The sequence below is a fragment of the Staphylococcus sp. HMSC036D05 genome, assembly GCF_001836225.1.
Classification (GTDB): Bacteria; Bacillota; Bacilli; order Staphylococcales; family Staphylococcaceae; genus Staphylococcus; species Staphylococcus caprae.
This window is the reverse complement of sequence record NZ_KV827789.1, coordinates 42873-100543: the sequence shown is the minus strand read 5'-3', so window position 1 is coordinate 100543 and position 57671 is coordinate 42873. Positions and strand designations below refer to the sequence as shown.

The window sequence follows — 57671 nt, the reverse complement described above, 5'->3', positions numbered from 1 at the left end:
CGTCTTATCCCTACTAGCAACACTCGGATTTACAACACTCGTCATGCAAGATGGCTTCTTAGGAGGCTTGTTCGGCGTTGAAAATACTGGTCCGTTATTAGCATTCCTACCAGTTATCACTATTGGCCTTCTCTTCGGTCTAGCAATTGACTACGAGCTATTCTTGATGACACGCGTCCACGAAGAATATAGTAAAACAGGTGATAATGACCATTCCATTCGCGTAGGTATCAAAGAAAGTGGCCCAGTTATCGTTGCTGCAGCATTAATTATGTTCAGCGTATTTATTGCTTTTGTCTTCCAAGAAGATTCAGCAATTAAATCAATGGGTATTTCACTCGCATTCGGTGTTCTCTTCGATGCATTTATCGTACGTATGACATTGATTCCTGCACTTACTAAATTATTCGGTAAAGGCTCTTGGTACATTCCTAAATGGTTAGGTGGCGTCTTACCTAAGATTGATATTGAAGGTAAAGCTTTAGATCAAGATCATTCAAATACGAAGGCTGCTGAAGACACGCAATATGGTGATCATCATGGTGAAAGTTATAGACATGACGCTCAACGTTTTGATGATGATAACCGTTATGATTATCGTGACAGTGACAACCATACAGACCCTCATAATGAGAGTGAAGACTATCCTCGATATGTCCGCCTGGATGATGGTCGTCGTAGCTATCGTGAAGATCATTTTCCGGAAAATGATTCACAATATCGTAGACCAGAGTATGGAGATTCAAACATCAATAATCAATCACGCAACCATCGAAATCAAGTAGATTATGAATCTATGTACACTCAAGACAATCACCATTATCGTCGAGAAGATACGCATGATAGATATGACCATCAACCTCGACATGATGAAACATATCGTCGTAACCAAGAGAAACCGCAACATTCAGATAGGGAATCTCGCACGACTGATTTATTTAAACAATTATCTAATGAATCAAACGATCAAGATATGTTATTTAATGCATTAATGTTATACGCTCGAGAAAATAACAAAGCTATTTATGACGACTATCAACGTCGCTCTAATGAAAGATATGATGAACATGTCGATAAAGGTAGAGACAATGACAGAGACTAAAACTAAGAAGGAGGAAACGCCGAATGTTCAAGAAAAGTAGTTTCAAAGTATTAGGACTACTTGCCACTCTCGCCTTAGCTATTGTGCTAAGCGCGTGTGGTAATGGTGGTAGCGAATCATCGGATGATGGGAATACATCTCTAGGTAAAAAAGAAGTCACTATTCCTTATATCGCAAGCGACAATTCTACGCCACGTTCTCTAGTGATTGCGGAAGTACTTAAGAAAGCTGGATACGATGTGACAACGACACCTGTTCAAGCGAGTGGACCACTATACGCATCTGTGTCTCAAGATTCGGATTCATTCCACGCTTCAGGTATCTTTCCATCAACAGACAAAAGCTTTTACAACAAATTCAAAAGTCAATTAACAGTTTATGATAAAAAGAACTTAGTAGATAACGTAAAAGTTGGTTTAGCTGTCCCTAAATATGAAAGAAATATTGATTCAATTTCAGATTTAAATAGCAGTAAAAGTTTTGGTAAATCTGTAGATTGGACAATTCAAGGTACTGACGATAGAAATGGCGTGATGAAACAAACTAAAAATGAACTAGACGATGGTCAATTAGATCAATATCGTTTGCATAAGTCATCTGACCAAGATCAATTTAAAGCGATTCAAAAAGCTTATAAACAACAAAAGCCTATCGTCTTCACTGCTATGGAACCAAGCTGGTTCTCTAAAGAGCTCGATATCAAAATGTTAAAAGATCCTGAAAAAATTTATGGTAAAGATGACGAACATATTAACTTAGTGTTCAATAAAGGATTCCAAAAAAATCATCCTGCGGCGTATACAATTGCTACACGCATCTCTGACAATTGGAGTAAAGATGATGAAGAACAATTAGCGAAGAAAATCTTTAAAGATAATAAAAATCCTGAAGATGTTGCCAAAGATTATGTCGATGACCATGAAACAAAAGTTGATAAATGGTTAAAAGGTATTGATCATTAAGTATGTAGTATAAAGTCAATGTATTGAGACTAGAATATTAATCCAAAAGTATAGCTCTAAGATGATTTCTAATGAGGATGTGCACCACTATAGGTTGGACTACAATCTAACTTTGAGAGGTACAGCACACTAAAGAAATTGTCTTAGAGCTTATTTTATAATGAATGTGTTAAATGAAGATATTCAATGACATTTATATTTGGTAAAAGCTATTCAACTATGATAAATTAACGTATATTCTGTGTCGTGAAGTATCCTTTAATAGAGAATAATAAAAGGAGAAATGTATATGCCTACATCAACTCAAAAACGTATGATTCGACATATTAATCAGACAGTTTTCGAACTTTTATATGACTACCATTTTGATGAAATGACTGTTCAAAAAATTTGTGAAGTTGCCGAGATTAATCGTAGTACCTTTTATCGTTATTTCCAAGATAAATATGATTTACTCTATTCCCTACCTCAATATATGACTGGCGAAATTATGACAGATTCAAATGAAGAGCCACAAATTAAAACTTCTGAGTCTTTTAAGGCTTTTATCTATTATATAGAACAACATAAGAAGGTATTTAAGCATTTGCTTGTATCTTCCAGACAAGTTGATGTTTTCAGAAGTTTAACACGTGCAAGTCGCGAAATGATGTTATATGGCGTAAAGAACAATCATGATGATCCTCTTGCATTGAAGATACGTGAAAGTAAGCACCCAGATATTTTAGCTGATTTTTATAGCAGTGGTGTCATTGAAGTTTTAAGACGTTGGGTTGAAAATGATTACAATTACTCGGTAGATGAAATTTTCGAAACACTAAACAATACATTAGAAGCTTCACTTCAAAACTGTAAAACCAATTAAAACGAGGCATACAAAAGCACGCGTCCTTATCTTCTTAAATAGTTGATAAAGATGCGTGCTTTTACTTTTTATTATAATAGTTGTTTCCTTACCGCTTCGCCAACTTGAGACGGGGATTGAGGATTTTGACCTGTAATCACTCGACCGTCTACAACTAATGTTGAAGTAAACGGAACTCGACCATAGCGATAAATGGCACCACGTTTTTTAATTTCGTTTTGTAAATGGAAAGGTACGATGGTATCACGTTGAGCTAGGACCTCTTCAATATTTGAGAATCCAGTTATCTTTTTATTTTGAATTAAATACGTGCCGCCAGCATCTTTGACATTGAGTAGCGCTGCAATGCCATGACAAACCGCTGCTACGATTCCCCCATTTTCATAAATCTTATTCACTGCACTTTGAATATATTTATTTTCTGGAAAATCATACATCACACCATGACCACCAGTAAAATAAATGGCATCGTATTTCTCAGGTTGCGCTTCTCTAATAGGTTGAGAATATCTTAGTAAATCCATGAAACTTTCATTTTTATAATAAGCTTTCGTTGTATTATCAAACATAAGTGGATTAAGGCTCACGGGATCGATCGGTGTGTTTCCACCAGTAATATTAAACATATCAATGTCTACATTTGTATGTTTAAATGCATCATAAAAATGTACCAGTTCACTTAGCCATAGTCCTGTAGGTTCTTCTGTATTTCCAAAGTAATCTGTACTTGTATTGACTATCATAATTTTTGCCATTTATCTCACCTCTTTAATTAATCTTCCATTTTTACTACAATTTTGCCTTTTGCTCTTCCACTTTCAGAGTATTCAATGGCTTTTTGAGTTTCTTTAAAGTCAAATACCTTATCAATGATTGGTCTAATTTTTCCAGCTTCAATGAGTTCTGTGATTTCTCTTAATTGCTTACCACTTGGATGCATAAATAAAAATTCATAGTTAACGTTGAATTTTTTGGCTAAACGTTGGTATTTCAATGATGCTGCTTTTAATAAACCTTGCTTAAAAATACTTTTTTCTAACTTTTTAGCATTGCGTTCTGTCGGTAATCCAGAAATCGAAGCAATGACACCATGGGGTTTAATGATTTGGAATGATTTTTCTAAATTATCTCCACCAAGTGTATCGAATACACCATCAAAATCTTTTAACACTTTCGAGAAATCTTGTTCTTTATAATTAATAAATTCATCTGGATTTAATGATTTGATAAGATTTTCGCCTCTGTCACTTCCAGTTGTTGCAACATAAATCCCCATTGCTTTTGCGTATTGAATGGCAAAACTTCCTACGCCACCTGATCCAGCTTGGATGAGTACTTTATCTCCTGGCTTAGCTTTAATTACTTCGTTTAGCGCTTGATAAGATGTTAAGCCTACTAAAGGTATACTTGCCGCCTCTTCGTAAGAAAGTCCTTGAGGCATTGGAGCAATTTCTTCTGCGTTGATTGAAATATAGTCGGCAAATGTTCCAATTTTCGATTTACGTGGACGTCCATACACTTTGTCGCCTACCTTGAAGTCTGTAACATTTTCCCCTACTTCGGAAATCTCTCCTGCAAAGTCATTTCCTAATATTAATGGAAATTGATAAGACAGTAACATTTTTAAACTACCATCTCGAATTTTGAAATCGATTGGATTAATACTTGCTGCTTTAATTTTCACTCGTACTTCATTCGGGTTCATACTTGGTAATGGCATTCTTTCTAATGACACAGGACCTTTCCCATAATGATGAATGACCATCGCTTGCATATCCGTTTTCATCTTTTTCGCCTCTCTTTACTTGATTATTACATTTAATATTGAAAATGATTGTATACTTGATATTTTGAATTTTCATCAAGTGTAAGGCTATTAAGTATTCTGTACAAGAAAAGTGGTTTACTTATAGGTTTTGTTTATAAAAAAGTGCTTTTACTATAATTGATAGCTATGAATAATCGAGTCATTGTCATAGTGTTAAAACACAAAGATGACTCCACATGAAAATTGAAATTTTATCGTCAACGGTTTAAACAAAACCAATGTTGTTAAAGTAATTGATAGCGTTACTGTGCTATTCATTCGTAACTGTATGGTTCAAATCTTTTATATTGACAAAATTGTGAGGCAAGATTAATATATATCTAGTATAAAAAATATACTAGGAGGTGTGAGTGATGAAAGTAGAATTGGGTTTAACATCATTTGCTGAAAATAGTGCCATTTACATGCCAGATGGTAAACACGAATCAATAAGTCATGCTCAACGTATTAGAGATATAGTAGAAGAGATTGAACTTGCAGATCAACTTGGATTAGATGTTTATGGCTTAGGTGAACATCACCGCGAAGACTACGCAGTTTCTGATCCTGTTACTGTGTTAGGTGCAGCTGCTTCAAGAACACAACATATTAAATTATCTTCTGCAGTTACCGTCTTATCTTCAGACGATCCGGTCAGAGTATATGAAAGATTCTCAACTTTGGATGCTGTATCTAATGGTAGAGCTGAAATTATGATTGGTCGAGGTTCATTTATCGAATCTTTCCCGTTATTCGGTTATAATTTAAATGACTATGAAGAGCTATTTAATGAAAAACTTCAAATGTTGCTTAAAATTAACAAACATGAAATCATAAGTTGGGAAGGTAAATTAAGACCTAGTTTAGAAGAGACTGGCATTTACCCACGAGTGGAAAATGGCGAACTACCAATTTGGATTGCCACAGGTGGTACACCTGAATCATCACTCAGAGCCGGCGCGTTTGGCTTGCCAATTACGTATGCCATTATTGGCGGAAATCCTAGACGATTTGCACGTAATATTGAAATATATAAATCTGTTGCGTTATCTTACGGACATAATCCTGACCAATTACCTATTGGAGTACATTCTTGGGGTTATGTTGCAGAAACAGATGAACAAGCGAAACGTGAGTTTTTCCCTTCACTTAAGGCACATCAAGATGTACTAGGTAAAGAACGAGGTTGGCCATCTTTCGATGAAAACTATTTCGAGAGAGAAATAGGCAGTCATGGTGCTATCTACTTGGGAAGCCCTGAAACAGTGGCACAAAAAATTATTGATACCATCGAGACTCTAGGTATTAACCGCTTTATGATTCATACTCCGGTAGGTTCTATGCCTCATGAGTGTGTGATGCATTCAATTCGTCTTTTTGGGGAAAAAGTTAAACCTATAGTAGATAAATATTTTGAAGATAAATAGGAGGAAATATTTTATGATTTTACGTTATGCTACAAATTTAAAACTTGCTAAAGAATTATACAATGCAAGCAAACCTAAATTACAAGGTGACCAAGGTATGGTGGACACTTTCACAAACACATTCGGTTTACCAGCTAGTACAGTTAAATTAGCAGGTGGTGTTGAAGCAACTGCAGCTGCTTTATTCGCTGCAAGTTTCTTAAATAAAAACATCTCTCGCTTAGGTTCACTTGCTACAATTTCAGTATTAAGTGTTGCAGCTTACAAACACTTTGAAGCTGGTCACGGCAAAAAAGGTGCACAACACGCACTTGACTTATTAGGCTTAGCTACTTTAAGCTTACTAGATACTTTCTCATCTAAAAGATAAGAATTGAAACATAAGACTCCCCGCTCATGCGAGGAGTCTTATTTTATATTTTAAACTTGTGATTTAAAGAAATTTTCATGTCTATTTGTGTATTTTAAATAATCTTGAAACTGCAACGAGGGTTAAATTTACTTTTTATATTTATTTAAAAGTGATTCAGAAACATGACAAAGATACTGATCTTCAGGGTGTTTATAAAGATGATCTTGATGTTCTTCAGCGCTTCTAACGTAATTCGTTAATGACTTTACTTCTACCATAATACGGTGCGCATCATTTCTATCGTTGATAAATGCTTGTGCTTCGTCGAGATGCGTTTGATCTTTACTATATATTCCAGTTCGATACTTTTCTCCTCTATCTGGTCCTTGACGATTCAAACTATATGGATCAATGATTTCGAATAAGTACCCCATCAAATCTTTTATAGTAACTTGTTGTGGATTGAATTCTACTTTTACACATTCAGCATATCCATCATACGGTTCTTCCAAATGATTTGTAGTACCATTCGCTCTACCTGCTTCCGTCATCACAACGCCAGGTATCGTTTTGAAAAATGCTTGCGTCCCCCACAAACAACCGCCTGCAAGATAAACAATTTCCAACGTTATCACCTCTTTTGAATATTGTAACACCTAGAGCTAGAATCAAATAACAAACGTTTTTTATCATATGATTCACTGTTTATTAAAACTATCATGCCAGATTATATTCCTTATTGTATGTATGTAACAAGTGACAACATTGTCATGGATTTGATATCTCATACACAGGAGTTTATTTATAGCATATGGTATCTTCAACTTATGCATAGAGAAGATTGATTGTTTGTAAGTTTTGCTTTAAAAGTAATACTTCTTGGGAGACTTTTAAAATATTTCTCTGATGTTCAGATTTTCATGTTAAGGAGAGATGGGTTTGACTCATAAATTTATCAAATTCTTTATTAGTACGATGGCGATAATGATGGCATCTATATTTTTTATGTATAATCATTCAGTATTGGCTTCAACTAGCAATCATGACCTAGTGGTGGGCCATTTTAATCAAACACCAATGAATGATGAAGTAACACATCGTGCTGTAAATGCTTCTACGTTTAATCATAATGGTGAACATAACTTAAATTCTTCTAAGTCTAGAACAACGCATGTTACTCAACCGGCATCAATGATGACACTTCCTGATACAGGTAAAAGCGTGTCTCACTCTCCCTTTATGGCTGGAATTATCGCTCTTATCCTTGGTTTAATTATATTCATTTATAAAAAGACTTCTACGAATAAACAATAGAAATGATTAAGAGGTTGGGAACTTTGTATTTTATGCTCTGGAAAACCGATTAACGGCGTCCCAAAAGCTTGTTTCTTTAGCCACATTTCTTGTTAAGTTCTATAAAAAAGAGAGTTAGAACAAAAGCTCCAACTCTCTTAAATCATTATATAATCAATAACTTAATTCCTTTGACAATATTTGTTAAGAACAGAACAATAGCCCAAATAAAGAAAATCGCTGCAGCTATGAGACCTATCGTGATACCTAGACCAGCATGTGCATTGTCAAATAATGTAGGGACAACCATTATACTGAAAAAGCCTATCGCAGTAAAAACCCATGTAAATATATGGTTGAACAATGCATTTCTTGAATAAGTTGAAGCTGGGCGTTTAGCTACAATCCAGACGATAAGTGGAAATAACACCGGTGCAAAAAAGACGCTTAAATAACTTAAAGCTCCTAAAATATTATTTGCTTTTTCGTTATATCTTTCATCAAAGTTTTCCATTTTTTTCACCTCAGTTATATCTAAACACATCATTGTGCTCAATTTAAGTTATATCACTCATAATTACAACATTGTAAGTTACGCAGCATAAAATCACTTAATTTAACGCTTCTTCTAATACTGATTTGAAGTTTACTTTAGAAATTTCATTCGCATGCACTTGCTGTAAATTTAATCTTTCGCTAAATCTGTCTTTATTTTCATCTATTTCTTTAAGCATTTGACTTAATTGTTCAACGTCTTGTACCGAACATTGATTGTCAGGAGACGTTACATTAAAATGATGCGCCGTCTCAGTATACCCAAGAATTAACATATGATGATCAAATGCTTTTCTAACAGCATTCAAAATTTCTCCACCTTCATTGATGTCTAAATAAATATCACAGTATTCATATAACTGATTTACCATATTTTGTTTAATTGCAGGATAAAGTTTGACATTTGGGTAGTCACCTAAATCCATTAGTCGTGAAGACATTTCAGTAATTGCAGCAATATGGAACTGATAATCCGTATGTTTGGTTACTAAATATTCTAAATGCGGGATTTGATCAGAATTCGTCAGCGTAAGTATATTGTTAGAATATTGATTATCTTTTTCCTTATGATACAAGTATCCCGAAGCATGAACATATCTACGTTCTTCCTCACTTAAATGACCTATGATATTTTCATATTCATCCTTTTCAGGAATAATAACACTGAACTGTCTTTCGGTATTATTGTTAAATATTAACCTCATATTTCCCGGGACATGATTCCTAGAATGTTCTTGCCAGAATAAAATACCTTTACCCTTCGTTGGTAAATCATAGAGTGCTAAAAATGGTGTAGATAAGCTATTAAATATGACTTGGTCTAAATCAATATGAATCTCTTGAAGATAAAACTTGATGAACTCCCTTTTAGATGCGAAGAAATATGATTTTCCTTGATAATCCACGACAAAATCTTTGGTAACGAAGTTTTCATAAATCACTTCTTTACCTTCTCGATTCATATATTTTTTTAAAATCGGTGTTCCAGCTAAATCATAGACAGTTTCTGCAAATTTAAAACCTTCTTTATTATAATGATCGACTGAACGCAAACGTTGTTTTTTATCTAACCATTCAACGAAGCTGACCACACGCGTTTTGAAGTTCTTTCTATAGAAAATCTTTCCTCTTAACTCACCCATATCGATAATTTTGGCCATTGTGCCGTCACCTTTAATTTCCCAGAAATCAGGCGTGACCACATCGTTGAAAAAGGCCGGCTTGTCATCTTCATATACTTGATAAGCCGCAAAATATTGATACGGTGAAGTGACTTCATCAGGTAAAAAGCCATCGTCATTCATCACAATTGTAAAATGATTATATCCTGCAAGTTTAAGAGAGCCATGTAATTCACGTGTCTTGTTATCATAGTTTTCAAATAAATTAATCATGTAGCACCTCTTCTATCAATTGTCTCCAATGTTCTACAATATGTGATGTCTTGAAAGGTTCTGCAATGTTATATGAAATCTCGTGCGGCTGTTTTGGGCCATTTTCAAAAAATTGAACAATCTTATCAGCCATTCGATTGATGACTTCATCGATTGTTTCATAGTCTAAATCGATCGGTATAAGATAGCCGTTTTCATTATGTCGAATAAACGTAGGACATCCATAATTCACATCAAAGCCAATCATCCCAAGTCCTGAGCCAACCGCTTCCATTAATGTAAGCCCAAACCCTTCACTTTGTGATGCTGAAACGAATAATTCATACTGATGGTAGATCTCTTGCAGATTTGTATGACCTTTCAAACGTATATAATCCTGCGCTTCATATTCTTCGATTATCTTTTCAATTTTGTTTCTTTCCGAACCTTCACCATAAATATCAAAACGAAGATGTGGTACACGTGATTTCGCCCTAATCACTGCCTTTGCAATCCAATCCACATGCTTTTCACTCGCCAACCGTGAAGCCGTCATGATTGAATAAGGCAATCTAGGATGTTGTGGATACATTAAGGTATGCAGACTGCCCACTGGTATAGTTCTAATGCGAGGAACATCATGTGTGTACGTTCTAAACTGTTGAGTTAAAATTTTATTCTGTAAGTCTGTAGCTGTGATGAAGAAATCAATATGTCTCGCGTTTTCAAATTGATACTCATAATAGTTATTCCATAAAATATGGGAGTTGTCGGTGGAATTTTTACTGTAGTGTTCTGCATGAACCACAATCCCTACCTTACTGTTGCCCTTATTTTGCAAAATAGCCTGACCAACATCTGTTGAACGATCAATAATCACAATATCGTTATGAGATAAATGAAGTTTTCGAATAAAATATGCGATGAATTCTTCTTTACTATATAAACGTGCATCGTCAAACACATATACATGCGCATCATCGTCGATATATTCGTTATATACAATCGAGCCATCTTCATTATAAAACTGGCGCATATAAAGTTTCGCTCTCTTCTCAAAAGGGGCATAGTATTCTGAAAATGTACGAACGTAACTATAAAAATCTTTACGAATCAACATGCCATTAACGACAAATTCAGCACGATCAACATAGTTTTCTTCTGGATTTTTTAAATAACACGTCACGAAAGTTTGGTCATTGTTTAAATAAAGCCTTAAAACTTTCCCTTTCCTCTCGTGACGCGAAACATCATTACCTAATTCTGAAATTAAATCATTAACAGTATAAGTAGTTGGTGCAATTTTTATGTCTGTAAAATATTGATATAACCAAATTACTTCGTCATCTTTAAAACCCATATTGCTTGTTAGTGTTTGGATATTTTCAGATTGAATAAAGTCTAGAAAGACAAATTTTATTGGATAATGAAGTTGGCGAAGCAATTTAGCTCGATAAGCTTGTGCATATTCCACGCCACTACTTGCCCAACCAATGCCAAAGTTAATGTTATAAATTGTCATGCCTTTACACCTCTTTATTTATGGAAAATGGATGACCATATCATCAAATTTATCAAATGTTAGAATACTTAAGCATCAATTTCTAATCATTTTTCTTTTAACGTCCTTTGTCATCAATTCATATGTTTCTAAAGCCACTTTATGATATTCAAATATGACGTTTCTCTGACCATTTTGTCGATTATTGACGCTTGCTTTAAGTTGTTGTTTAAACTATTTCATTAAAAATTGGATAAGTGCTTCCCGGCTGTTGTTTATGTATTTTCATTCTTAATATTTTCTTATTTATATCGTCTTGAAGTTATATTTTTCATCTTGAATTCCATCTTTCAAATAAATCCCCCACAGAATGTAGCATAAGGCTCCGGCATTTAAAGACTTGAACATGATTATTTCTACACAATTAACAAGTAACGTTGCTATAAACAATACAATCGTCACTCTAAAAGGTTTTCTAGCTAAAAGAATCACTTTCAATATGTAAATCACATAGCAAGTCAGTCCAATCATACCTGTAAAAATAATAACTTCAAAAATGATATTTCCCGCTTCAATGTTTAAATTTTTTAGATAACCATTCGCATGATGCATAGGTATTCCGAACCCACTACCTAAAAATGGATGAGTTTCAAAAGCATATTGAATATTTTTGATTTGGTTATCTTTAGGCATAAGTACATTTTCTATTGAATTCCCTTTAAAAATGAAGTTTACCATTAAGGAGTGAACTAAAGGATGAAAAATGCTTGTTATAGCTAGCATTAGAATTCCCAAAATCATCGGGTATTTATAGCGCTTTTTTAAATTTAAAAGTAATAAAATAATTAAGAGACTTATCATCAGCGTTACCCATGCTAGTTTAGAATCTGTTAAATAAAGTTCAATTATTGCAATTAATACAACAAAGAAATTTAATAAATTTATTTCATATTCCCGCAGGATATAGAGGATAAGAATCAATAACCCCATTAAAAGAACTACCGCAAAGGTTTTGTAATCACTCAAAAAGCCATGAAATGACTCACCCTTAATGAAATAATTTGTTGGCTTCAATACGATGGGTAACAAGGAAAAGATAATTAGCAACTTTACTTGTTGTGCCGTCCATATTACAAGTTCTTCAATATCTTTAATTAAACATATTAATAGTACGATAATCGTTAAAGGAATAAAGTAATTAATAATTTTAATTACAGACATCATTGGATAGTCCGAGACAACAAGACTTATCAAAATATAAATCAACATTAAATTCATTGACGAAAAAGCAAAGTTAAACATAATATAACTTCGCGTCCATTTCTTAATATATCTAATAAGGAAAAATATTCCTATCACATATATTAAAATGTATTGCATATATGTGATAAAAACAGTACTTTCTCCAAGATCAAAAGTCGAATTCATTAAAGTTCTTATCATGTATAGATATATAAGTTGAATTACGCCGATTACGCCTCTTTTGAGTAGTATGAGTGATAATAATATTGCTAAAAAGAGCGTCCATTTATTGCATATACTCATTATGAAAATGAGACTAATTAGTGTATTTTCTCTGATGGTCTGTTTGTTCATTTTCAAAAATTGTTTCATTTATACTTCTCCAAATCATCTTGCTGTTAATTCTACTGCGTCTTTAGAAAGACTCGCTTGAGGTGTGAAATGATAAGCCTACTATGCCTACTCACCTATTTATTTCTATTGTTATTTTATTAGTTTATTATGTTTTGTAATTATAGCATGAAATGTTTGTGGCACATATATTTTTAGCAATTCCAGCCATCTTCTATAAAAAAGCAGGGAGAGGGACAGAAATATAATTTATCAAAATTATTTTCGTTGTCCCTCTCCCAACTTTCATTGTTTGCAGAATTTCTTAAAAAGAAATTCTCTATGTTGGGGCCCCGCCGGCAAGGATGGCTAGGATTGAAAGAAGCTTGATATAAGCGCACTTTTAATTCAGACATCTACTGCCAATATGTTAAAGAAGGCTGAAACATTTAATTATGTCTCAGCCTCTGAACTGTATATCATTTATTTAATATTTTTCAAAGCATCTTTTATCTCAGTTTGACCTGATTGAATAAAAATGTCTTTTCCTTCTACTGAAGGTTCTTGAAGTGATTCAATTAATACCGTTGCAACATCTTCACGTGGAATTGTATAACTATTTGGGTCTCCGTTAATTTTTAATTCAGCTTCAATTTTGCCAGTTCCTTCATCATCTTGAAGTGGGCCTGGATGAACGATTGTGTAATTTAATCCTGAATTTTCAATGTAAAGATCTGAAAAATGTTTTGCAACTGCGTAAGGTCTCATCACATCTGATTCTTTTTCAGGTTCAATACTGTCTGTTGCACTTAATTGAACAAACTTTTTCACATTATGATTTAATGCGAAATCTACGGCTTTTTTAGCACCCAATAAATCAACTAGCAACGTTTTATCTGCGCCAGTGCTACCACCTGAGCCTGCTGTAAAGATGACGCTATCTACGCCTTCAAATGCATTTGAGAAATCGTCCTCTAAATCTTGAACAACTACTTTATCTGCGCCTAAGTCTTTAAGTTCATTAACTTGTTCTTCTTTACGTACTAGAGCTACTGAAGAATGATCAGTATCTTTTAATTGAGAAATCACTTTTCTACCAACTGCTCCATTTGAGCCGATAACTAAAACGTTCATTGATATAACCCCTTCCTTATTTTGTATGCACATGCATATTAACGCTTAAATCAATGCAACTCAACTCATATGCTTATATACCTTATAGGTGTGTTGTTTTCCCGAAAAGTAAAAAAAGAGTATACCAGACGTCTTAAAAGTGAGTCTTTCTATTTAAAAACTCTAATTTTAAACATTTAAGACGGTAAGTATACTCATTAAAATAGATAATCACACGATACGTTTACGTATTGCCCCGGAAATAAGGTCAACAATTGCCACCATAAGCACTAATCCTATTAGAATAATGCCTACACGATCCCATGAACGTGTTTGTAACGCGAAGATTAGTGGCGTTCCTATACCTCCAGCACCAATTAAACCTAAGATAGAGGCAGAACGTAAATTTAACTCAAAACGATAAAGAATCAATGATATAAACGACGGAAGAATTTGTGGAATCACAGCAAATATCAATGTTTTAGTTTTATTAGCACCACTTGCTTTTAATGATTCTACGGCACTAAAATCTAAACTTTCAATATCTTCTACAAATAATTTTCCTAACATTCCTACTGAATGAATCCCTAGTGCTAATACACCTGAAAAAGAACCTGGTCCAACAGCTTTAATAAAAATAAGTGCCATCACAATTTCTGGGAAAACTCTGATAATACTTAAGATAAATTTGCTTGTCCCGGTAACTGGTCTTAATTTAACCATATTTCTTGCTCCTAAAAATGCAAATGGAATACATATAATAGAAGCAATAAAAGTACCGATGACAGCTATAGCAAATGTTTCTAATAAACCTCTTAATAAGTCCTCACCTGCAGGTATGTATATATAACCTAAATCTGGGTGAAATAGACCATAAAAAATTGACTTTAGTATTTCAATGGATTTACTTTTTAGTTCGAGTGCAGGCATACCCGCAAAGGCCCAAATAATGATAATCGCAACTACAACAGCAATCATCCAATTCTTTATCATTTTTTGACGATGTCGTTTTGAATTCAATTCAAACTTTTGTTCATTCATGCTAATTTCTCCCTCACTTTCGAACTCACAAAGTCGATAATGACAACGATGACAAGTGTGAATAAAATAATCATTGCTGTTTTCTTATATTGGAATAATCCTAAAGTTTGATCATAGAATAATCCGATACCTCCAGCACCAACTAAACCTAAAACAGCTGATGCACGAATGTTAATTTCAAAGGCAAATAAAACATATGACATAAATGAAGAAATTGCTTGAGGAACAACGCCAAATACAATCCATTTTATTTTGTTGGCACCAACAGCTGTCATCGCCTCCATTGGACCTGGGTCGATTGTTTCTAGAGATTCATATAATAGCTTTCCAATAATACAGATAGTGAGAATAAATAATGCTAATACCCCTGGAATTTGTCCAATACCAAATACAGCAACGAATACTGCTGCTAAGAGAAGGTCTGGTATTGTACGGACGATATTCAGAATAAAACGAGCTGGAATAGCAATCCACTTTGTTTGAACAATATTACTCGCACATAACAACGCTACTGGTATAGATACAATACTCCCAAGAAACGTACCTACAATTGCCATTCGAATCGTATCTAACATCGGTTTAGTAATCTGGTCAAGATAACTCCAGTCTGGTGGCACCATTTGGCCAAAGAATGAACCAATTTGCGGAATACCTACCATTAAGTCACCTATACTAAACCCCGTATAAATAAAACTCCAAATAATCAAAGCAATAATTAATATGATTGAAAAGCTTGTTTTAAGGGACATCTTTTTATTTAAATATTGATCATATTTATTTGTAGATGATGTAGGTGTAGCCATATTACTCCACTCCTAACTTTTCATCGTCATTAATTGCACGACCGTAAATATGATTGAACACTTCTTCATCCGCTTCATGTGCTGGTCCATCGTAAACGAGTTCACCGGCTCTTAAACCGATAATTCTAGATCCATATTCTCGTGCTAAATCTACAAAGTGTAAATTAATTAAGATTGTAATGCCTAATTCTTCGTTAATTTTCTTTAAATCATCCATAACTTGTTTCGTTGTCAATGGATCTAATGACGCCACTGGTTCATCGGCCAAGATAATTTCCGATTCTTGGCATAATGCACGTGCTATAGAAATACGTTGTTGTTGCCCACCAGAAAGTTGATCTGAACGTTGGTCGTATTTATCTAGAATATTTACACGTTCTAATGCATTCATGGCTTTAATTTTATCTTCTTTAGGAAATAGACCGAGAACCATTTTCCATGTCGGATGATAACCTACTCTTCCACTTAATACATTTCTTAAGACGGTAGAACGTTTAACAAGATTGAAATGCTGAAAAATCATCCCAATATTACGTCGCATTTCTAATAACTTTTTACCACGCGCTTTCGTAATCGATTGCCCTTCAATCGTAATGTCACCAGAAGTAATATCATGCAAACGATTGACTGATCTCAATAATGTTGATTTACCTGCACCTGACAACCCAACAATTACTGCGAAGTCACCCTTTTCAATATTTAAATTGATATCTTTTAATCCCACATGTCCATTTGGATATACCTTGCTCACATTCTTGAATTCAATTTGACTCATAACATACACCCTTCTTTTAAAAAGAAAAGCTAAGAAGTCTGAACAATCGATTAATCAATCTTTACATTCAGTCTCCTAGCTTTTCTGTTTTTGATTCAATTCATCTTATCGTTTAATTGTTTTATTTCATGTCTTGAACTTCTTTTTCATATTTTCTTACGATATCGAAGTTAGAATCCTTTGTATCTGTATATCCTTCATGTGAATACACTTCACTGATGATTTTGTGACCTTTTTTAGATTTAGCGATTTCTTTGAAAGCTTTTTTAAGTTTTTCTTGGAATTTCTTATCCATATCAGGACGTACTGAAATTGTATCGTTTGGAATTGGTTCAGTAAGTTTTAAAATTTTAGTATCTTTGAACACGTTTGGTTGGTCTTTTTTAACTATCGTACGTGCATCTTGGAATACTGCTGCTGCATCAACGTCTCCGTTTAATAGAGATATAACTGCTTGATCGTGTCCTTTCACGTTTACAATTTTCATATCTTTAGTTGCATTGATACCTGTCTCTTTTTTAAGTGTAGCTATTGGGAATGTGTATCCTGCTGTAGAAGTTACATCTTGAAGTGCGATTTTTTTACCTTTTAAATCTTTTAAGCTCTTAATTTTTGAATCTTTCTTAACTAAGATTTCAGATTTATAATCATCGACTAATTTTTTATTTGGTGAACCGTCATTATTTACACCAAAACGTTGTGCTTGAAGTAATAAGTCTGCTGCTTTTTGGTCATGCGCTAATGTATAAGCAGTTGGTGGTAAGAAACCTACGTCAACTTTTTTAGATTTCATTGCTTCTACAATTGTATTGTAGTTTGTTGAAACTGATACTTTTACTGGGATACCTAATTTGTCAGATAATAACTTTTCTAATGGTTTCGCCTTTGCTTCTAATTTATCCGCATTTTGAGATGGTACGAATTGAACTGTTAATTCCTTTGGTTTATAACCGTCTGAACTAGATTTACTATCTGAACTTTTCTTATTATTGTCTAACGAGCTAGAGTTCCCACAGGCTGCCGCGAAAATAACTACCGATAAAACAAGTACTACTAAAAATTTCAAATTCTTCATTATAATAACTGTCCCCTTCACATTTATAATGGTGTAATATGTATATTTTTGAACCTATAATTATAGATTAGCATATCTAATAAGTAATGAGTATTTAATTTCAATTAAATTTATAAATTTTTTATAATAAACAATAAGAGTTTGTAAAGAAATCGTTAAGGTCATACAGTACTTTAAGTTTATATACTATAATTTTAAAAAGTATAAATTATAGTGAGGAGTCAATGATAGAGATGAAAATATTTAAAATACTAGGTTCTACTGTATTAGCAACTGTCATTTCAGTAACATCGATTCACTCAGCACAAGCAACGACACAATCCTCTTCTTCAACTTCAAATCAAAGTAATCAAAATGTACTATTTGATAATTCTCATGAACAAACAGCTGGTGCAGCTGATTGGGTCATTGATGGAGCATTCTCAGATTATGCTGATTCAATGAAACAACAAGGCTATAATGTAAAAGAATTAGATGGTGAAGCAAATATTAGTGATAGCACGCTTAAAAATACTCATATTTTAGTTATTCCGGAAGCGAATAATCCATTTAAAGAAAAAGAACAACAAGCCATCGTCAATTTTGTTAAACGTGGAGGTAGTGTCATTTTCATCTCAGACCATTACAATGCTGATAGAAATTTAAATCGTATTGATTCTTCTGAATCGATGAATGGGTATCGTCGTGGTGCTTATCAAGATATGACAAAAGATATGGATAACGGTGAGAAAAACTCTAAAGCGATGCAAGGGGTTAAAAGTTCTGACTGGCTATCTGACAACTTCGGCGTACGCTTTAGATACAACGCATTAGGTGATTTGAATACAAAAAACATTGTATCTAATAAAGATAGCTTTGGTATTACAGAAAACGTTCATTCCGTTTCTATGCATTCAGGTTCAACTCTAGCAATTACCAATCCAGATAAAGCTAAAGGAATTGTCTATCTTCCTGATAACTTGTCTAATAATCAGAAATGGTCCCATGCTGTTGATCAAGGTATCTATAATGGCGGAGGTATTAAAGAAGGTCCGTACGTAGCTATTTCAAAAGTAGGTAAAGGGAAAGCAGCATTTATCGGTGATACATCACTTGTAGAAGATAGTTCTCCTAAGTATCAACGTGAAGATAATGGTAAATCGAAAAAGACATATGATGGTTTTGAAGAACAAGATAATGGCACACTTTTAAAAAATTTAACGACATGGATGGGTAAAACTGATAGTCATTCATCTATGAAAGAGACAGGTGTTAAACTTGATAGTAAAACACCTCTATTAAACTTTGAAAAGCCAGAAAATTCTACAGAACCTCAAAAAGAACCTTGGTCTCAGCCTGAGAAAGGTTACAAATGGTACGACCGTTCAACATTTAAGCCGGGCAGTTATGGTAGCACACAAAGTGGTTCTGATAACAATGATAACGGTAATAACAATCATGGATCTGATAATGAAAAAGTGGGCGATGCTCAGTTTCTTTTGCCAAAGGACATTGAACCTAATCATCCGTTCCAAGTTAAGATAAAACTTAAAGGTTATCCTGCAAATAGCACGATTGATGACTTATCAGTTGGAATTTATAAAGATGGTGGTAAACAAATAGGTAGCTTCTCTACTAATGATTCACAATTTAGTAGTCCAGGTTATAGTGAGAAACAATCTGTGAAGACTGATCATCATGGTGAAGCTACATTGACATTAACCGCTAAAGTCTCAGAAGATATTAAAGATGCACATATTAGAATCAAACAAGGTAAGAAAGTATTAAAGACAAGTGATATTAATTAATATATGTAATATTTTAAGGGGCATTGGTACAATATGGGTGTATCAATGTCTTTTTTATGGAGGTTTAGGCAGATGTCTCAATTAGCATTTTATGTAGTAAGTGATGTACACGGATTTATCTTTCCAACTGATTTTTCAGATCGACATAATGAGTTACCTATGGGTTTATTAAAAGCGAATCATCTCATTGAACAAGACAGCACGCACTATGATGGCACGATAAAAGTTGAAAATGGAGATTTTTTACAAGGCTCCCCTCTGTGCAATTATTTAGTTTCTGAACTAAAATCGAGTCGTCCATTAACTGATATTTATAACCGACTAGGATTTAGTTTCGGAACAATTGGTAACCATGAATTTAATTATGGCTTAAGTTATTTAAAAGATACGATTCAACGACTTGATTATCCCATTTTATGTGCTAACATTTTTGAAAATGGAAAACCTTTTACAGGCCAAGGAATTACCTATTTACATCAAAATGATGTAACCATTGGCGTCATTGGTTTAACAACACAATTTATCCCTCACTGGGAACAGCCTGAATACATTAAATCTTTAACGTTTGAAAGTGCTGTTGAAACCTTAAAAAAGCATTTACCAGAATTACGAAAGCATAGTGATATCGTTGTTGTAAGTTACCATGGTGGGTTCGAACGAGATTTAGAAACTGAAGAACCGACTGAAGCTCAAACTGGTGAAAATGAAGCCTCAGAAATTTTACGTTTATTCAGTAGCGACATTGATGTATTAATCACAGGCCACCAACACCGTGACATCGCTATGATTCAAAACCAAACAGCAGTAATACAACCTGGTACACGAGGCACTAAAGTCGGAAAAATTGTTTTAAATATTGAAAGTCAAAATGATATGCAAGTTGAATCATGTACTTTATTAAATGTTGAAGATGATTCTAACTTTGAAATTGAACCCCAAGATTTAAAACTACGTACACATTTAGAAAATTGGTTAGATGAAAAAGTGGCGACTTTGCCTACTTCGATGCGTGTTGAGAATGCTTTTGAAGCTAGAGTTAAGCCTCATCCGTTCATCAATTTACTAAACTACATTTTACTTGAAAATAGCGGGGCTGATATCGCATGTACTGCCCTATTTGATTCTGCTAAGGGATTTGATACAGATATCACTATGAGAGATATCATCAATAACTATCCTTTTCCAAATACATTCAAAGTACTTGAACTGAGTGGTAATGATATTAAACAAGCTATTGAACGTTCAGCCTCTTATTTTGATTTACATGATAATAAAATAAGTGTGAGCGCAGACTTCCTTGAGCCTAAACCTCAGCATTTCAATTATGATATATTTGCAGGAATTCATTATACAATTAATGTGAGCCGCCCTTATGGAGAACGTGTGAACGAATTGAGTATAAATGGACAACCCTTGGATGAAAATAAAACATATACAATTTGTGTGAATAATTATCGTGCGGTTGGTGGGGGTAATTATGATATGTATGTAGATAAAACAGTAGTTAAAGATATTCAAATTGATGGGGCTCAGTTATTAATCAACTATTTATCTAATAATGACTTAAGTCACATTCCTCAAGTTGTTAATTTTGAAGTCGTAAAATAAAGGAGATATCATGTCAGAATTCACAGCATTTTTAAAAGATATTGAAGTTGCAGACCATCGTGAAAAAATGGAAGGCTTATTTGAGTGGATTGATTCACGTTTTCCCGAATTGAAGCGTGTGGTTAAATGGAATCAACCTATGTATACTTACAATGACACATTTATTATCGCATTTAGTAAAGCGAAACAGCATTTTTCTATTATGCCAGAGGCTGCTTGTTTAAAACATTTTAAACAACGTGTCGCTGATGCTGGTTATACACAAACAGATAATTTATTAAGAATTAAATGGGATCAAGAAATTGATTATCCTCTAATTGAAGAAATGATTACATTGAATATGAAGGAAAAAGAAAATTATTCTAAGTTCTGGAGAGATCATAAATAATTGTTATATACATGGTTCAAAATATTTATATTTGAACGTGAATCATACTATAAGAGCTCCTCGAATGATTGTTTTAAAAACTTTCATTTAAGGAGCTCAATTTATATCAATGCAATTTTTAGTTTTAAATTTACATTTTCCGAGAAACATTCTTATTTCAGAATGATGATTTATTTAATTACTAAATGTGATGTGCTTTCTTTCATAAAGATGATTAACAAAGTTAAGAATGATACCTAATATGATAATCCCACCAGAAATAAATGTAATTTGAATATAAGGTAAGCCAATAGATAGCAGTATAGAACCGATTATGGCACCTAAGAAGTTTGCCACGTTAAACACTGACGCAGCTAAAGTACTGGCAAGTAAAGGTGCTTCGTGTGCACTTAGTATAATCTTGCTGTTGAGCAATGGCGTTGTGCCAAATGTTCCGAAACCGAACATAAAACATATGATTAATGCTAAAACCGCGTAATGAACAACTGTTACAAACAGAATAATTGTAACGAATAAAAGTAAAAATGTGAGATAAAGATTCTTTGTTAATTTTTGTTCTGGAATACTTCCTGTGACTAAATTTCCAATTACCCCACCTAATCCGAACATAAATAGACATACTGTAAGACCTACCACTTTATATGGTGAAAAATCTCGAATCATCGGTTCCATAAATGTATACGTAGTGAACACGCCTGAATATCCAAATACTATAATAGAAATAACGATAAGAATATGTGGATTTTTAAATACTTTTAATTCATTAGCAATATTAGCTTCAGCGCTTAATGAAACTTTTGGAACAAATTTAATCATTCCTAGCATTGTAATCACAGCTAAGCCAATCATGACACCAAATACAGTTCTCCAATTGGCAAATCCACCAAGGAATGATCCGAATGGTACACCTATCATGACAGCAATGGTTAGACCAGCTTGTACTAATGCAATCGCTTGTGGTTTCTTTGCGGGAGGAGCAACTGCAGCTGCTACGCTCATACATACGCCAAAGAATGGTGCGTGCATTGCTGCTGACATTAATCTTGATAATAATAATACGTTGAAATTAGGTGCTAACATTCCTACTAAATTACTTATAATGAATATGGCTACTAAAATAGGTAATAATCGATGACCATGTACTTTTAAAGTAAATATTCTCATAAATGGTCCGATGACAGCGACACTAATTGCATAAACACTAATTAATAAACCAGCGCTTGAAATTGAAACTTTCATATCACTAGCTATTTGTGTTAGCAAACCTGTGACTACATATTCTGCCATACCAACAGTAAATGTTCCTAACATAAATACGATGAACATCATTTTGTTTTCTCTCATTATTGCTCACTCCCTTTTTCTATTTTAAAAAAATCAACATGAGTGATATATTATAAAAAATCATAACGCTTGTGAAGAGGTAAATTGAAATTTATTGTAGTATTTAAAAGTAGTGAGCGTAAGCTTTCATTTTATTTTCATAATAATAATATTAAGACAATTTTTGATGACGCAATATAAAGGTCATTTTAAAATTATCAGGATTTGTACAGAAATATGTATAATCATAAAAATGTGCCACTTTGATAACTAAGATGGCATTTTATTTTTCTCTTCCCTAACATAATGAAATTTAACGTAAGTTTTTGAGAAGACTTTGATCAATTGTTATATTTATTTATAGAATTGTAATCATTGGAGGCTTATAATGAGTTCTGAGAATAAAAAAGAACAGAAAAAACGTAAAAATTGTTGGCTGTGGTATATTTGGGACACCATTTTTGATGTTATATTTTATAGTATCATCGGTGTGGTTAGATTGATTAAACATTGGATTTGATAGATGTATGAGAATGGAATTTACATAAATTTAAAGAAAATGATACTTTCTCTTTACAAAATACTTTGTGCGTTCTATAATAATTAATGTTCTGATTTTGGAGGGATACTCAAGTCTGGCTTAAGAGGCCAATCATTCGTGATTGGTAGGAGCTTTTGCTCGCGTTGGTTCAAATCCTTCTCCCTCCGCTAATTATTTTAAGGCAAGTTCTTATTACGAGAACTTGCCTTTTTTGTGTTCAATTCTATTTTTGAAAAGGTAAATTGAACGCGTTTCTTCTATTATATATAAGTAATTTTGACCTTTCATTTTTCAATTTTATAAATATCAAAAAACCATAACGTATCTTATTAAGAAGCAATGTAAAGGAATCTTCTTGAATATCATACGCTATGGTTACGCTAACTAAATTAAGTTTTATTTATTGAATGCTTTTACTTCCAATTATTTATGTGGTTTGAACGTTTTTTGTGGCGCATAAATTGTAGTATTATATTTGTCTGCAATTTTTTGTGTTTCTTTATCTACTTTTTTCTCAAATGCTTTTTTAGACATTTTAGATGTGTCCCCGACATTTTTCTCTAATTCAGCGTATTGTGCTTCTGTCATTCCTTTTGGTGGTATACCTGCATATGGACGATTTCCTTGATGAGTTTGAGTTGAATGTGGTTTATATGTTTTTTGTGGTGCGTAGATTGTATTACCATATTTATTGGCGATTTTTTGTGTTTCTTTATCTACTCTTTTGTTGAATACTGAATCAGGCATTTCGTTAGCATTGCCTACATTATATTCTAATTCAGAATATTGCTTTGAAGTCATACCTCTTGGCGCTATACCTGCATATGGTCTTGCTCCCATATCTGTACGTCCGTGTTTATCAAATTCTTTTAAATATCCCATTTTAGTTTTAAATTCTTTATTACTGATAGCCCCATATTTTTTTAATTTTGTTAATGATTCAACTTTTTCTTTATACGTAGCTGTATTGCCGTGATGATATTCACTCGCATTTGCGACTCCTGTTACGCCTGATAAAGCAATCGTACCTGCTAATACTGCACTACTTAATAAAGTAACTTTCTTCATTTTACTGTAACCCCTTTCAAAAGTTTAAATCTTACAACTTTTACGTTATCATAAACTTTTAATTATTTCATTTATATTACAGAATTTTTACTGTCATTTTACATTCTTTAAATTAAATAACACTTATTAAATATAATTTTCCCATAATATAATAAAAAGCACCTACAACGAACACATTGTAGGTGCTAAAAATATTATATATATCTATTTAATTAGTAACTATCTCTCATGTTGAAAGGCTATCAACAATTGTATAAGTGAATTTAACAATTATGATCAAGCTATCATTTTTAATTATTGTTAATTTTAGCATCTGCCAAAAATTATATACATAAGTAAATCATTTTTATGAATAATTCTTATTACATTTGAATTATTCACTTTTCTAAGAAATTGCATAAAATTCAAATTTTATAAGCTATACTTTAAGAATCTCAATTTTCATAAATGTTGTCAACTATTTTTTGATTTCAAAAAAATATGCAATGCAATTTCATGTAAAAACAAGAAATTTATTACACACTAGTTACCAAAATTATTTTTTACAAACACATTTAATAAAGAATATACTTGGTCTTTATAGCAATTCTTATTTTCTTCAATAACCCCGAATTTCTGTGAAAAGGATGCTCGCAAATACCAACTCTCTAAAAAAAGGAGTATCAAATTTTGAAAATCTTCTTTACCCATAGACATTTCGGAGGGATCATAATATCTTATAATTTCACTATCTAGCACTTCATTGACTTCTTTGAGATGATTGTGAATCTCTGGTGTTAACTCGTCTGGTGCACTGGATAATTGGACATATAACCTGATATACCTTTCATCGATATCAAATATAAATTCAAATAAAAACTGGTAAAGCCCATCAATTGAGTAGTTAGAATCACTGTTGTTTTCGAGTATAAACGTTTTAAAGTAGTTAAAACAGTTTTCTACACTTTTACGATAAATCTCTTCTTTATTGCTGTAATGATAATATAAACTTGCTTTTTTGATGTTTACACTTTTAGCAATATCATCAAGTGTAGTACCGTAATATCCCTTTTCAGAAAATAAGGTTATTGCATTATCAATAATCTTATTCTTCAATTCTAAAATCTCCCCCTTATTTAATTTTTAATCGTTATATTACAGAAAAATTAAGTTAAAATTACAAATATTACTTTTCAAGTATAACAACATTCTATTGCAAATTGAAATACTTTCGATTAATATATTCGATGCAACCTAACTAACGAAAGGTAGGTAAATAAAATGCAATTTTTTAACTTTTTGCTTTTTTACCCTATTTTCATGTCAATTTACTGGATAGTAGGTTCAATTTATTACTTTTTCACTAAAGAATCGCCCTTTAATAAGCGAGATATAGTCAACAACAATGAACAAATTGAAGGCATCACTTTCTTACTAGCATGTTACAACGAAAGTGAAACTGTAAGAGATACGCTATCGAATGTCCTGTCACTTAATTACGCAAAAAAGGAAATTATTATCATCAATGATGGCAGTTCTGATAATACTGCTGACATTATTTATGATATGAAGAAACATCACGACTTTAAGTTTGTGGATTTACAAGTTAATAGAGGTAAAGCAAATGCTTTAAACGAAGGTGTGAAGCAAGCTTCATTTGACTACGTGATGTGCTTAGATGCAGATACGATTGTGGATCAAGATGCCCCGTATTATATGATGGACAACTTCAAGAAAAACCCTAAACTAGGTGCTGTCACCGGTAACCCACGTATTCGCAACAAGAGTTCTATTTTAGGCAAGATACAAACGATAGAATATGCGAGCTTAATCGGATGTATTAAACGCAGTCAATCACTGGCTGGCGCGATTAACACAATTTCAGGTGTGTTTACATTATTTAAGAAAAGCGCGCTGAAAGAAGTCGGCTATTGGGATACTGATATGATTACCGAAGATATAGCAGTATCGTGGAAATTACACCTAGCGGGGTTTCATATCTTATATGAACCACGCGCATTATGTTGGATGCTTGTACCTGAAACAGTTGGTGGTCTATGGAAACAACGTGTGAGATGGGCTCAAGGTGGACATGAAGTACTTCTTAGAGATTTTTGGGCAACGATGAAATCTAAGAAATTGTCACTTTATATCCTCATGTTTGAACAAATCATCTCTATCACTTGGGTTTATATCATTCTGCTATACCTGGCATTTTTGTTGATGACTGCTAACTTTTTAGATTACACATATTTGAAATATAGCTTTTCAATTTTTTTCCTTTCATCATTTACGATGACATTTATCAACATCATTCAGTTTACAGTTGCTTTATTTATAGACAGTCGCTACGAAAAGAAAAATATAGTTGGTTTAATTTTTGTGAGTTGGTATCCAACAGTTTATTGGATTATCAACGCCGCCGTTGTCATTTTCGCATTTCCTAAAGCATTAAAAAGAAAGAAAGGTGGCTATGCTACATGGTCAAGCCCAGACAGAGGAAATATCCAACGGTAAAATCGTCTTTGAATTTAGTTAGGGAGAGCTTATTCATCGCGATATCTTGCGCATTTTGGATTTATTGTGTCGTTGTCATGATTGTATATATAGGGACGCTTATCAATTCACAAGTTGAAAGTGTGATTACGATACGTATTGCACTCAATGTGGAGAACGTAGAAATTTATAAGATATTTGAATTGATGCTGATTTTCTCAATCATTATTTTCATATTCTTTACTTTTAGTATGATTTTTCAAAAAATTAAGAAAGGTCGTGAAGCATGAAACCTTTCAAATTTATCTTGATTAGCTTAATTATGATGTTAGTAATGACGAATGTAACACCAATCTTTCATCATAATGCAAAAGCTGATGAAGACAACAAGAAGTTAAAGTATCACAAGAATAGCGCTTTAGCGTTAAACTATCACAGAGTTAGAAAAAATGACCCCTTGAATGATTTTATAACTTTATTTTCAAGTAGTAAGGAAATTAAGAATTATAGTGTGACGGATAAAGAATTTGAGTCACAAATCAAATGGCTGAAGGCACATGATGCAAAGTTCCTTACTTTAAAAGAGTTTCTGAAGTATAAAAAGAAAGGTAAGTTTCCAAAACGTAGTGTGTGGATTAATTTCGATGATATGGATCAAACTATTTATCAAAATGCATTCCCAATATTAAAAAAATATAAAATTCCAGCAACTGGATTTGTGATTACTGGACATATTGGTCAACAAAACTTCCATAATTTAGATATGATGACTCAGTCTCAATTATCAGAAATGTATCGTACAGGCCTTTGGGATTTCGAAACACACACGAATAATCTACATTCGTTAAAGAAAGGAAATAAGTCAAAGTTTCTAGAAGCATCTAATCCTGCTGCTACTAAGGATATTGAAGATAGTGAAGATGTGTTAAATTCTAAATTTGGCAAAAATCAACATGCCATCGCTTACCCTTATGGTCTAATCAACAATAGTAAAATTCAAGCCTCTAAAGATGCAGGTATGAAATACGGATTTACATTAAGTGAAAGAGCTGTCACTCCAAATGTAAATAATTACAAAATACCTCGTATTCTAGTAAGTAACGATGCATTCGAAACTTTAATTAAGAAATGGGACGGTTTCAATGAAGAAAAATAGACTTGAATTAGTATACTTACGTACTTTTATATGTATCATTATTATTGTCACGCATTTATTAACACAAATCACTTTAGAACATGAACATCTTTCAGGAAGTTCACTTATTCTGCAATTTTATATAAGAAATATAGTCATATTTGGGACACCTAGTTTTATCGTTTTATCACAGTTGTTAACTACATTAAATTATAAATCTGTTAGCGTGCAATATTTATTTTCTCGCTTTAAGTATATCTTTATTCCTTATATATTAGTGGGACTATTTTATAGTTATAGTGAATCATTGTTAACCGCTTCGTCTTTCAAAAAGCAATTTATTGAAAATGTGATTTTGGGACAATGGTATGGTTATTTCATCATTATTATCATGCAATTCTTCATTTTATCGTACGTAATTTATAAGATTAATTATAAACTTTTTAATAGTAAGCTTTTATTATTGCTAGCCTTTGTCATACAACAAGCATTTTTATATTATTTTAATCATAGCGATGCTTTTCATGGATTTGTAAAACATTATTATCCATTAAGTGAGAATACGATGATACTTGGATGGATTTTCTATTTCTTTTTAGGTGGCTATATCGGGTACAACTATGAACGCGTGCTATCATTCTTAGAAAAATATCTCGTCATCATGATTATGTTAGCATTGGGTTCATATGTACTATTTATTGCTATATCTGGGGACGATTATTGGAATGTAACCAGTTTTACGTATTCACTCACGCTTTATAACAGTGTGATGTTCTTTGTACTTGTAGGTATTTGCGCACACTTTAAAACCATGTTACTTAACACGGTTCAGATGATTAGTGCATTTTCATTCTTTATTTATTTGCTACATCCAATTATTTTGGATTCGCTATTTGCTTATACCAATATCTTTGAGGATAACACGGTTGTCTTCTTAGCCGTTTCCTTGCTGATGATTCTCGGCATTTGCATTGGTGTTGGTATGATATTGAGAGAATTTTATATTTTTAGGTTCGTTATTGGCAAACAGCCGTATAAGCTACAGTTTAATCATTATCAACCTAGTTGGAAATCACACTAATGTTGGAAAAGCGCCACCCGCAGAGATAAAATTGACGGATCTCTGCGGGTGGCGCTTTGGGTTTGTGGTGGATTACTTTTTATGAGAATAATACTTTCAATACTCTAAAGAATGAACCGATTAATTGGAATAATGTACCTGACATTGGATTTCACCCCTTTCACTTTATAGATTTTACTTATCAACTCTCAATGACTTATTTATTAATTTGAAGTTAATTGTTCACTTTGAACTAAATCATCTGCGAGGTTGTGCCAAAATTGTTGTAGTTCTTCTCTTGTGCGTACTGTATCTGAACTGTCTTGTCCAACAAAGTCGACATGGTCCCAATCATGTTTGACTGGTGTGACTTGCCACACACCTTTTTGATTTTTATCTGTTGCTTTTACATATTTTTGATTGAATGGATGTTGTGCTGAAATCACCGATACTAGACCGTCGTTTTCTCTCCACTCTTTTTCAGTCGCTTTACCAATTACATTGGCAGTTATCGTGAATGGGAAGAATAGATTGTAATCTGCTTTTTGTCTACCGAATAATGATGCATGCGTTGATTCACCTGTATATGTTTTATAAACGATATTAGGATTTAATGATGTTTTACGATTCAGATCTGTGGCACCATCACGTGTAAGATCATAGAAACCATTATCTTGAGATTTCCATAATTTAGAATTTTGAACTCTTTTCGCGTAATCGATGTATGATTCATTTGGTTTTTGTTTAAGACCCCATTGCGCTAAGCCAAAGTCTACACGTGAATTTTTTCTACCGAATGCTTTACCTACATCGAATACCACTTGGCGTACTAAGGCTTCGTTACCTAGTTCATCTGAAGCGTGTGTACCATTATGCGGTGAAGCTAACGTCGTGATGGAAGATACCATATTGTCGTTGTTCCCTTTATATAAAGGTGAAATCGTGCCCCCATGTTCTTTTTGGTATTCTACTTCTTCACGGTTACCATGTCTTAACAATTCTTCTAGTTGGCGAATTGTTTGTCCGCCCATACTATGTCCTACAAGATGTACTTTCTGACCTGGTTTCCAGTCTTTGTAGACACCTTCGTATGTTTTACCGTAACGTTTGTGACCATATCTTGCGGCATGTGCTGCACCATAGTCTACTCTTCCGCCTTTAATATAATAGTAAAGTTCTACAGCACGGTCATAGTTACTGCTAAATGCACTAATGCTTGCTTCATATGCTTCATAACCATTCTCTTCTAAATCTTGACGAATATTCATCTTATCGCCACCCCAGTAATGTGATAGCACCGTAGGGTTGATATCGTCAGTAAATCCATTGAAACCGTGAACCAAGATAATTGGATCATGATTTTTATATTGGCTATGTTTCGCCTTTTTATTTGTTTGATCTTTATTTTGTTGTGTTGTTTGCTGTTTGGATTTTTTATTAGTTGTAGCGACGGCATTATTCTTCAGTGTACCTAATCCGTCTTTAGAGTCTTTATCTTTATCAGAAGAATCATCTTTGTTCGAAGTTGGATTTGCCTTATCGCCAACAGTTAAAGATTTGGATTCGTCACTATCCTTTGTTGTAGCTAGTGTAGCTTCTGATATTGCGTCATCTTGAGCTGTCACCTTTTGATGGTTATCTGCATCTGGTTGATTATCTTGTTGAGATGTCGCTTTAGGCGATTTCACTGCCGCTGTGTCGTCTGTATCATTTGATGATTTTGTTTCATCAGTGTTTTCTTTTGTAAGTGTTTGCGCATCTTCAGCTTTGCTATTTTGTGCGTTTTCTTTTGTCTGGTGTTTATCTTGTGTTTCAGACTCACTCACTTGGTTATCTTGATTATCTGATTTATTCTCAGTTTTTGATGGTGTTTGAGTTTGGTTGTCAGCTGATTCGTGATGCTCTGCTTTTTTCAATGGTGCTGCATCTTCAGCTTCTGTTTTAGCATTTTGGTTCTGTGTCTTCTCTTTAGTATTTTCAGTTGACGTTTGACCAGTTGTACGTGCATCATCTGTTGTTGAAGGTTGTTTTACATCTTCTTTTGAATCACTTTGTTGATGCTCTTGATTTCCTGCTGACTGTTCTTGTGCTTGGTTTTGAGATGTTTCACTTTCTTCAGTGTCAGTGTTTTGATGTACGTCTGTTTGGTTATTTTCATTATGTAAGCTATTTTGTTGATTGGTCTTATCATTCGTATCATTTTTAACATTCGGCTGTTCAGACGTTGATTGAGTTTCCTCATTTTTCGTTGTCTGATGCTCATTCACATTTTCTTTATTTGCCCCAATAGATTGTGATATCTCATTGTCCGAAGTTCCCTGATTGTGATTTTCCTCGGCAGCCTGAGCTGAATTACCCCCGATAAATAATAATGCTGCTATCAAGATTGATGATGTCCCCACACTAAACTTGCGAATACTATACTTGTTTTTTCTTGTCTCCATTAGTAGCACCTCTATTTATTTAATTTTTTAAAAATGAACTTCGCAATTATAAATGATTAAATGAATAAATTAATAATTGCGCGTGGTAGTAACTCGAATAGCTTACTAAAAATCGCTTTAATAGCTTCCATAATGACCATCCTTTCTATCGAAAAGAAAACGCTTACATTTAATATAAAAAATTTTTGTATATACAATACTCTTGAGTTGCATATAAAATATAAAACACTTATCTTTTTCGATTAAATTTAAAACATATCATACTGTAATATTGAAAAATTGTCAATAATTACATGCAATTAAATTGACCAATTATATAAAAGAATTCTCATGGAATTACAAGCTAGAAGATATATTTTAAAATGAATATAGCTAAATATCACTATATAAAGAGGATGAAAATTATGAATTGTTTGCAATTTGAAAATTATTTAAATATTAATACATCTCAATATCAAAACCTTAATGTGGAAACACTTAATCATATGATGGAACGTTATATGCTGACTGTCCCCTTTGAAAATATTAGTGTTCAAAATCAAGTTCCTATTTCTGTTAACATTGAAGACCTTTTCAGAAAAATCGTCCTAAATCATCGAGGTGGATTCTGTTATGAAATGAATCATCTATTTGGAACATACTTAGAGGAGAAAGGGTTTGATGTTCATCGTGCTTCAGCTACCATTCATACCCCTGATGGTGGCCGTTCTCTAGAAGGTTCACATATGTCTTTATATACGAAAATAGACGGTATATATTACGTTACGGATGTAGGTTTTGGTGATTTACCGTTACATGCAATTCCAATTACTCATGTTTCCCAACCTACTGTTATCTCTGATATTAATGGAGAATTTCGTGCAATTTTAGATACAGAAGACTACTATCATGTTCAAAAACTTAAAAACAACGAATGGGTTACGTTGTACCATGCACTATTAAAACCTCAATTCATTCATGATTTTGATGATAAAATTGTTTATAACCAAAGTAATCCAAACTCTATTTTTGTAAAACAATTACTTGTCACACAGCCACAAACATTTGGTCGGGCTACAATGACACATCGCACACTTACGTTGAGCTATGGAGATACTAAAGAAAAATATGATGTTACAGCTCACAATTACAAACATTTTCTAAAAAAATATTTTAATCTAGACGAAACAATTGATAGACTTGAAGACTAATCATTACTTTAGACAACCAAGGGTATTGTTGAATAATGAGGTGAAAAGAATGTCAAACATTGAAATATTAGGAGCTAAACAAAATAATCTTAAAAATATTGATGTCAGCATCCCTAAACATCAATTAACTGTATTTACAGGGAGGTCGGGCTCAGGTAAGTCTTCATTAGTCTTTAATACGATAGCCGCTGAGTCAGAACGACTATTAAATGAAACATATTCGAGTTATGTCCAACACCAATTAACTCAATACGAAAAACCAAATGTCGATCAAATCAATCATTTGCCTGTCGCCATGATTATAAATCAAAAACGTCTTGGTGGAAATTCACGTTCCACTGTAGGTACTATTTCAGACATTTATGCTTCTGTAAGGCTGTTGTGGTCTAGAATTGGAGAACCCTTTGTAGGATATTCAGATATTTTCTCTTTTAATAATCCTAAAGGAATGTGCGATACATGTTCAGGTTTAGGTTATGTAGAAGATATTGATTTAAACGAATTACTAGATTTCGACAAATCACTAAATGAAGATGCGATTAAATTCCCTTCCTTTAGACCTGATAGTTGGCGTGGTAAACGTTACCTTTATACCGGATTATTTGATAATGATAAGAAACTAAAAGACTACACTAAAGAAGAAATGGATACATTTTTATATACTGAACCTACAAAATTAAAAAATCCTCCTTCAAATTGGCCAAGAACAGCAAAATTTGAAGGTTTAATTCATCGCTTTAGACGTTCTTTCTTGCTTAATGATAATTTTGAAAAGAAACGTTTCAAAGCTGATATTGATCGTGTTGTATCAAAACATGAATGCCCATCATGTCATGGTAAAAGACTCAATGATAAAGTTTTAAGTTGTAAAATCAATGGTGTGAATATCGCTGATTTCACCGATTTACCTATTGATGATGCCGTTCATTTTCTAGAAAATATCAATTCAAATACAGCCAAAGTGATTATTGAACCATTAAAGCAACAACTACAGGCATTGAGTTATATCGGTTTAAATTATTTAACTTTATCACGAGAGACAACTTCACTGTCAGGTGGCGAATCTCAACGTATTAAACTGATCAGACATTTAAATAGTCCACTAAGTGATTTAGTTTATATTATTGATGAGCCAAGCGTTGGACTACATCCTGAAGATATTCAAAGAATTAATGATATGATTCAGTCGCTTAAAGATAAAGGAAACACAGTGCTTGTTGTCGAACACGACCCAGATGTGATACAAACGGCCGATCATGTGATTGATATTGGACCTAATGCCGGGAAAGATGGCGGAGAGATTATGTTCGAGGGGACATATGATGGCTTACTTCAATCTCAAACGAGCACGGGTAAAGCTTTAAACAAAAGGCATGACCTTAAAGAAAATCCTAGAACTACTACAGAAATGTTTCATATCAAAGATATCTCACGAAATAATTTGAATCATATTTCAACGCAATTACCTAAACAAGCTATGACCGTCGTAACAGGTATGGCTGGTTCTGGAAAGAGTTCGCTTATTTCAGCAGCATTTGAACACGATGATCGTGCTATTTTTATCGATCAGAAACCACCTCATGCGTCTAATAGATCTAACTTACTGACGTATTTAAATATCTTTGATGATGTACGAAGTTTCTTTAGTCAACACACGGGCATGAAAAAAAGCATGTTTAGTTATAATTCTGAAGGTGCATGCCCTGAATGTCATGGTAAAGGTGTTATTAAAACTGAACTTGCATTTATGCCAGACTTTTCCCAAATTTGTGAGATGTGCAATGGCACAAGATACCGCCCTGAAGTACTAGAAGCAACAGTAGATGGTAACTCTATCGCGGATATCTTAGCACTCACTGTCAGTGAAGCCATTGCGCAGTTTGACGGACAAGAAAGTATCACTCGTCCGCTTCAAGCATTAGCGAACACTGGGCTTAACTATATGACTTTAGGTCAATCTTTAGATACTTTGTCTGGTGGAGAAATTCAACGTGTTAAATTAAGCCGATATCTCACTGAAGATGTACACGATCAAATCTTTATTTTCGATGAACCAACGACTGGACTTCATGAAGATGATTTACCTGTCCTTATCGATTGCTTTAACCATTTGATTGAACAAGGTAATACCGTTATTCTTATTGAACATAATTTAACGATGATGACTCAAGCCGATTGGTTTATTGATATTGGACCTTATGCTGGAGATAAAGGTGGCCAATTATTATATAGCGGTCAGCCTGCCGGACTACTAAAAATAAAGAATTCAGTTACCGCAAAGCATTTAAATCGTTATATTCACAAATAATCTATATAAACATTGATACTATTATAAAAGCCTCTAAACTGAAATTTTAAATCATTTCAATTTAGAGGCTTTTCTTCTATAGATGATTCATTTACCATTGTTGGATATCTTTTCTCTCACCTTTAAAGTTATTACTTTTCTGATGTCGTTGCGCCAATACTTTTTCCACTTCTGAAAACGGAATGTCTAATGCATGTAATAACACGAATAAATGATACATGACATCAGCTGTTTCATTAACCACTTCTTGTTGATTGTGCTTCATTGCACCAATGACCACCTCAAAAGCTTCTTCCCCAAACTTTTTAGAAATTTTCTCTATCCCTTCTTTAAGTAAGTATTGCGTGTAAGACTTGCTTTTATTCGACTTAGCACTTTCACGCACTGTTTGTTGAAGCGATTGAACAACAAAAGGCACTTCAGTATTAAAACAACTTTGGCTCCCCGTATGACATGTAGGCCCATTAGGATTGACCTTAATAAGTAATGTATCATTATCACAGTCTATATGAATATCTACAACGCTTTGCGTATGTCCTGAAGACTCACCTTTCGTCCATAATCGTTCTTTAGACCTTGAATAGAAAGTGACTACACCTTCATCTACAGTTTTTTGAAAAGCTTCTTCGTTCATGTAACCAAGCATTAATACTTGATTTGTCATCGCATCTTGTAAAATGGCTGGCACTAATCCTTTTGAAAAATCTACATCTTTACTCATCTTACAGGTACACCTCCTTGGCGTAATGTTTCTTTAATCTGATCAACTGATGTCTCCTTATCGTGTAAAATACTTGCCGCTAAACCTGCAGATACATCTGTTTTTCGGAATAATTCTACAAAATGCTGAGCGTTTCCTCCGCCTCCTGAAGCTATTATTGGGATATTAACTAAGGACTTAATCTCGGACAAATGTTCAATATCAAACCCTTGTTTCATCCCATCATGACGCATACTTGTAACGAGAAGTTCTCCTGCGCCTAAATGTTCTACTTGTTGAACCCAGTCATAGACACGGACATCTGTTAATTTTTTACCGCCATGCGTCGTACAGAAATAATCGTGTCTATTCTCATCGTAATAACTATCTATTGCGATACAAATACATTGTCTCCCAAACTTTTCACTCGCCTGTCGAATGAGTTCAGGATTTTTTAGGGCGCTTGAATTCAATGACACTTTATCCGCACCGTGATGAAGTAATTGTGTGATATCATCCAATGTTTGAATGCCACCTCCAATTGTAAGAGGGATAAAGAGTTGATTAGCCGTTTCCTCTATCACTTCGAGCATTAAATCATGTCCTGCCTCAGTTCTTGAAATATCTAAAAAGACAAGTTCATCTGCACCTGCATCGTTATAATACAAAGCTAAATCAACAGGATTTCCAATATCTCTCAATCCTTTAAATTGAACCCCTTTCACTACACGACCATCCTTCACATCTAAACAAGGAATAATTCTCTTCTTAATCAAGATAATCCCTCCCAAAATGATGCATGATGTGCAGCTTTACCAACGATGGCCGCATGTACATTAAGTTGCTCTAAACGTTTCAAATCATGTTGATGTCTTATGCCACCAGACGCAATGATAGGTAAATTTGTAAACTCAGCTAGTCGACCTGTGATCTCAAAGTTTGGCCCTGATAACTTTCCGTCCTTTGAAATATCTGTATAAATAATCCCACCAAGCGGTAATCCTTCTATTTGCGATACGAACTCAAACAAATTGAGTTGTGCATCTTCTTCCCAACCATTGATCTTTATATCTTCTTGATACGCATCCACTGATAGATAAATTTTTCCTGGAAAATGATTGGCAATTTCACTTAACCATTGAGGATGTTGAATACCTTTTGTACCTACGATGCAGTAATCAATACCAGCGTTAAAATAGTCTTCAATTGTCGATATTGTACGAATGCCGCCTCCTACTTCAATTGGCTTATGTGTACGGCCTCTCAATGTTTTAATATAATCCAGTTCTCTCGTTTCTTTAGCTTTCGCACCGATTAAATCGACGATATGGATACGTTTCACACTCTCGAACTCACTATAAAATTCGATACTGTCTTCAACAGATCTTTCCATCTTTTCTTCGGAGTTATATTTACCTTCTGTTAATCTAACACTTGTTGAATTTATGAGATCGATTGCTGGCCATAATTCAATCATCAATAAAACCGCCTTTCAATGCCTGCTTTAAAATGGCTAAGCCATGTTCACCGCTTTTCTCAGGGTGAAATTGAATCCCAATGTAATGACGATATTGAATGACGCCTGGAACTTGAGTACCATAATTAGCGTACGCCAAAACATGCTCAGACATTTCTGCTTGATACGAATGAACAAAATAAACATCAGTTTGTAATAAAGGATGTTGACTGTGTAACTGATTCCATCCTAAATGAGGTACTGGATACGAAGTTTGAATCGGCACAATATTTCCCGGGACAAGTCCTAAACCATCGACGTCTCCTTCAGCACTATGCTCAAATAACAACTGCATACCTAGACATATTCCAATAATCGGTGTGCCATCAATCTTTTTTAAGATTTGATCTAACCCTTTAGAGTGAATGGATACCATTGCATCTTTGAAATGACCTACACCTGGCAAAACGATAGCATCAGCAGACATCATTTCTGCTTCTTCACACGTCAAAACGACTTCATACCCTAAATGTTTAATAGCTCGAGTTACGTTACTGATGTTTCCTAAACCGTAATCTATAACTGCAATCATTCAATCACACCTTTAGATGAAGGAATAAGACCATCTTTAGAAGGCATAAGCGCTACCTTTAACGCTCTTGCAAATGATTTAAATATCGCTTCAATTTCATGATGCGTATTGCCACCTCGAATTAAATCAATATGAACGGTTAAACGTGCATTAATCACTAACGCTCGAAAGAATTCTTCAACTAGCTCAGTATCAAATGTACCTACCTTTTCCTTACTGAGATTGGCATTAAAAGAAAGATAGGGTCGACCGCTAATATCTACAATCGTACGTGCGAGCGTTTCATCCATTGGTATATAGGCACTTCCATACCGAGTGAAGCTTCTTTGGTCACGTGTCAGTTCTTGTAACAATTGACCTATGACAATACCAATATCTTCAGTAACATGATGATCATCTACATATGTATCACCGTTCGCTACAATATTTAGAGTTAAACCACTGTGAAACGTAAAAAGTGTCAGCATATGGTCTAAGAAACCTACGCCCGTATCGATATGAGATGGTTGACCATTATTAGCAAGTTCAATATTTAATTGTGTTTCATTGGTGTTACGTATTTTTCGATAAGTCATAACGCTCTCTCCATTCTTTAACAATGCCTTCTAATTGCTCAAGCTGTTCCTCAGTGGCTATAGAATAACGGACATAATCCTTCATATTTTCTTCTTCATAAATTCGTGGTTTAAACCCATTTTTGAAAATAAATTCCCCTAAATCATGCGCGAGTTTGCCTTTAGTTAAGACAAAGTTTGTATAGGAAGGATACACTTTGATAACGTCTGCAACATGCTTGGTGAAAATCGCTTTCAATCGTGTCGCTAGTGCACGCTGTCTCTTTAAAAATGCTGTTGTGTCATTTTCAGAAATAAAAAGTGACGTAGCCACTTTCAATGTGAAACTATTAAGTGGATAAGGATGTTCTATACGTTGAATCAAACGAATCGTTGCTTCGTGACCGATGATGATACCAAGGCGTAACCCTGCTATACCAAAAGCTTTCGAAAGTGTACGCATGCGAATAACATGAGGGGTATTCGGAACCTCGTAAGGTTGACCGTAATCAAGATATGCTTCATCTATAACAAAGTAACTACCTATCTTATTCAATTTCTCACTGATTGAGTTAATGAAAGTCATATCAAATTGCTTTCCAGTCGGATTATGTGGATTACTCATAATGAAAAATGATGGGCGAACCGCTTCAATCCGATCTAAAATGTGTTGCAAATTAAATTGTAAATCTTGATCAGATTCTACAAATTCAATAGGACGTCGCACTTGTGCAGCATACGCTTGATACATGAAGAAGTCAGGGTTTAACGTGAGCACAGGCCCTTCTGGCATAATCAACATCAATTTTTGAATTAATTCATCTGAACCATTTGCCGCAATCACTTGATTTGGCTTTAATTTATAAAATGAAGCATAAGCTTCTCTAAATCGTTGATATTCTTCATCAGGATATAAGTTGTATTGCATGTCTTTCAAAATTTCATTAAGTTGAACCTGTGATAAAGGTGCAATGGGACTTTCATTCTTATCTATACGTATCAATATGTGTCCCTCCTTAATTGCGTATTTGAATAGACTTTTCATGATTATATAAAGATTCAATATGTGCAATGTGTTCTGCTGAATGCGCGACCTCTTTAAAGGTTTGTTGCGTTAACTGAATCACTGAATTGCGCGTCATAAAATCATTTACTGTTAACCCATTTGAAAATCTAGCAGTTTGGTTTGTTGGAAGGACGTGACTAGGTCCAGCTACATAGTCACCGATCACTTCAGGAGAATAATGTCCTAAAAATAACGCACCTACATATTTAATCTTTTCAACGTATGTTTCCGGTGCTTTTGTTTGAATAGATGCGTGTTCTGGGGCAATCGTGTTCATAACTTGACATGCTTCGTCATGATTTGAAGCTAAAATTAAATAATGATGTTGAGCGATACTTTTTGAAATAATATCTTTACGTTTCGCATCTGCGAGCGCTTTAGTTATTTTAGTTTTTAGTTGGTTTAATACGTGCTCATCTTCACTAATTACATAAGTACGTGCCATTTCATCATGTTCTGCCTGTGCGAAGACATCGTAGGTAATCGCATCTAAGTCTGCAGTGTCGTCTATAATCAACGCAATCTCTGTAGGTCCAGCAATTTGGTCGATACCTACCTGCCCGAAGACATACTTTTTAGCATAGGCTACAAATTGATTGCCTGGTCCTACAATTTTATCGACCTTCTCAATAGCGTCTGTTCCATACGTCAACGCGGCAATACTTTGAGCTCCACCGACCTGATAAACATGGTTCACGCCAGTAATGTAACAAGCTGCTAATACTTCTTTACAAATCCCGTCCGGTTGAGGTGGTGTTACGACGGTAATATGCTTTACCTCTGCTACTTGTGCAAGCGTTGCCGTCATTAGTACCGTAGAAGGATAACTCGCTTTACCTCCTGGAACATAAATCCCTACGCGCTCAATAGGATGATAGATTTCGTAGCATTCTTCGCTTTTAAGTTGGGTCATGTTTGTCTTAATCTTTTCTTGATAGGCTTTAATTCGTCTATAACTTTGTTCAAGGGCATGTCGTGTTGTTTCGTCTAAATTATCATAAGCTTCTTTGAGTTTAGATTGAGCCACTTCTAATTGATCTGTTTTCACATGGTCAAATGTTAAATTATAATTTTTTAGTGCACGGTCCCCTTTTAATTTGACTTCCTCACATATATCTCGTACTAACGGATACAGTGATTCGTCTAATGTTTCATTCTGAGCAAATTGTTCTATAAATTGTTGTGCTTTAAGCATAGTCAATAGACACCCCCAATTGCTTAATTAACCTTTCTATTTCAGTAGATTTCTTGAAATATGCCTCTTTATTCGTAATTAACTTGGCATTGATATCTCCAATATGTCTCTTCTCAACAAGACCATTCGCCTTAAGTGTTGTACCTGTTTGTACGATGTCTACAATCCCGTCAACCATGTCAACAAGACATGAAAGTTCGACTGAACCATTTAAATAAATGAGTTCAACATCCATTCCTTGGTTGGCAAAGTACTGTGTGGCCGTATGAATATAGCTCGTCGCTACTTTTTTGTACGTCGTCGTTTGAGGTTTAGAAGCTAAAGCAAAGTGACATTTTCCAAATGGCAAATCTAATAAGTTATTAATATTAAATTTGTGTTCGTTTAGCACATCACTCCCGACAATCCCAACATCTGCAATACCTTGCTCAACATATGTAGGTACATCGCTCCCTTTAACTAGAATAAATTCAATGCTATCTACAGTAAGCAGTAATAACCTTTTTCTCGATAATAACGCCTCAGACATGTCTTTCTGTTTTACTCTCTGTAAATAGTCTATGAAACTGTCTAATAATCGTCCTTTTGCTAATGCTACACGTAACATGACATTCACTCCTTCCCCTTTTATAAAATTACAGCGTCAAACCTAAGCCAAATCCTTCTAACTCACCATGGTAGTACCCACCTGTTAACACACTTTCGTGCGAGTGTTCTAAATGACATTTGATAAATACACCCTTGTAATAAGACCTTGGTGGCTGTGCAGTAATATCGAGATGAATATCTTTCAATCCCCATGATTTTAGCCATCCTTCCCACAATTGCAATGTTTGAAGCGCAGGATGGTTAGCGCTGAGGTAATTGGGAAGCAACTGGAGTTGATTTAATGTGTTCTCTTTTAATATTCGAATAAGCGGATGATGCACACCCAATTTGTTAACCAAACCTGATATATTTCTTTCTTCAATCATTTCTACTACGTCGGGTGTTTGAAACTGTTGGTCTAGAAGTGCATCGATCAATTGATAGTGTCCAAGAATCACAAATTGTATACGATCATGAAGACCGATTTTAATGAATTTGTGAAAATGTATAAAACTGTTTTTAATCACTTCACGTGAAGGATGATAATTTTCGATTCCTATTTGTTTAATCACTTTATTATTTCTAATAATGTCGCCAGCATACGCAACTTGTTGGTGATTTGAAGGATAAGCTGAGTAATATCTAAATAATTGATCAGTAAAATCGTTTCTTAAGGCATATAAGTGTTTATGATGTTGCCAAAAATGACGTTCTTCCATTTGTTGTAAATCTTCATGCGTAAGATTTCCCCAGTTCAACTTTTCTATTAAATTAAAATCAACAAGTTGATAACCTTGTTGTTTGAAATACTTTAGAAATGCTAATTCCTTTTCTTTAATCGAAATTATGTCTAATTTACTCACACGATGTCACCTCGACCCAAACACTTTAATGCTATATTGTACTAAAGTGAAAATGTAGTATTAAACTACCATGACGAAATTAATATTACAAGTATTTTTCTGAAAATTCTTTCAATTATAAACACACTTTTACCTTTGCATTTTAACTCATCCACACATCATCTTCTTTTAATCTCATATACACCTTGTTTAACTCTAATAGATATATTATTCTAAAAAGTAGTTATACATATTATCTTTAAGCAATTTTAAATTTAAAACTCTGTTGCTTACACATATTTTTAAAATCCTCCACAAAAAAAAGCAAAATACCAATCGATAACGATTAGCATTTTGCTCAACACACGCAATAACTAGAGATACTATGACTACATTAATACACAAAAATTTAGGGATGCAGCATAAAGCTGCGTAAGTGATTTTGAGAAAAAATTAACAGTATACTCTAATTACCACACAAAACATACTAACCCATAAAGCCCAATTTAATGAGTTAGTATGGCTTATATAGTAATATCATTGCCCACTCAAAAGATTTATTCAATTGTAATCACAATTAGGATTATATCAATTTTAAATCAAAGAATGTGAATGCAAATTAAGCCATCTGATACTTATGTGACATATTTTAATAAATGTCTCATTTTACGAGGTGTATAATGAAAAATAAAGATCTGCGTGTAGAAAAAACTGAACAAGCATTATTAAATGCTTTATTTGAAACGCTAAGAACGAAAGATTTTGGTCAAATTACCGTCCAAGATTTATGTGACAAAGCTTTAGTCAGACGTTCAACATTTTATAGACGTTTCGACGATAAGTATGATTTACTTAAATTATTGATACAAAAGTTGATTTTTAGAGTGAGAGAGAAACATTCTACAACTTTAAATCCAAATGATCCTAGACCCCACTTCGAGAAAGTGATTCGTGAATCATTGGATTATTTATATGAACATAAACCTATTGTTCAAAATGTACTAACTATGGCACTCTATGATGAAGTCACTGATATTATATATGAGCAATTGTATGAAGGTATGAAAGCTCAAATACAGTTTGAAATACGTCATGGAGTTGAATTTAATGTTGATATAGATATTCTTGCTGACTTTATTGCAGGAGGCATATTACGTACAATGTATGCTTGGATTCAAGACGGCCAAGAACGTTCAATAGATGATTTAACAAAAGAAGTGGTTACTATTCTGAATGGTGTACATAATTATCATGCTAAATTTTAAAAAGTACTATCTCGACCATACACCTCAACACCATTTTCAACGATAAAAGTAGTACAATGCAATTGTGCTCAGGCTATAAGTGAAGTACTATAGTAAATGCTGTTAATTATTAATTTGCAACGCTCAGAAATTATTTTACAGAGCAACCATCAAACACTATATGCATCAATCACACAGATTTTGAAGTGTCGGATTAATGAGGTGAATAAAAATGAATAACAATGATTTACGTGTTAAGAAGACACAACGTGCGCTTATGGATTCATTCTTAGAACTACTTAAGACGAAGAATTTTAGTCAGATTACTGTTCAAGATTTGTGTGATCGAGCTATGGTACGTCGCTCAACTTTCTATCGTCATTACAGTGATAAATATGATTTATTAAACCAAGTTCTAGCTAACTTTTTCAACAGTTTGCATGAATCTCATTTAGATAATTTATTGGTGAAAGAACCGAAAACATATTTCGAAAATATAGTTAGGGAGACGCTTTATTTTTTAATAGAAAATAGAGATACTATCCAAAGCGTCTTTACTATTGCCTATTATGACGAAATTACCCGCATTGTATATAACCAGCTTTATAAGGGTGTTGAAAGACAGGTTAATTTCGACATCCGTCATGGCATTCGATTTAATATTGATTTAGAGGTTTACATGGAATTCATGGCTGGTGGTATCTTGCGCATTATTTATGCTTGGTTAAAAGAGGGACAAAAGCGTTCAGTCGAAGATTTAACACGAGAAGTCGTCAAAATTATAAATGGCATTAGAGAAACACACATTAAAAAATTTTAATAACTATTATAGATGAAAACCCTCGCTAGATAGTGATATGACCCCCAATAGTGTCATTATTTAGCGAAGGTTCTTATTTTAGCGCTTAGTGTCCTGCCATCCAAGGTCTTCCTTGTGTGGCTTTTTTACGTTTATTTGTCGGCAACTTATCTTTAGTAACAACACGAGGTTGTTGACCTTTTTCAATACGTTGCTTTAATTTCCCATCCATTTTATAAGTTTGAAAAGCGTTAAATACACGTGTAGATGTGTCGCCACAATGTGGACAATATGCATATTCATGTTGTTCATTCATGGATTGTCTCATTGTAAATGGCCCACACGTTGAACAATCATAAGTATATTTTGGCATTATTCATCAGGCTCCAAACTCGGTACAATATCGTCTTTAAATATCTCTCTCGGAATCGCAATCGTACAGCAGGCATTCGGAACATCTACGATACCGGCAACTGTGCCTTGCACTGGCGCTGTACCTAGTAGCATATAAGCTTGCTCTCCAGTGAATCCTCGTGTTTTCAAGAATTCAATCGCATTAAGCACCGCATTTCTGTATGCAGTGGTCGCATCATTATATTTTTGTTCACCTGTAAATTCATTTACAGAAATACCTTCGAAGACAATATAATCATTATAATTTGGTAGAAGTGGACCTGGTTTGAATGTTGGATTTTTCTTAATGTGATACTTTTCCATCCCATTTTTAATGACATTCACGCGTAATTCAATCCATCCTGGCATTTCAATACCACCACAGAATGTAATTTCTCCATCACCTTGAGAAAAATGTAAATCACCTACAGATAATTTGGCACCTTTAACATGAACTGGGAAGTAAATTCGAGACCCTTTTGATAAATCTTTGATATCACAGTTGCCCCCATTTTCACGAGGCGGAACTGTACGTGCGCCTTCTTTAGCTACACGATCAAAATCTCTTCCTTTAAGCGTACCTAATACTACCGCATCCTCAGTAGGTAAATTCGCTAACACAGGTTCACGGTCCGGGTCTGTATCGACAAGCGCAAGTTCACGACGATTCCATTCGTCTAACATTTCTTGAGATGGTGCCACTCCAATTAAGCCCGGATGAATAACCCCTGCAAATTCGACTCCTGGAACATGTCGACTAGTAGCATAGATTCCATTGAAATCCCAAACGGACTTGGCCGCATTAGGATAATGGTCCACTAAGAAACTGCCTCCATTCGTTTTATCAAAGATACCGTTAAATCCCCATTCATGTTCAGGAAAAGTTCCGATGTCTAGAATATCAACGACAAGTAAATCTCCTGGTTCGACACCATTCACATACACAGGACCACTTAATACATGGACACGATTCAAATTGACGTATTTAATTTCATTTGCGTCATCATTATTTCCTACTTGTCCATCAGTCCAGTCTAAACATTCCATTCTAAATGATTCTCCAGGTTCTACTGAAAATGCTGCCGGAATATCTGGATGCCATCTGTTATGTCCTGGATGCGCTTGTTGATCCATTGTCTTGTTTAAATCAATACTAAATAACTTTTTAGGCATGGGCCTAACCCCCTTGTATGAAAGTTATAACGCTTGATGATGTCGGAACATTCTGTCAATTGAATATTAACATATTACATGTAAGTATTAGTACAAATATGGTAAAACGCTTACATTAAACTTCAAAATAATAGGTTATCGCAAAAATAGATGCGATAACCAACTTAATATACCTTTACTTTTTTTATCAGCTTTGACCGAAGGATATGAAGCACCCTCGAGATAATTTCGTTTATAGTGAACATATGCATTACCTTTATTATTAATGGCGATATACCATTTTTGATGTTTAGGAACAACGTCATATAAATCTTTCTTCACATCATATGTTGTGCCATCAATCTTGTGCTCTCCTTTGGATAAAACCTTTTTATACTCGTATTGTTTACGATAGTACTTCATCATATCATTCGCAATTTCATTACGTGTAAGTTTAGCTGTTTCACTTGGATAAGGCGACACATCTAGAATCGTTTCATTCAGCCTTAAACGATGTTGTTTATTCGTCAAAGCTAAACTATATCCTGAATCACTTGTTCCTGTTTTCAAACCATCAGTCCCTTTATAATACTTAGGCTGCCCTTTTAAAGATAAGTTTGTAGATTTAAACGTTTGTCCTTTTTGAGTTTCTGACGTTTTCTTAGTAATTTTCAGTATTTCCGGATGATTTTTTAACATTTCATACATCATTATATTCATATCTTTGGATGTACTTTGCGTCTTACCTTGGTTTTTATACTTTTCAGGGGCACTAGGTCCTAATAAATGAGTATCTGCCCCTGTAGGACTTGTATAGTGGGTATGATTCATATGAAATTGCTTTGCTTGTTGATTCATTTGATCTGTAAAAGTAGACGTCGATTTCGATACCTTTTCTCCTAGAATTAAAGCAGCAGCATTACTAGATGCTAAAGCAGTTTGACTTAAAATTTCTTTAACTGTATAGATTTGACCAGCTTTTAAGGGAACTGAGGATAGGTTAGATTTTCGAGATAATTGCGCCTGTTGGTTAGTAATTTTCACTTTATCGTTCATATGTAGTTTTCCAGATTTTACAGCATCTAGTGTCAAATACATTGTCATCATTTTAGTTAAAGAAGCAGGATCTACTTTTTTATTTTCATGATAACTATATAATATTTGACCTTGTTCTGTTGAGAGTGTTAAAGATTGAGGTTCGTATGTGCTTGAAATTTTCATATTATCTTTGTTCTTTAATAAAGATGTTGGTTTTTCCAATGCAAAACTTGGAGAAGCTGATAATAATGTGACCACGCATAACACGCCTGTCACGCTTAGTATTCTTTGAAACATCATATCACCTGATTTTATTTTATAAATTTCCCAATTATGTATGTACCTTGCATATAATACTTATATCAAGTTTAATGCAACTTTTCAAAAAATACTGAATGCACTATTGCATAGGTTCTAAAATCATCAACGTGACAAACTTTTATTGGTAATATGTGTGAATTTTAAAAAATAGGTGTTTTGTAATATTTTTCAGTTCATGTAATACTAAATAGTGAAATGTAAAAACACAATTGGGTTGGTAGTCCCAATGCAAATTCATAGGATTTGTCAGTAACCCTCCTCCTCAGGTTGTCCATCATTTCAAGTTTAATTAAGAGGAGGGACTAGCCATGAAATTATCAGTGTTTCATGATGGTCAGTTTTTTATAGGTTTAGTCGAATTCTCGATGAATAATTCAGTTAAATTTTCTAAACATATTTTTGGTCAAGAACCCAGTGACGAAGAAGTGATTGAATTTATCATCAACGATTTAGAACGTTTGATAGACAATACTCAGACTCAAACTACACTGAAGGCTCAAACAACAAAGGTCAATCCCAAAAGACTACAAAGAAAAGTAGCAAAAGAACAAAAAAAGCCTAAATTCACAACTATTGCTCAAGAAGCTATGAAGAAAGAACAAGAATTAAAGAAAAAAGGACGAAAAAAGCGTAAGAAACAAAATAAAGAAAAGCATGAAGCTTATAAGCGTTCAATCAAAAAACAAAAAGCAAAAGAAAAACATAAAGGCCATTAATTAGCCCAAAACATCGAAAAACAATCTTTTATGAATAAGTATGGTTTTTATGAGTATTGTAAAAAGTTTGGAAACCCATATGAGTAACTACAAATAAAAAATCTAAAACATACCGATTACTCATTTAAGTAAAATCAGGCTGAAACATAATCCCCAAAAATAATAGCAGTAAGATGATTCCAATTAGGAGTCGTCTTACTGCTACTTCTGTATTTAATTTAAGATACTTTGCGAAGTGGAAGCACGTGCCCGTCTAATTCCCAGGGGGGGTGTTTTCTCTTAAATAAAATCAATTTTAAACTTTCCGCTAGTTGTTTTATTTTCCATGGGAATAGGGAATATATATTTATTGATAATTCTAAAAATCGAAGGTTGATGACGAATGATTAATTACACACTCAGCAATTACTTTGATACAAGATGGAAGACAATGTACAACGATGGAGATCCTTATTTGTACATAAGAAAAGCTTATCCGAATCCATTTATCAAAGGTTTAGACATTATTATTCCTCAAGCAGGCATCTATACGTCTTATGTTGTTAGAGATTTGGAGAAAAATATTATTTTCACTTCTAAATGTATACCAAACTTTAGAAATTTCAGAGAAATTCATTGTAATTATAGAAACACAAAAATTGATATGAAAGAGTTTACGTCGGTTAATAAACCGGTTAAGTTCACTTATGATAATGAAGATTATTTTATTAAAAAAATGAGCCCAGAAACTTGTATCATTACAAATTATGAAAATGAACAATTATCACATTGGGCTAAGAATGAGGGACAAGTGAGTTTTCATATCTTAGATGAGCGTAGCAAACCAATTGAAGAATTATTATTAATTCTGTCACACACATTGATGAATAAAATTTAGACGATTCATTATCTGAACTCATAGATTATTTTTTGTCTAATCAATGGTCATATTGTGTCCAAATTATTACAAAATGGAATAGGTGTTATTGAAAATATGTATTTTTGTTATAGAAATACAGCACTTATAATAAGAGTCAGCGCAATAATTTAATTATTTTTGCACGAAATCTTTTTAGAAAGGTGAGCAAAAATGCCTAGCAACAAGTCAAAAAACATAGTGATTATTGGCGCTGGTGTCTTAAGTACGACATTTGGTTCTATGATTAAAGAATTAGAACCTAATTGGAACATCAAACTCTTTGAACGTTTAGATCGTCCGGGTATCGAGAGTTCTAATGAAAGAAACAATGCCGGTACAGGACATGCTGCGTTATGTGAGCTGAACTATACAGTTCAACAACCTGATGGTTCAATTGATATCGAAAAAGCGAAAGAAATTAATGAACAATTTGAAATTTCTAAGCAATTCTGGGGACACCTCGTGAAAAGTGGCAACATTGATAATCCTAGAGAATTTATTAATCCCCTTCCTCACATTAGTTTCGTAAGAGGTAAGAATAACGTACAATTCTTGAAAAATCGTTACGAAGCAATGCGTAACTTCCCAATGTTCGACAATATTGAATATACAGAAGATATTGAAGAAATGAAAAAATGGATGCCATTAATGATGAAAGGTCGTACAGGCAATGAAATTATGGCAGCCAGTAAAATTGATGAAGGTACAGATGTGAATTACGGTGAGTTAACACGTAAGATGGCTAAAAGTATTGAACAGCACCCTAATGCAGAAGTTCAATATAATCATGAGGTCATTGATTTTAACCGACGTCAAGATAGTACATGGGAAGTGAAAGTAAGAAATCGCAATAACGGTTCTGAAGAAACTGTATTAGCGGATTACGTCTTTATTGGTGCTGGTGGTGGCGCTATTCCACTATTACAAAAAACTGGTATCCCTGAAAGTAAGCACTTAGGCGGGTTCCCTATTAGCGGTCAGTTCTTAATATGTACCAACCCTGCAGTTATTAATGAACATGACGTTAAAGTTTACGGTAAAGAACCACCTGGCACACCGCCAATGACTGTACCTCATCTCGATACACGTTATATTGATGGTGAAAGAACATTATTATTTGGGCCTTTTGCGAACGTTGGGCCTAAATTCTTAAAAAATGGTTCTAACTTAGATCTATTTAAATCTGTTAAACCATACAACATCACAACTTTACTTGCAGCTGCTGCTAAAAATTTACCTTTAATTAAGTATTCAATCGATCAAGTATTGATGACTAAAGAAGGTTGTATGAACCATCTACGCACGTTCTACCCTGAAGCACGTGACGAAGATTGGCAATTATACACTGCAGGTAAACGTGTTCAAGTTATTAAAGATACGCCTGAGCACGGTAAAGGATTCATTCAATTTGGTACAGAAGTTGTTAACTCTGAAGATCACTCTGTCATTGCATTATTAGGTGAATCACCAGGAGCTTCAACTTCAGTTTCAGTGGCGTTAGAAGTTTTAGAAAGAAACTTCGCTGATTATGAAAATGAATGGAAACCTAAAATACAAAAAATGATTCCATCATATGGTCAATCTCTTATCAATGATATTCAATTAATGAGAGAAACACGTAAACAAACATCAAAAGATTTAGAATTAAATTATTATGAATCTTAATAATTAACCATTTCCCTACAAAATATTAAGATTCTATAACGGGTTATCCCCCCTTAACCCAAAACCTTTAATAAATATTGTAAAATTTTGAAGTAACTTTTAAACTAACAAAAGTTGAAATTAATTTAACCTTATTCCCTATATCCCTTTCGGAGAGAGCCAACTTCGAAAGGGATTATTTTATATAAACTTAGCGACAAAGTATGGAAGTAGCTTATTTTAACGACGTATTGATTTCAGTCTCATTTTAACTGCGTCTTAATGTATAAAAGACAAGCATCACAAAATGAAGAAGCCCAAAACCTATTATTACTAAAAATACAATAAATGAAAGGTTATCAAAAGGCTTAAAATAGTCTACTGCCACTTTCCAATTTATAAAATATTCACTACATTTCCACGATATTAAAATCCCTAAAAGTCTACTTATTAAAATGATGAAATAGCTCTTCAGGTCGAATGAAAAACAACCCAAAATAATCAAAATAATAATAAATGGTATGTAACCCCACATTGTATACGTCTTATAATCTACAATCATGCCAATGAATTCAATCGGTATTAAACTTAAGATTATCCATATGCCACGTTTAATCGATATCATTGAAACACACCTCCACTTATTAAGAACGTATCATTTTAATGAATGAAATAAAACTAATCTTAAGACAAAAAATTCACTCATCGTATGACGAGTGAATAAATTGGAAATTTCAGGAGAATTAAATTATAAAAAAAGAACGATAAGATAAAAGTGGAAAGTTGCTTTTATGTCTGAGGTAATGAAGAATAATCTTTGAATGCATAAAGAATAAATGTCCATGGACGAATATGTACATTTATCTATGTGCAAACCACTCATTATCTATCGTTCTATAATCGTAATAATTACGATTTAAAATTATGTTACTGCTTCTTATATTTAAAGTCAATTAAAAACTTGTTTGCTCTCTAAAATGTCATTTCTGTTTAAATCTCTTATTCCTCTGGCGTAAACACTTCCGCCTCACTGTCTGGAGGATAATAAAATCCATTAGGAACAGTTTGTAATTCGATAAGACTTCCCCAAGGCGTTTTAACATAAACTGTTTGGTTTCCATCAGTATCTTCATATCTTGTATTGCTATGTGACTCAGATATAGGCTCCCCGCCTGCCGATCTTACTTTTGCGACAGCCGCTTCGAAATCATCCACATAAAATGAAATATGAGTATAACCCACATCTTGTAACGATTCAGGCCCTCGTTGTTTTGCATTTTCAAATTCAAACATTTCTATATTAGGCCCATTCCCAAATACCATCATCCGTTTGTGAACAATTTGAACACCTTTACCTATGCCAAGGATGTGTTCGACATGCTTACCTCCCCGCGGTTCTTCGTCTTTTCTTTGACTATCATATGCAATTTTCCCATCTAAACCTTTTTTGAAAAATTCCGTAGCCTTTTCTATATCAGGTACTGTTAAACCAATATGATTGATACCTCTTGAGATATCTTTCATACCCATTCACCTCTCTATAGTTCAATTTAGAAATCATTTATCACAACGATTATTCCCTACATCAATCATCCCCACACATAGTTACATTTGAATACAATTGATAATTTATATCCAAAAAGGGTAATTAATAAATAGAAGACATTAAAAAAATTTATCCAACATCATACTTATCTATTGCAACTTGACCATCCGAGTATTATAATATTTATACCAGGTATAAAAATTATACCTAAACATAATAAAAAAAGGGGCAATTATTTTATGACACAATTTACATTTGATCCAGTACACAGCGATATTCAATTCCAAATCAAACACTTAATGGTTTCTAAAGTAAAAGGTACATTCACACAATTCGATGTTCAATTAGATGGAGACATTAATGACTTAAGTTCACTAAAAGCAACTGCAACTATCGTTCCAAGCTCAATCGATACTCAAAATGAAGATAGAGACAATCACTTAAGATCTGGAGACTTCTTCGCTACAGAAGAAAATGATAAATGGACATTTGAAACTAAAGAAATATCAGAAAATAAAGTAACTGGCGATTTAACTATTAAAGGTGAAACACATGAAGAAACATTTGACGTTGAATTTAATGGCGTAAGCAAAAATCCTATGAATGGTGCGCAAGTAACTGGATTCATCGTTACTGGTACAATCGATCGTGAAAAATATGGCATCAGCTTCAACCAAGCTTTAGAAACTGGTGGCGTAATGTTAGGTAAAGACGTAAAATTCGAAGCATCTGCTGAATTCAGTTTAGAAGATTAATAGAATGCAACATCACTATCATTTTACATTGCAATATGTTACACATGGTGGTATAATACATTCATAAATTAGTTCCATTAGCAACACCAAACCCCTCACTACCGTCGCTTATAGTGAGGGGTTATTTAATGGTGGGCTATAGCGTCGCTTATTTTTTATTACGATTGTCTAGCCAAAACTTAAATGTCGTAACAATGCATCCTATAGCCCAATTTTTAATTTACGCCTTTTTTAATTTACTTTTTCTTTCAAACAAACCTAGGGTTATTGAAATTGGTAACTCTGATGTCCTTTGGCAAATCCATTTACTGTGTAAATCATTGAACCACCTTCAGAACCATTCTCAATATCATTCGTACAAATTAACAATTGATTCGTACCAGGAATAAATTGTGGATGTGTTGAACGTAGCATTTTACCTTCATCACGGCCTGGCATTAGAATTTGACCAATCGGGTAACCTTTTTTATTAAAGACTAAGACACGTCCTTGACCATACATTGCTACATAAAGGTTGTCATCACTATCGATACAGCATGAATCGGGACCTTCATGTCCTGTGAAATAATATGGAATCGTCGCTCCAAACGGTGCGATAGTCACTCCATCTTCTTCTAATTCAATACGATGTAGCCGATTGGTAGTTGTTTCAGTAACCCAGAGTACGCGTTCATCAGTACTTAGCGCTACACCATTAGCTACGGAGATATTTTGAATTACTGGTGTGATTGACTTAAAGTCCGGAGAGACATAATATACGCCCCCAAGAGGCTTCGTAGAGTATCCTCTGAAGTCAGTAAAATAAAAGCCGCCTTTACTATCGAAGACCATATCATCAATACAATATTCTGTATTCAATTCAGAAACGATTTCTTCAAATTGTTCTCCTTCCTCATTAGTCGCAAAGATGCCCCCAGTAGTTTTAAAATCACCTAAATAACATACAAATAAACGCTCGTCTTTATGAAATTTGATTGCTGCAGGATTTGTTTTTTCAGATACAAATGAACGTGAAACCTCTTTCGTAGAAGGATCTACCTTAAAAATATTTCCTTCAAAGACATCTAATAAAAATAAATGGCCTTCACGATTAAAGTTTAACCCCTCTAACTGTAACCCTCTATCTGAAATTTTCACCCAAGGCTCTGCTGTAACGGTTTGCAACTCATTTTCAGATACAATTGGCGCAACACTTGCAGATTTCCCAATATATTTTAATGTAGGCAAGTCTTGATTATTCATAATTCAAACCCCTCTTTCTCTTTTTAACACTTTGTTACTATTTTATAAGAACTTATGCTAATTGTCATTACAGCGATATGATATCGCTTACATTTAAATATATTCTCTCTGAAAATGACGTCCAATATAGGCTTACATTTTCAAAAAATATCGTCTTTAAGAATGATTTATGTGCTAGTATATTGAAACTCTTTATCATTTTGGTACAATATTATAATGGTAAAAATGTAAACAGCATCAATATTTATAAGCTTATGACATTTATATAAATCATCGTCCCTATATAGAGAAGAATTGAAAGAGGAGAATGTAAGAATGGATTATAGAGTACTTTTATACTATAAATACGTAACAATTGATGACCCCGAAACATTTGCTGCAGAACACTTAGAATTCTGCAAAGAAAATAATTTAAAAGGTAGAATCTTAGTTTCTACAGAAGGCATTAATGGTACTTTATCTGGTACAAAAGAAGATACAGATAAATATATTGAACATATGCATGCAGATGAACGTTTCGCTGATTTAACTTTCAAAATTGACGAAGCTGAAGGTCATGCATTCAAAAAAATGCACGTTCGTCCAAGAACAGAAATCGTTGCTTTAGGTTTAGAAGATGATGTAGACCCTCGCGTAACAACAGGTAAATACTATTCACCTAAAGAATTTAAAGAAGCTTTAGAAGATGAAGATACAATTATCTTAGATGCACGTAATGACTATGAATTCGATTTAGGCCATTTCCGTGGCGCAGTTCGTCCTGACATCACACGTTTCCGCGACTTACCTGAATGGATCCGTAATAATAAAGATCAATTAGATGGTAAAAATATTGTGACATATTGCACTGGCGGTATCCGTTGCGAAAAATTCTCAGGTTGGTTAGTTAAGGAAGGTTTCGAAAATGTAGGACAATTACACGGTGGTATTGCAACTTACGGTAAAGACCCTGAGACTAAAGGTGAATACTGGGATGGCAAAATGTACGTTTTCGATGAACGTATTAGCGTTGATGTGAACCAAGTTGAAAAAACTGTTATCGGTAAAGAACACTTCGATGGCACACCTTGTGAACGTTATATTAACTGTGCAAACCCAGAATGTAATAAACAAATTCTTGTTTCAGAAGAAAACGAGGAAAAATACTTAGGCGCATGCTCATATGACTGCGCAAAACATGAACGTAATCGTTATGTTGCAAAACATGATATTAGTGATGAAGAATGGAACCGTCGTTTAGAAAACTTTAAAGATGTTCCAGAACATGCACATGCTTAAGTGATAATTACTTTAGCCCTTAAAATGAGTTGACTAGAATTCATTTTAAGGGCTTATTTTATATCCATATTCCGATGCGCTATTTAGAATTAAACATTTTGCAGTAGATTTTTTACATTAATCCAAGAACTCGATGTTTCGCCCTCTTGTAATTCATAATTTGGAAGCTTTATTACTTTAATTTGTCACAAATTATTACACTTTTTCTAATTTATTTTATCTTCTCTTTTTCAATAAATATAGCTATGCTAATATTAAGAAAATTAAAACTTATTTATTATTTTCTTTCCGTAGCTATTGTTTTAAACAATGTATAAAAATGGAAAGCGATTATCGTAACAAAGGAGCGTTTTTATGGAATGGATTAAATTGATTGGTATTTTAATCATTATTATTGGCTTTATCCTTAAGTTCGACACCATCGCAATTATTTTAATTGCAGCTGTAACGACAGGTCTTGTTGCTGGTATGGATATAGTCGAAGTGCTATCTACACTTGGCAAAGCCTTTGTCGATCAACGTCTCGTAACGCTATTTATGCTTACTCTCCCGATGGTTGGTTTGATTGAGCGTTTTGGATTAAAACAACAAGCATCAAAACTCATTAGTAACGTCAAGAAAGTTACTACCGGGCGACTTCTTACTTTATATTTAATTATTCGTGAAATTGCTGGTGTTGCTTCAATTCGTGTCGGAGGTCATCCTCAATTCGTTAGACCTTTAATTAACCCAATGGTTCAAGGTGCCCTTCGTACGCGTTACAACCTATCCGACAAAGACGTTGATAATAAAGACATTGAAAAGTTAAAAGCTGAAGCTTCGGCAATGGAGAACTATGGTAACTTCTTCGGACAAAACTTATTCGTGGGAGCTGCTGGTGTCTTACTTATGGTTGGCACATTCCAAACGCTCAACATCAAAGTCAACGCGTTGAGCTTAGTACTCGCGTCAATTCCAATTGCTATTATCACTTTGATTCTCGTGTGGATTAAAAATATTCTGCTCGATCGCTATTTTAATAAAAAATATGGACATAAAGAGGTAAAAGATCATGAGTGAAACAACTTTAAATCATATTTTAGAAATCTTCTACATCCTTATCGGGCTACAATTTTTATATACTGCTTATCGTTCTTTACGCTCAACTGATAAATCTAAAAGTTTAGGTACTGCAGCATTCTGGACGATACTGGCTGTACTTTTCATAGGTGGTCCTTATATTCCAAATGTGATTAACGGCATTCTCGTTCTATCTATGGGCGTGTTGACTCTTTTCAAACAAGTAAAAATTAAAAATATTATCGACGTCACGGATAAGGAAGCAGAAAAGGGATCTGCCAAGTATGGCAATAAACTCTTTATTCCTGCGGTTGTCTTAGCTGTGGTAGCGGTCATCGTCTCGAACTGGACGCCTCTAGGTGGAGCTATTGGTCTTGGCGTGTCATCTGTAGTTGGATTGATTACAGCGCTATTGATTATTAAACCCAAGCTATCATTCACATTATATGATAGTGATCGTTTAACACAACAAGTTGGTACAACTGGCATCCTACCTCAGTTCTTAGCGGCACTTGGCGTGCTCTTTACTGCAAGCGGTGTGGGACAAGTAATTTCAAAAGGGATTTCCTCATTCTTACCTGAAGGCAATCATCTTATCGGTGCCATAGCCTATATTCTAGGTATGGTACTCTTTACAATGTTGATGGGTAATGCCTTTGCTGCCTTTACAGTGATTACCGCAAGTATCGGCATTCCATTCGTTATATCACAAGGCGGAGATCCTATTGTTGCTGGTGCACTCGCAATGACAGCTGGTTTCTGTGGAACACTACTCACACCTATGGCCGCAAATTTTAACACCTTACCCGTTGCATTATTAGAGATGAAACAAGAGTTTGGTGTCATTAAAGCACAAACCCCTATCGCACTCGCATTAATTGTTATTCATATTGCATTGATGTATTTTTGGGCATTTTAAATATTAAAGGAGATCACAAATTATGAAAATTCTAGTTACAGCATTTGATCCTTTCGGAGGAGAAAAGATGAATCCAGCTTTAGAAGCAGTCAAACAATTAGACGACACTATCGGCGATCATAGCATCACAAAGTTAGAAATTCCGACAGTCTTTCATGAATCGAAAGAGGTCATTTCTAAATCCTTAGCTGAAAATGATTTCGATGTCGTCTTAGCAATTGGTCAAGCGGGAGGCCGATTTGAAATCACACCTGAACGTATTGGTATTAACATTGATGATGCACGTATTGCAGATAATAAAGAAAATCAACCTATTGATGAAGTCATTCAAAAAGATGGCCCACCAGCTTACTTCTCAAATTTACCTGTAAAAAAGATGACAGAAGCAATTAAAAATGCCGGTGTGCCAGGTAGATTATCAAATACTGCTGGAACATTTGTATGTAATCATGTTCTATATCAATTAGGTTATTTAGCTGACAAATCATATCCAGGTTTGCGATTTGGTTTCATTCATGTGCCATTTATTCCAGAACAAACGATTAATAAACCGGACAAACCTTCAATGTCTATTCATACAATTGTTAAAGGATTAACTGCTGCAATCAAAGCAATTGATACCCTTAAAGATAAAAAAGTCGCATTAGGAGAAACACATTAATTATATTTTCAACAACAAAACAAGAGGTCGGGACAGAAGCGTTTAGGATTTGAGCAGAACCGAACGATGA

General features: G+C 34.0%; 55 protein-coding genes, 1 tRNA gene and 2 pseudogenes (1 of these 58 only partly in view). 27 read left to right on the top strand and 31 right to left on the bottom strand.

All coding sequences use genetic code 11. The features are described from left to right. The 3 genes from HMPREF2580_RS11605 to HMPREF2580_RS11595 form a co-directional block, all read left to right on the top strand. Positions 1 to 1102, top strand: the final stretch of a protein-coding gene (locus HMPREF2580_RS11605; protein ID WP_070833287.1) for an MMPL family transporter. It extends 1652 nt beyond the left edge of the window; only the last 1102 of its 2754 coding nucleotides appear in the window; its start codon lies off the left edge, out of view; the stop codon is at positions 1100 to 1102. A 23-nt stretch (positions 1103 to 1125) separates the two neighbouring features. Beyond that, a complete protein-coding gene (locus tag HMPREF2580_RS11600) occupies positions 1126 to 2064 on the top strand; it encodes a glycine betaine ABC transporter substrate-binding protein (protein ID WP_070833284.1) in 939 nt (312 codons plus the stop codon). A gap of 289 nt (positions 2065 to 2353) precedes the next feature. Continuing rightward, entirely contained in the window at positions 2354 to 2929 is a 576-nt protein-coding gene (locus tag HMPREF2580_RS11595; protein WP_070833281.1) for a TetR/AcrR family transcriptional regulator, read from the top strand. 71 nt (positions 2930 to 3000) lie between these two features. On the opposite strand, the gene HMPREF2580_RS11590 is transcribed toward HMPREF2580_RS11595, so the two are convergent. Both HMPREF2580_RS11590 and HMPREF2580_RS11585 read right to left on the bottom strand, forming a co-directional pair. Continuing rightward, positions 3001 to 3684 (bottom strand): type 1 glutamine amidotransferase domain-containing protein, encoded by a 684-nt coding sequence (locus tag HMPREF2580_RS11590; RefSeq protein ID WP_002444674.1) that lies wholly within the window; start codon positions 3682 to 3684, stop codon positions 3001 to 3003. Between the two features lie 17 nt (positions 3685 to 3701). Next, positions 3702 to 4703 (bottom strand): NADP-dependent oxidoreductase, encoded by a 1002-nt coding sequence (locus HMPREF2580_RS11585; RefSeq protein WP_176747487.1) that lies wholly within the window; start codon positions 4701 to 4703, stop codon positions 3702 to 3704. A 407-nt stretch (positions 4704 to 5110) separates the two neighbouring features. Between HMPREF2580_RS11585 and HMPREF2580_RS11580 the strand changes: the two genes are divergently transcribed. Together HMPREF2580_RS11580 and HMPREF2580_RS12285 are read left to right on the top strand one after the other, a co-directional pair. Beyond that, the gene (locus HMPREF2580_RS11580; RefSeq protein ID WP_070833275.1) at positions 5111 to 6163 is read left to right on the top strand and encodes an LLM class flavin-dependent oxidoreductase; all 1053 of its coding nucleotides are present in this window, start codon (positions 5111 to 5113) and stop codon (positions 6161 to 6163) included. Positions 6164 to 6176: 13 nt separating this feature from the next. Beyond that, positions 6177 to 6533, top strand: coding sequence for a membrane protein (locus HMPREF2580_RS12285; RefSeq protein WP_044466614.1), 357 nt, complete (start codon positions 6177 to 6179; stop codon positions 6531 to 6533). A 128-nt stretch (positions 6534 to 6661) separates the two neighbouring features. Here the strand turns inward: HMPREF2580_RS12285 and HMPREF2580_RS11570 are convergent, their stop codons facing one another. Further along, the gene (locus HMPREF2580_RS11570; protein ID WP_070833272.1) at positions 6662 to 7141 is read right to left on the bottom strand and encodes a peptide-methionine (S)-S-oxide reductase; all 480 of its coding nucleotides are present in this window, start codon (positions 7139 to 7141) and stop codon (positions 6662 to 6664) included. A 313-nt stretch (positions 7142 to 7454) separates the two neighbouring features. Between HMPREF2580_RS11570 and HMPREF2580_RS11565 the strand changes: the two genes are divergently transcribed. Next, a complete protein-coding gene (locus tag HMPREF2580_RS11565; RefSeq protein WP_070833269.1) occupies positions 7455 to 7829 on the top strand; it encodes an LPXTG cell wall anchor domain-containing protein in 375 nt (124 codons plus the stop codon). Positions 7830 to 7974: 145 nt separating this feature from the next. On the opposite strand, the gene HMPREF2580_RS11560 is transcribed toward HMPREF2580_RS11565, so the two are convergent. From HMPREF2580_RS11560 to HMPREF2580_RS11520, 10 genes and pseudogenes are all read right to left on the bottom strand, one after another. Further along, positions 7975 to 8322 carry a hypothetical protein gene (locus HMPREF2580_RS11560; RefSeq protein WP_070833266.1) on the bottom strand — a complete coding sequence of 116 codons (348 nt, stop codon included), beginning with the start codon at positions 8320 to 8322 and terminating at the stop codon, positions 7975 to 7977. Positions 8323 to 8419: 97 nt separating this feature from the next. Continuing rightward, on the bottom strand, positions 8420 to 9757 hold the full coding sequence (gene gtfB / locus HMPREF2580_RS11555) for an accessory Sec system glycosylation chaperone GtfB (protein WP_070833263.1): 1338 nt from the start codon (positions 9755 to 9757) through the stop codon (positions 8420 to 8422). Beyond that, complete coding sequence (gene gtfA / locus HMPREF2580_RS11550; RefSeq protein ID WP_070833260.1) at positions 9750 to 11258, bottom strand: accessory Sec system glycosyltransferase GtfA; 1509 nt, start codon at positions 11256 to 11258, stop codon at positions 9750 to 9752. The genes gtfB and gtfA overlap by 8 nt, the downstream gene beginning before the upstream one ends. A 75-nt stretch (positions 11259 to 11333) precedes the next feature. Beyond that, positions 11334 to 11465 (bottom strand): annotated as a pseudogene (locus tag HMPREF2580_RS12280) (hypothetical protein); the annotation flags it as partial. A gap of 78 nt (positions 11466 to 11543) precedes the next feature. Then, a complete protein-coding gene (locus tag HMPREF2580_RS11545) occupies positions 11544 to 12458 on the bottom strand; it encodes a hypothetical protein (protein WP_242317824.1) in 915 nt (304 codons plus the stop codon). Positions 12459 to 13292: 834 nt separating this feature from the next. Next, positions 13293 to 13943 carry an SDR family oxidoreductase gene (locus HMPREF2580_RS11540; RefSeq protein ID WP_044466619.1) on the bottom strand — a complete coding sequence of 217 codons (651 nt, stop codon included), beginning with the start codon at positions 13941 to 13943 and terminating at the stop codon, positions 13293 to 13295. A 210-nt stretch (positions 13944 to 14153) separates the two neighbouring features. Next, positions 14154 to 14963 (bottom strand): phosphonate ABC transporter, permease protein PhnE, encoded by an 810-nt coding sequence (phnE, locus tag HMPREF2580_RS11535; RefSeq protein ID WP_002444697.1) that lies wholly within the window; start codon positions 14961 to 14963, stop codon positions 14154 to 14156. Next, a complete protein-coding gene (gene phnE / locus HMPREF2580_RS11530) occupies positions 14960 to 15766 on the bottom strand; it encodes a phosphonate ABC transporter, permease protein PhnE (RefSeq protein WP_070833253.1) in 807 nt (268 codons plus the stop codon). The genes phnE (HMPREF2580_RS11535) and phnE (HMPREF2580_RS11530) overlap by 4 nt, the downstream gene beginning before the upstream one ends. Position 15767: 1 nt before the next feature. Continuing rightward, positions 15768 to 16541: a phosphonate ABC transporter ATP-binding protein gene (phnC, locus tag HMPREF2580_RS11525; RefSeq protein WP_044466621.1), complete on the bottom strand. Its 774-nt coding sequence runs from the start codon at positions 16539 to 16541 to the stop codon at positions 15768 to 15770. 121 nt (positions 16542 to 16662) lie between these two features. After that, complete coding sequence (locus HMPREF2580_RS11520) at positions 16663 to 17616, bottom strand: phosphate/phosphite/phosphonate ABC transporter substrate-binding protein (RefSeq protein WP_070833250.1); 954 nt, start codon at positions 17614 to 17616, stop codon at positions 16663 to 16665. A gap of 233 nt (positions 17617 to 17849) precedes the next feature. Here HMPREF2580_RS11520 and HMPREF2580_RS11515 point away from each other — a divergent pair, with 233 nt between their 5' ends. The 3 genes from HMPREF2580_RS11515 (at position 17850) to HMPREF2580_RS11505 (ending at position 21399) form a co-directional block, all read left to right on the top strand. Then, positions 17850 to 19403 (top strand): Gldg family protein, encoded by a 1554-nt coding sequence (locus HMPREF2580_RS11515; RefSeq protein WP_070833247.1) that lies wholly within the window; start codon positions 17850 to 17852, stop codon positions 19401 to 19403. Positions 19404 to 19475: 72 nt separating this feature from the next. Then, positions 19476 to 21011: a bifunctional metallophosphatase/5'-nucleotidase gene (locus HMPREF2580_RS11510; RefSeq protein ID WP_070833244.1), complete on the top strand. Its 1536-nt coding sequence runs from the start codon at positions 19476 to 19478 to the stop codon at positions 21009 to 21011. Positions 21012 to 21021: 10 nt separating this feature from the next. Further along, positions 21022 to 21399 (top strand): iron chaperone, encoded by a 378-nt coding sequence (locus tag HMPREF2580_RS11505; protein ID WP_070833241.1) that lies wholly within the window; start codon positions 21022 to 21024, stop codon positions 21397 to 21399. Positions 21400 to 21573: 174 nt separating this feature from the next. Here the strand turns inward: HMPREF2580_RS11505 and HMPREF2580_RS11500 are convergent, their stop codons facing one another. Beyond that, a complete protein-coding gene (locus tag HMPREF2580_RS11500) occupies positions 21574 to 22743 on the bottom strand; it encodes an MFS transporter (RefSeq protein WP_070833238.1) in 1170 nt (389 codons plus the stop codon). Positions 22744 to 23110: 367 nt separating this feature from the next. On the opposite strand from HMPREF2580_RS11500, the gene HMPREF2580_RS12505 reads away from it, so the two are divergent. Continuing rightward, positions 23111 to 23242, top strand: a complete 132-nt coding sequence (locus HMPREF2580_RS12505; RefSeq protein ID WP_256326457.1) for a hypothetical protein — start codon at positions 23111 to 23113, stop codon at positions 23240 to 23242. A 99-nt stretch (positions 23243 to 23341) separates the two neighbouring features. Then, a tRNA-Thr gene (locus HMPREF2580_RS11495) sits at positions 23342 to 23430 on the top strand. A 256-nt stretch (positions 23431 to 23686) separates the two neighbouring features. Here HMPREF2580_RS11495 and HMPREF2580_RS11490 read toward each other — a convergent pair. Both HMPREF2580_RS11490 and HMPREF2580_RS11485 read right to left on the bottom strand, forming a co-directional pair. Then, positions 23687 to 24331 carry a hypothetical protein gene (locus tag HMPREF2580_RS11490; RefSeq protein ID WP_070833236.1) on the bottom strand — a complete coding sequence of 215 codons (645 nt, stop codon included), beginning with the start codon at positions 24329 to 24331 and terminating at the stop codon, positions 23687 to 23689. Positions 24332 to 24853: 522 nt separating this feature from the next. Next, entirely contained in the window at positions 24854 to 25426 is a 573-nt protein-coding gene (locus HMPREF2580_RS11485) for a TetR/AcrR family transcriptional regulator (protein WP_002444719.1), read from the bottom strand. Positions 25427 to 25591: 165 nt separating this feature from the next. Between HMPREF2580_RS11485 and icaA the strand changes: the two genes are divergently transcribed. The 4 genes from icaA to icaC are packed head-to-tail and all read left to right on the top strand — an operon-like array spanning position 25592 to position 29022. After that, positions 25592 to 26827 (top strand): poly-beta-1,6 N-acetyl-D-glucosamine synthase IcaA, encoded by a 1236-nt coding sequence (gene icaA, locus HMPREF2580_RS11480; RefSeq protein WP_070833233.1) that lies wholly within the window; start codon positions 25592 to 25594, stop codon positions 26825 to 26827. Further along, positions 26791 to 27096 (top strand): intracellular adhesion protein IcaD, encoded by a 306-nt coding sequence (icaD, locus tag HMPREF2580_RS11475; RefSeq protein ID WP_037541753.1) that lies wholly within the window; start codon positions 26791 to 26793, stop codon positions 27094 to 27096. The genes icaA and icaD overlap by 37 nt, the downstream gene beginning before the upstream one ends. Beyond that, positions 27093 to 27962, top strand: a complete 870-nt coding sequence (icaB, locus tag HMPREF2580_RS11470; protein ID WP_070833229.1) for an intercellular adhesin biosynthesis polysaccharide N-deacetylase — start codon at positions 27093 to 27095, stop codon at positions 27960 to 27962. Before icaD ends, icaB begins: the two co-directional genes overlap by 4 nt. Then, positions 27949 to 29022 (top strand): polysaccharide intercellular adhesin biosynthesis/export protein IcaC, encoded by a 1074-nt coding sequence (gene icaC / locus HMPREF2580_RS11465; protein WP_002444727.1) that lies wholly within the window; start codon positions 27949 to 27951, stop codon positions 29020 to 29022. Before icaB ends, icaC begins: the two co-directional genes overlap by 14 nt. A 203-nt stretch (positions 29023 to 29225) precedes the next feature. On the opposite strand, the gene lip is transcribed toward icaC, so the two are convergent. Beyond that, positions 29226 to 31445 carry a YSIRK-targeted triacylglycerol lipase gene (lip, locus tag HMPREF2580_RS11460; protein ID WP_070833226.1) on the bottom strand — a complete coding sequence of 740 codons (2220 nt, stop codon included), beginning with the start codon at positions 31443 to 31445 and terminating at the stop codon, positions 29226 to 29228. A gap of 404 nt (positions 31446 to 31849) precedes the next feature. Between lip and HMPREF2580_RS11455 the strand changes: the two genes are divergently transcribed. Together HMPREF2580_RS11455 and HMPREF2580_RS11450 are read left to right on the top strand one after the other, a co-directional pair. Next, positions 31850 to 32635, top strand: coding sequence for an arylamine N-acetyltransferase family protein (locus HMPREF2580_RS11455; RefSeq protein WP_070833223.1), 786 nt, complete (start codon positions 31850 to 31852; stop codon positions 32633 to 32635). A 49-nt stretch (positions 32636 to 32684) separates the two neighbouring features. After that, complete coding sequence (locus tag HMPREF2580_RS11450; protein WP_070833220.1) at positions 32685 to 34943, top strand: ATP-binding cassette domain-containing protein; 2259 nt, start codon at positions 32685 to 32687, stop codon at positions 34941 to 34943. A gap of 91 nt (positions 34944 to 35034) precedes the next feature. Here HMPREF2580_RS11450 and hisF read toward each other — a convergent pair. The 8 genes and pseudogenes from hisF to HMPREF2580_RS11405 all read right to left on the bottom strand — a co-directional run bounded on the left by hisF (position 35035) and on the right by HMPREF2580_RS11405 (position 41957). Beyond that, positions 35035 to 36419 (bottom strand): annotated as a pseudogene (gene hisF / locus HMPREF2580_RS12500) (imidazole glycerol phosphate synthase subunit HisF). After that, positions 36416 to 37120 carry a 1-(5-phosphoribosyl)-5-((5-phosphoribosylamino)methylideneamino)imidazole-4-carboxamide isomerase gene (gene hisA / locus HMPREF2580_RS11435; protein WP_070833211.1) on the bottom strand — a complete coding sequence of 235 codons (705 nt, stop codon included), beginning with the start codon at positions 37118 to 37120 and terminating at the stop codon, positions 36416 to 36418. The pseudogene hisF and the gene hisA overlap by 4 nt, the downstream one beginning before the upstream one ends. Continuing rightward, positions 37113 to 37691 carry an imidazole glycerol phosphate synthase subunit HisH gene (gene hisH / locus HMPREF2580_RS11430; RefSeq protein WP_070833208.1) on the bottom strand — a complete coding sequence of 193 codons (579 nt, stop codon included), beginning with the start codon at positions 37689 to 37691 and terminating at the stop codon, positions 37113 to 37115. Before hisH ends, hisA begins: the two co-directional genes overlap by 8 nt. Then, a complete protein-coding gene (gene hisB / locus HMPREF2580_RS11425) occupies positions 37688 to 38266 on the bottom strand; it encodes an imidazoleglycerol-phosphate dehydratase HisB (RefSeq protein ID WP_070833205.1) in 579 nt (192 codons plus the stop codon). Before hisB ends, hisH begins: the two co-directional genes overlap by 4 nt. Continuing rightward, the gene (locus HMPREF2580_RS11420; protein ID WP_070833202.1) at positions 38244 to 39248 is read right to left on the bottom strand and encodes a pyridoxal phosphate-dependent aminotransferase; all 1005 of its coding nucleotides are present in this window, start codon (positions 39246 to 39248) and stop codon (positions 38244 to 38246) included. The genes hisB and HMPREF2580_RS11420 overlap by 23 nt, the downstream gene beginning before the upstream one ends. 13 nt (positions 39249 to 39261) lie before the next feature. After that, entirely contained in the window at positions 39262 to 40506 is a 1245-nt protein-coding gene (gene hisD / locus HMPREF2580_RS11415; RefSeq protein WP_070833199.1) for a histidinol dehydrogenase, read from the bottom strand. Then, positions 40499 to 41113: an ATP phosphoribosyltransferase gene (gene hisG / locus HMPREF2580_RS11410; protein ID WP_070833196.1), complete on the bottom strand. Its 615-nt coding sequence runs from the start codon at positions 41111 to 41113 to the stop codon at positions 40499 to 40501. The genes hisD and hisG overlap by 8 nt, the downstream gene beginning before the upstream one ends. Positions 41114 to 41141: 28 nt before the next feature. Beyond that, the gene (locus tag HMPREF2580_RS11405) at positions 41142 to 41957 is read right to left on the bottom strand and encodes an ATP phosphoribosyltransferase regulatory subunit (protein ID WP_070833193.1); all 816 of its coding nucleotides are present in this window, start codon (positions 41955 to 41957) and stop codon (positions 41142 to 41144) included. 659 nt (positions 41958 to 42616) lie between these two features. On the opposite strand from HMPREF2580_RS11405, the gene HMPREF2580_RS11400 reads away from it, so the two are divergent. Both HMPREF2580_RS11400 and HMPREF2580_RS11395 read left to right on the top strand, forming a co-directional pair. Next, on the top strand, positions 42617 to 43201 hold the full coding sequence (locus HMPREF2580_RS11400; RefSeq protein ID WP_070833190.1) for a TetR/AcrR family transcriptional regulator: 585 nt from the start codon (positions 42617 to 42619) through the stop codon (positions 43199 to 43201). Between the two features lie 211 nt (positions 43202 to 43412). Next, complete coding sequence (locus tag HMPREF2580_RS11395) at positions 43413 to 44000, top strand: TetR/AcrR family transcriptional regulator (protein WP_002444754.1); 588 nt, start codon at positions 43413 to 43415, stop codon at positions 43998 to 44000. Between the two features lie 85 nt (positions 44001 to 44085). Here HMPREF2580_RS11395 and HMPREF2580_RS11390 read toward each other — a convergent pair whose 3' ends face one another. The 3 genes from HMPREF2580_RS11390 to pbp4 form a co-directional block, all read right to left on the bottom strand. Further along, positions 44086 to 44352 carry an FmdB family zinc ribbon protein gene (locus tag HMPREF2580_RS11390; RefSeq protein WP_002444755.1) on the bottom strand — a complete coding sequence of 89 codons (267 nt, stop codon included), beginning with the start codon at positions 44350 to 44352 and terminating at the stop codon, positions 44086 to 44088. Continuing rightward, positions 44352 to 45545 (bottom strand): formamidase, encoded by a 1194-nt coding sequence (gene fmdA / locus HMPREF2580_RS11385; protein WP_070833188.1) that lies wholly within the window; start codon positions 45543 to 45545, stop codon positions 44352 to 44354. The genes HMPREF2580_RS11390 and fmdA overlap by 1 nt, the downstream gene beginning before the upstream one ends. 135 nt (positions 45546 to 45680) lie before the next feature. Continuing rightward, positions 45681 to 46859 (bottom strand): penicillin-binding protein PBP4, encoded by a 1179-nt coding sequence (pbp4, locus tag HMPREF2580_RS11380; RefSeq protein ID WP_070833185.1) that lies wholly within the window; start codon positions 46857 to 46859, stop codon positions 45681 to 45683. Positions 46860 to 47191: 332 nt separating this feature from the next. On the opposite strand from pbp4, the gene HMPREF2580_RS11375 reads away from it, so the two are divergent. The 3 genes from HMPREF2580_RS11375 (at position 47192) to lqo (ending at position 50162) form a co-directional block, all read left to right on the top strand. Then, on the top strand, positions 47192 to 47599 hold the full coding sequence (locus tag HMPREF2580_RS11375) for a YjdF family protein (protein WP_070833183.1): 408 nt from the start codon (positions 47192 to 47194) through the stop codon (positions 47597 to 47599). A gap of 382 nt (positions 47600 to 47981) precedes the next feature. Further along, positions 47982 to 48476, top strand: coding sequence for a tubby C-terminal domain-like protein (locus HMPREF2580_RS11370; protein WP_256326454.1), 495 nt, complete (start codon positions 47982 to 47984; stop codon positions 48474 to 48476). A gap of 192 nt (positions 48477 to 48668) precedes the next feature. Then, a complete protein-coding gene (gene lqo, locus HMPREF2580_RS11365) occupies positions 48669 to 50162 on the top strand; it encodes an L-lactate dehydrogenase (quinone) (RefSeq protein ID WP_070833180.1) in 1494 nt (497 codons plus the stop codon). 978 nt (positions 50163 to 51140) lie between these two features. Here the strand turns inward: lqo and HMPREF2580_RS11355 are convergent. Next, positions 51141 to 51665, bottom strand: a complete 525-nt coding sequence (locus HMPREF2580_RS11355) for a VOC family protein (protein ID WP_070833174.1) — start codon at positions 51663 to 51665, stop codon at positions 51141 to 51143. A 261-nt stretch (positions 51666 to 51926) separates the two neighbouring features. On the opposite strand from HMPREF2580_RS11355, the gene HMPREF2580_RS11350 reads away from it, so the two are divergent. Beyond that, positions 51927 to 52442 carry a YceI family protein gene (locus HMPREF2580_RS11350; RefSeq protein ID WP_070833171.1) on the top strand — a complete coding sequence of 172 codons (516 nt, stop codon included), beginning with the start codon at positions 51927 to 51929 and terminating at the stop codon, positions 52440 to 52442. Between the two features lie 148 nt (positions 52443 to 52590). On the opposite strand, the gene HMPREF2580_RS12570 is transcribed toward HMPREF2580_RS11350, so the two are convergent. Further along, a complete protein-coding gene (locus tag HMPREF2580_RS12570) occupies positions 52591 to 52647 on the bottom strand; it encodes a type I toxin-antitoxin system Fst family toxin (protein ID WP_371106734.1) in 57 nt (18 codons plus the stop codon). A gap of 59 nt (positions 52648 to 52706) precedes the next feature. Beyond that, entirely contained in the window at positions 52707 to 53684 is a 978-nt protein-coding gene (locus HMPREF2580_RS11345; protein WP_070833168.1) for an SMP-30/gluconolactonase/LRE family protein, read from the bottom strand. A gap of 315 nt (positions 53685 to 53999) precedes the next feature. Here HMPREF2580_RS11345 and HMPREF2580_RS11340 point away from each other — a divergent pair, with 315 nt between their 5' ends. The 4 genes from HMPREF2580_RS11340 (at position 54000) to pcp (ending at position 57601) form a co-directional block, all read left to right on the top strand. Continuing rightward, entirely contained in the window at positions 54000 to 54962 is a 963-nt protein-coding gene (locus tag HMPREF2580_RS11340) for an oxygen-dependent tRNA uridine(34) hydroxylase TrhO (protein WP_002444769.1), read from the top strand. Between the two features lie 354 nt (positions 54963 to 55316). Continuing rightward, a complete protein-coding gene (locus HMPREF2580_RS11335; RefSeq protein ID WP_070833165.1) occupies positions 55317 to 56021 on the top strand; it encodes a DUF969 domain-containing protein in 705 nt (234 codons plus the stop codon). Next, positions 56014 to 56940 (top strand): DUF979 domain-containing protein, encoded by a 927-nt coding sequence (locus HMPREF2580_RS11330; protein WP_070833161.1) that lies wholly within the window; start codon positions 56014 to 56016, stop codon positions 56938 to 56940. The genes HMPREF2580_RS11335 and HMPREF2580_RS11330 overlap by 8 nt, the downstream gene beginning before the upstream one ends. Positions 56941 to 56962: 22 nt before the next feature. Next, positions 56963 to 57601 carry a pyroglutamyl-peptidase I gene (gene pcp / locus HMPREF2580_RS11325; RefSeq protein WP_070833158.1) on the top strand — a complete coding sequence of 213 codons (639 nt, stop codon included), beginning with the start codon at positions 56963 to 56965 and terminating at the stop codon, positions 57599 to 57601. The last annotated feature ends 70 nt before the right edge of the window (positions 57602 to 57671 follow it).

Bases quoted from the DNA above. Each gene is read 5' to 3' on its own strand.
- hisD (WP_070833199.1), bottom strand. From the start codon at position 40,506: ATGCTTAAAGCACAACAATTTATAGAACAATTTGCTCAGAATGAAACA.
- HMPREF2580_RS11540 (WP_044466619.1), bottom strand. From the start codon at position 13,943: ATGAACGTTTTAGTTATCGGCTCAAATGGAGCAGTTGGTAGAAAAGTG.
- gtfA (WP_070833260.1), bottom strand. From the start codon at position 11,258: ATGACAATTTATAACATTAACTTTGGCATTGGTTGGGCAAGTAGTGGC.
- HMPREF2580_RS11500 (WP_070833238.1), bottom strand. From the start codon at position 22,743: ATGAGAGAAAACAAAATGATGTTCATCGTATTTATGTTAGGAACATTT.
- icaD (WP_037541753.1), top strand. From the start codon at position 26,791: ATGGTCAAGCCCAGACAGAGGAAATATCCAACGGTAAAATCGTCTTTG.
- gtfB (WP_070833263.1), bottom strand. From the start codon at position 9,757: ATGATTAATTTATTTGAAAACTATGATAACAAGACACGTGAATTACAT.
- HMPREF2580_RS11375 (WP_070833183.1), top strand. From the start codon at position 47,192: ATGAAATTATCAGTGTTTCATGATGGTCAGTTTTTTATAGGTTTAGTC.
- HMPREF2580_RS12505 (WP_256326457.1), top strand. From the start codon at position 23,111: ATGAGTTCTGAGAATAAAAAAGAACAGAAAAAACGTAAAAATTGTTGG.
- HMPREF2580_RS11345 (WP_070833168.1), bottom strand. From the start codon at position 53,684: ATGAATAATCAAGACTTGCCTACATTAAAATATATTGGGAAATCTGCA.
- HMPREF2580_RS11510 (WP_070833244.1), top strand. From the start codon at position 19,476: ATGTCTCAATTAGCATTTTATGTAGTAAGTGATGTACACGGATTTATC.
- HMPREF2580_RS11520 (WP_070833250.1), bottom strand. From the start codon at position 17,616: ATGAAGAATTTGAAATTTTTAGTAGTACTTGTTTTATCGGTAGTTATT.
- HMPREF2580_RS11490 (WP_070833236.1), bottom strand. From the start codon at position 24,331: ATGAAGAAAGTTACTTTATTAAGTAGTGCAGTATTAGCAGGTACGATT.
- phnE (WP_070833253.1), bottom strand. From the start codon at position 15,766: ATGGCTACACCTACATCATCTACAAATAAATATGATCAATATTTAAAT.
- HMPREF2580_RS11330 (WP_070833161.1), top strand. From the start codon at position 56,014: ATGAGTGAAACAACTTTAAATCATATTTTAGAAATCTTCTACATCCTT.
- HMPREF2580_RS11600 (WP_070833284.1), top strand. From the start codon at position 1,126: ATGTTCAAGAAAAGTAGTTTCAAAGTATTAGGACTACTTGCCACTCTC.
- lip (WP_070833226.1), bottom strand. From the start codon at position 31,445: ATGGAGACAAGAAAAAACAAGTATAGTATTCGCAAGTTTAGTGTGGGG.
- HMPREF2580_RS11335 (WP_070833165.1), top strand. From the start codon at position 55,317: ATGGAATGGATTAAATTGATTGGTATTTTAATCATTATTATTGGCTTT.
- HMPREF2580_RS11505 (WP_070833241.1), top strand. From the start codon at position 21,022: ATGTCAGAATTCACAGCATTTTTAAAAGATATTGAAGTTGCAGACCAT.
- hisA (WP_070833211.1), bottom strand. From the start codon at position 37,120: ATGATTGAATTATGGCCAGCAATCGATCTCATAAATTCAACAAGTGTT.
- HMPREF2580_RS11595 (WP_070833281.1), top strand. From the start codon at position 2,354: ATGCCTACATCAACTCAAAAACGTATGATTCGACATATTAATCAGACA.
- HMPREF2580_RS11355 (WP_070833174.1), bottom strand. From the start codon at position 51,665: ATGAAAGATATCTCAAGAGGTATCAATCATATTGGTTTAACAGTACCT.
- icaA (WP_070833233.1), top strand. From the start codon at position 25,592: ATGCAATTTTTTAACTTTTTGCTTTTTTACCCTATTTTCATGTCAATT.
- hisH (WP_070833208.1), bottom strand. From the start codon at position 37,691: ATGATTGCAGTTATAGATTACGGTTTAGGAAACATCAGTAACGTAACT.
- HMPREF2580_RS11350 (WP_070833171.1), top strand. From the start codon at position 51,927: ATGACACAATTTACATTTGATCCAGTACACAGCGATATTCAATTCCAA.
- icaC (WP_002444727.1), top strand. From the start codon at position 27,949: ATGAAGAAAAATAGACTTGAATTAGTATACTTACGTACTTTTATATGT.
- hisG (WP_070833196.1), bottom strand. From the start codon at position 41,113: ATGTTACGTGTAGCATTAGCAAAAGGACGATTATTAGACAGTTTCATA.
- HMPREF2580_RS11580 (WP_070833275.1), top strand. From the start codon at position 5,111: ATGAAAGTAGAATTGGGTTTAACATCATTTGCTGAAAATAGTGCCATT.
- HMPREF2580_RS11590 (WP_002444674.1), bottom strand. From the start codon at position 3,684: ATGGCAAAAATTATGATAGTCAATACAAGTACAGATTACTTTGGAAAT.
- HMPREF2580_RS11585 (WP_176747487.1), bottom strand. From the start codon at position 4,703: ATGCAAGCGATGGTCATTCATCATTATGGGAAAGGTCCTGTGTCATTA.
- lqo (WP_070833180.1), top strand. From the start codon at position 48,669: ATGCCTAGCAACAAGTCAAAAAACATAGTGATTATTGGCGCTGGTGTC.
- HMPREF2580_RS11560 (WP_070833266.1), bottom strand. From the start codon at position 8,322: ATGGAAAACTTTGATGAAAGATATAACGAAAAAGCAAATAATATTTTA.
- HMPREF2580_RS12285 (WP_044466614.1), top strand. From the start codon at position 6,177: ATGATTTTACGTTATGCTACAAATTTAAAACTTGCTAAAGAATTATAC.
- HMPREF2580_RS11390 (WP_002444755.1), bottom strand. From the start codon at position 44,352: ATGCCAAAATATACTTATGATTGTTCAACGTGTGGGCCATTTACAATG.
- HMPREF2580_RS11340 (WP_002444769.1), top strand. From the start codon at position 54,000: ATGGATTATAGAGTACTTTTATACTATAAATACGTAACAATTGATGAC.
- HMPREF2580_RS11455 (WP_070833223.1), top strand. From the start codon at position 31,850: ATGAATTGTTTGCAATTTGAAAATTATTTAAATATTAATACATCTCAA.
- HMPREF2580_RS11395 (WP_002444754.1), top strand. From the start codon at position 43,413: ATGAATAACAATGATTTACGTGTTAAGAAGACACAACGTGCGCTTATG.
- pcp (WP_070833158.1), top strand. From the start codon at position 56,963: ATGAAAATTCTAGTTACAGCATTTGATCCTTTCGGAGGAGAAAAGATG.
- phnC (WP_044466621.1), bottom strand. From the start codon at position 16,541: ATGAGTCAAATTGAATTCAAGAATGTGAGCAAGGTATATCCAAATGGA.
- HMPREF2580_RS11450 (WP_070833220.1), top strand. From the start codon at position 32,685: ATGTCAAACATTGAAATATTAGGAGCTAAACAAAATAATCTTAAAAAT.
- HMPREF2580_RS11545 (WP_242317824.1), bottom strand. From the start codon at position 12,458: ATGTCTGTAATTAAAATTATTAATTACTTTATTCCTTTAACGATTATC.
- pbp4 (WP_070833185.1), bottom strand. From the start codon at position 46,859: ATGTTTCAAAGAATACTAAGCGTGACAGGCGTGTTATGCGTGGTCACA.
- HMPREF2580_RS11515 (WP_070833247.1), top strand. From the start codon at position 17,850: ATGAAAATATTTAAAATACTAGGTTCTACTGTATTAGCAACTGTCATT.
- fmdA (WP_070833188.1), bottom strand. From the start codon at position 45,545: ATGCCTAAAAAGTTATTTAGTATTGATTTAAACAAGACAATGGATCAA.
- hisB (WP_070833205.1), bottom strand. From the start codon at position 38,266: ATGACTTATCGAAAAATACGTAACACCAATGAAACACAATTAAATATT.
- HMPREF2580_RS11370 (WP_256326454.1), top strand. From the start codon at position 47,982: ATGATTAATTACACACTCAGCAATTACTTTGATACAAGATGGAAGACA.
- HMPREF2580_RS11400 (WP_070833190.1), top strand. From the start codon at position 42,617: ATGAAAAATAAAGATCTGCGTGTAGAAAAAACTGAACAAGCATTATTA.
- phnE (WP_002444697.1), bottom strand. From the start codon at position 14,963: ATGAATGAACAAAAGTTTGAATTGAATTCAAAACGACATCGTCAAAAA.
- icaB (WP_070833229.1), top strand. From the start codon at position 27,093: ATGAAACCTTTCAAATTTATCTTGATTAGCTTAATTATGATGTTAGTA.